This window comes from Kitasatospora sp. MMS16-BH015 (assembly GCF_002943525.1).
Lineage (GTDB): Bacteria > Actinomycetota > Actinomycetes > Streptomycetales > Streptomycetaceae > Kitasatospora.
In genome coordinates, this window is the sequence record NZ_CP025394.1 from 2,580,460 (window position 1) to 2,635,599 (window position 55,140).

Annotated in this window: 53 protein-coding genes (2 of these 53 cut by a window edge); 27 read left to right on the plus strand and 26 right to left on the minus strand. The window is 73.2% G+C overall.

Annotated features, from left to right (window positions below; all coding sequences use genetic code 11):
• On the plus strand, positions 1–1,269 hold the 3' end of the coding sequence (gene aceE / locus CFP65_RS11160; protein ID WP_104815960.1) for a pyruvate dehydrogenase (acetyl-transferring), homodimeric type. It extends 1,482 nt beyond the left edge of the window; only the last 1,269 of its 2,751 coding nucleotides appear in the window; its start codon lies beyond the left edge, outside the window; its stop codon occupies positions 1,267–1,269.
• A gap of 69 nt (positions 1,270–1,338) precedes the next feature.
• Here the strand turns inward: aceE and CFP65_RS11165 are convergent, their stop codons facing one another.
• Genes CFP65_RS11165 through CFP65_RS11175 form a run of 3 tightly spaced genes read right to left on the minus strand, consistent with a single transcriptional unit; the run spans position 1,339 to position 4,140 of the window.
• Complete coding sequence (locus CFP65_RS11165; protein ID WP_104815961.1) at positions 1,339–3,027, minus strand: serine/threonine-protein kinase; 1,689 nt, start codon at positions 3,025–3,027, stop codon at positions 1,339–1,341.
• 31 nt (positions 3,028–3,058) lie between these two features.
• On the minus strand, positions 3,059–3,460 hold the full coding sequence (locus CFP65_RS11170) for a carboxymuconolactone decarboxylase family protein (protein WP_104815962.1): 402 nt from the start codon (positions 3,458–3,460) through the stop codon (positions 3,059–3,061).
• Positions 3,457–4,140 (minus strand): class II aldolase/adducin family protein, encoded by a 684-nt coding sequence (locus CFP65_RS11175; protein WP_254552338.1) that lies wholly within the window; start codon positions 4,138–4,140, stop codon positions 3,457–3,459. The genes CFP65_RS11170 and CFP65_RS11175 overlap by 4 nt, the downstream gene beginning before the upstream one ends.
• Positions 4,141–4,260: 120 nt before the next feature.
• On the opposite strand from CFP65_RS11175, the gene CFP65_RS11180 reads away from it, so the two are divergent.
• Positions 4,261–4,638 (plus strand): MerR family transcriptional regulator, encoded by a 378-nt coding sequence (locus tag CFP65_RS11180; RefSeq protein ID WP_104815964.1) that lies wholly within the window; start codon positions 4,261–4,263, stop codon positions 4,636–4,638.
• Between the two features lie 75 nt (positions 4,639–4,713).
• Here CFP65_RS11180 and CFP65_RS11185 read toward each other — a convergent pair whose 3' ends face one another.
• Positions 4,714–6,024, minus strand: coding sequence for a helix-turn-helix domain-containing protein (locus CFP65_RS11185; protein WP_104815965.1), 1,311 nt, complete (start codon positions 6,022–6,024; stop codon positions 4,714–4,716).
• A 312-nt stretch (positions 6,025–6,336) separates the two neighbouring features.
• Between CFP65_RS11185 and CFP65_RS11190 the strand changes: the two genes are divergently transcribed.
• Both CFP65_RS11190 and CFP65_RS11195 read left to right on the plus strand, forming a co-directional pair.
• Positions 6,337–6,663, plus strand: a complete 327-nt coding sequence (locus tag CFP65_RS11190; protein ID WP_371682403.1) for a hypothetical protein — start codon at positions 6,337–6,339, stop codon at positions 6,661–6,663.
• A gap of 86 nt (positions 6,664–6,749) precedes the next feature.
• Complete coding sequence (locus CFP65_RS11195; protein ID WP_104815966.1) at positions 6,750–7,592, plus strand: class I SAM-dependent methyltransferase; 843 nt, start codon at positions 6,750–6,752, stop codon at positions 7,590–7,592.
• Here CFP65_RS11195 and CFP65_RS11200 read toward each other — a convergent pair.
• The gene (locus CFP65_RS11200; RefSeq protein WP_104815967.1) at positions 7,546–9,141 is read right to left on the minus strand and encodes an MFS transporter; all 1,596 of its coding nucleotides are present in this window, start codon (positions 9,139–9,141) and stop codon (positions 7,546–7,548) included. The genes CFP65_RS11195 and CFP65_RS11200 overlap by 47 nt on opposite strands.
• Positions 9,142–9,368: 227 nt before the next feature.
• On the opposite strand from CFP65_RS11200, the gene CFP65_RS11205 reads away from it, so the two are divergent.
• From CFP65_RS11205 to CFP65_RS11235, 7 genes are all read left to right on the plus strand, one after another.
• The gene (locus CFP65_RS11205; RefSeq protein WP_104815968.1) at positions 9,369–10,073 is read left to right on the plus strand and encodes a TetR/AcrR family transcriptional regulator; all 705 of its coding nucleotides are present in this window, start codon (positions 9,369–9,371) and stop codon (positions 10,071–10,073) included.
• 175 nt (positions 10,074–10,248) lie between these two features.
• On the plus strand, positions 10,249–11,529 hold the full coding sequence (locus tag CFP65_RS11210; protein WP_104815969.1) for a sensor histidine kinase: 1,281 nt from the start codon (positions 10,249–10,251) through the stop codon (positions 11,527–11,529).
• Positions 11,526–12,191: a response regulator transcription factor gene (locus tag CFP65_RS11215; RefSeq protein ID WP_104815970.1), complete on the plus strand. Its 666-nt coding sequence runs from the start codon at positions 11,526–11,528 to the stop codon at positions 12,189–12,191. Before CFP65_RS11210 ends, CFP65_RS11215 begins: the two co-directional genes overlap by 4 nt.
• A 120-nt stretch (positions 12,192–12,311) precedes the next feature.
• Positions 12,312–13,439, plus strand: coding sequence for an alpha/beta hydrolase (locus tag CFP65_RS11220; protein WP_104815971.1), 1,128 nt, complete (start codon positions 12,312–12,314; stop codon positions 13,437–13,439).
• Positions 13,426–14,640 carry an acyltransferase gene (locus tag CFP65_RS11225; RefSeq protein WP_104815972.1) on the plus strand — a complete coding sequence of 405 codons (1,215 nt, stop codon included), beginning with the start codon at positions 13,426–13,428 and terminating at the stop codon, positions 14,638–14,640. Before CFP65_RS11220 ends, CFP65_RS11225 begins: the two co-directional genes overlap by 14 nt.
• A 124-nt stretch (positions 14,641–14,764) precedes the next feature.
• Positions 14,765–15,127 (plus strand): MmcQ/YjbR family DNA-binding protein, encoded by a 363-nt coding sequence (locus CFP65_RS11230; RefSeq protein WP_104815973.1) that lies wholly within the window; start codon positions 14,765–14,767, stop codon positions 15,125–15,127.
• A 173-nt stretch (positions 15,128–15,300) separates the two neighbouring features.
• On the plus strand, positions 15,301–16,566 hold the full coding sequence (locus CFP65_RS11235) for an alpha/beta hydrolase (protein WP_168219591.1): 1,266 nt from the start codon (positions 15,301–15,303) through the stop codon (positions 16,564–16,566).
• Between the two features lie 19 nt (positions 16,567–16,585).
• On the opposite strand, the gene CFP65_RS11240 is transcribed toward CFP65_RS11235, so the two are convergent.
• A complete protein-coding gene (locus CFP65_RS11240; RefSeq protein WP_371682525.1) occupies positions 16,586–17,044 on the minus strand; it encodes a DUF6624 domain-containing protein in 459 nt (152 codons plus the stop codon).
• A 231-nt stretch (positions 17,045–17,275) separates the two neighbouring features.
• On the minus strand, positions 17,276–18,226 hold the full coding sequence (locus tag CFP65_RS11245) for a YafY family protein (RefSeq protein WP_104815974.1): 951 nt from the start codon (positions 18,224–18,226) through the stop codon (positions 17,276–17,278).
• Positions 18,227–18,344: 118 nt separating this feature from the next.
• On the opposite strand from CFP65_RS11245, the gene CFP65_RS11250 reads away from it, so the two are divergent.
• Positions 18,345–18,926 (plus strand): TIGR03086 family metal-binding protein, encoded by a 582-nt coding sequence (locus tag CFP65_RS11250; RefSeq protein ID WP_104815975.1) that lies wholly within the window; start codon positions 18,345–18,347, stop codon positions 18,924–18,926.
• Positions 18,927–19,072: 146 nt separating this feature from the next.
• On the opposite strand, the gene CFP65_RS11255 is transcribed toward CFP65_RS11250, so the two are convergent.
• Both CFP65_RS11255 and CFP65_RS11260 read right to left on the minus strand, forming a co-directional pair.
• Positions 19,073–20,077: an aldo/keto reductase gene (locus tag CFP65_RS11255; protein WP_104815976.1), complete on the minus strand. Its 1,005-nt coding sequence runs from the start codon at positions 20,075–20,077 to the stop codon at positions 19,073–19,075.
• On the minus strand, positions 20,074–20,529 hold the full coding sequence (locus CFP65_RS11260) for a MerR family transcriptional regulator (RefSeq protein WP_254552885.1): 456 nt from the start codon (positions 20,527–20,529) through the stop codon (positions 20,074–20,076). Before CFP65_RS11260 ends, CFP65_RS11255 begins: the two co-directional genes overlap by 4 nt.
• 142 nt (positions 20,530–20,671) lie before the next feature.
• Between CFP65_RS11260 and CFP65_RS11265 the strand changes: the two genes are divergently transcribed.
• A complete protein-coding gene (locus tag CFP65_RS11265) occupies positions 20,672–21,505 on the plus strand; it encodes a serine hydrolase (RefSeq protein ID WP_104815977.1) in 834 nt (277 codons plus the stop codon).
• Positions 21,506–21,610: 105 nt separating this feature from the next.
• On the opposite strand, the gene CFP65_RS11270 is transcribed toward CFP65_RS11265, so the two are convergent.
• Positions 21,611–22,387: a pirin family protein gene (locus CFP65_RS11270; RefSeq protein ID WP_174805522.1), complete on the minus strand. Its 777-nt coding sequence runs from the start codon at positions 22,385–22,387 to the stop codon at positions 21,611–21,613.
• 215 nt (positions 22,388–22,602) lie between these two features.
• Between CFP65_RS11270 and CFP65_RS11275 the strand changes: the two genes are divergently transcribed.
• The 5 genes from CFP65_RS11275 (at position 22,603) to CFP65_RS11295 (ending at position 27,627) form a co-directional block, all read left to right on the plus strand.
• The gene (locus CFP65_RS11275; RefSeq protein ID WP_104820791.1) at positions 22,603–23,799 is read left to right on the plus strand and encodes a CdaR family transcriptional regulator; all 1,197 of its coding nucleotides are present in this window, start codon (positions 22,603–22,605) and stop codon (positions 23,797–23,799) included.
• A 90-nt stretch (positions 23,800–23,889) separates the two neighbouring features.
• Positions 23,890–24,834, plus strand: a complete 945-nt coding sequence (locus CFP65_RS11280) for an ACP S-malonyltransferase (RefSeq protein ID WP_104815978.1) — start codon at positions 23,890–23,892, stop codon at positions 24,832–24,834.
• Positions 24,831–25,877 carry a beta-ketoacyl-ACP synthase III gene (locus CFP65_RS11285; protein WP_104815979.1) on the plus strand — a complete coding sequence of 349 codons (1,047 nt, stop codon included), beginning with the start codon at positions 24,831–24,833 and terminating at the stop codon, positions 25,875–25,877. Before CFP65_RS11280 ends, CFP65_RS11285 begins: the two co-directional genes overlap by 4 nt.
• A 125-nt stretch (positions 25,878–26,002) precedes the next feature.
• A complete protein-coding gene (locus CFP65_RS11290) occupies positions 26,003–26,251 on the plus strand; it encodes an acyl carrier protein (RefSeq protein WP_104815980.1) in 249 nt (82 codons plus the stop codon).
• Positions 26,252–26,361: 110 nt separating this feature from the next.
• Positions 26,362–27,627 (plus strand): beta-ketoacyl synthase, encoded by a 1,266-nt coding sequence (locus CFP65_RS11295; RefSeq protein ID WP_104815981.1) that lies wholly within the window; start codon positions 26,362–26,364, stop codon positions 27,625–27,627.
• Positions 27,628–27,725: 98 nt separating this feature from the next.
• Here the strand turns inward: CFP65_RS11295 and CFP65_RS11300 are convergent, their stop codons facing one another.
• The 9 genes from CFP65_RS11300 to CFP65_RS11340 all read right to left on the minus strand — a co-directional run bounded on the left by CFP65_RS11300 (position 27,726) and on the right by CFP65_RS11340 (position 37,644).
• Positions 27,726–28,220: a DUF3145 domain-containing protein gene (locus CFP65_RS11300; RefSeq protein WP_104815982.1), complete on the minus strand. Its 495-nt coding sequence runs from the start codon at positions 28,218–28,220 to the stop codon at positions 27,726–27,728.
• 286 nt (positions 28,221–28,506) lie between these two features.
• Positions 28,507–29,673, minus strand: a complete 1,167-nt coding sequence (locus CFP65_RS11305; protein WP_104815983.1) for a M6 family metalloprotease domain-containing protein — start codon at positions 29,671–29,673, stop codon at positions 28,507–28,509.
• 91 nt (positions 29,674–29,764) lie between these two features.
• Complete coding sequence (locus tag CFP65_RS11310) at positions 29,765–30,931, minus strand: M6 family metalloprotease domain-containing protein (protein ID WP_254552339.1); 1,167 nt, start codon at positions 30,929–30,931, stop codon at positions 29,765–29,767.
• Between the two features lie 34 nt (positions 30,932–30,965).
• The gene (locus CFP65_RS11315; protein ID WP_254552340.1) at positions 30,966–32,231 is read right to left on the minus strand and encodes an alpha/beta fold hydrolase; all 1,266 of its coding nucleotides are present in this window, start codon (positions 32,229–32,231) and stop codon (positions 30,966–30,968) included.
• Positions 32,228–33,199: an ABC transporter ATP-binding protein gene (locus CFP65_RS11320; protein ID WP_104815985.1), complete on the minus strand. Its 972-nt coding sequence runs from the start codon at positions 33,197–33,199 to the stop codon at positions 32,228–32,230. Before CFP65_RS11320 ends, CFP65_RS11315 begins: the two co-directional genes overlap by 4 nt.
• Positions 33,196–34,005, minus strand: coding sequence for an ABC transporter ATP-binding protein (locus CFP65_RS11325; protein ID WP_104815986.1), 810 nt, complete (start codon positions 34,003–34,005; stop codon positions 33,196–33,198). The genes CFP65_RS11320 and CFP65_RS11325 overlap by 4 nt, the downstream gene beginning before the upstream one ends.
• Positions 34,002–34,994, minus strand: coding sequence for an ABC transporter permease (locus CFP65_RS11330; protein WP_104815987.1), 993 nt, complete (start codon positions 34,992–34,994; stop codon positions 34,002–34,004). Before CFP65_RS11330 ends, CFP65_RS11325 begins: the two co-directional genes overlap by 4 nt.
• Positions 34,991–35,905 (minus strand): ABC transporter permease, encoded by a 915-nt coding sequence (locus CFP65_RS11335; protein WP_371682526.1) that lies wholly within the window; start codon positions 35,903–35,905, stop codon positions 34,991–34,993. Before CFP65_RS11335 ends, CFP65_RS11330 begins: the two co-directional genes overlap by 4 nt.
• Before the next feature lie 71 nt (positions 35,906–35,976).
• Entirely contained in the window at positions 35,977–37,644 is a 1,668-nt protein-coding gene (locus tag CFP65_RS11340) for an ABC transporter substrate-binding protein (protein ID WP_254552887.1), read from the minus strand.
• 108 nt (positions 37,645–37,752) lie between these two features.
• Here CFP65_RS11340 and CFP65_RS11345 point away from each other — a divergent pair, with 108 nt between their 5' ends.
• Complete coding sequence (locus CFP65_RS11345; RefSeq protein WP_104815989.1) at positions 37,753–38,700, plus strand: LysR family transcriptional regulator; 948 nt, start codon at positions 37,753–37,755, stop codon at positions 38,698–38,700.
• Between the two features lie 96 nt (positions 38,701–38,796).
• Here CFP65_RS11345 and CFP65_RS11350 read toward each other — a convergent pair whose 3' ends face one another.
• Entirely contained in the window at positions 38,797–39,822 is a 1,026-nt protein-coding gene (locus CFP65_RS11350; RefSeq protein ID WP_104815990.1) for an NADP-dependent oxidoreductase, read from the minus strand.
• Positions 39,823–39,910: 88 nt separating this feature from the next.
• Here CFP65_RS11350 and CFP65_RS11355 point away from each other — a divergent pair, with 88 nt between their 5' ends.
• The 3 genes from CFP65_RS11355 to CFP65_RS11365 all read left to right on the plus strand — a co-directional run bounded on the left by CFP65_RS11355 (position 39,911) and on the right by CFP65_RS11365 (position 43,312).
• Complete coding sequence (locus tag CFP65_RS11355; protein ID WP_104815991.1) at positions 39,911–40,378, plus strand: MarR family winged helix-turn-helix transcriptional regulator; 468 nt, start codon at positions 39,911–39,913, stop codon at positions 40,376–40,378.
• 163 nt (positions 40,379–40,541) lie between these two features.
• A complete protein-coding gene (locus CFP65_RS11360; RefSeq protein ID WP_104815992.1) occupies positions 40,542–42,002 on the plus strand; it encodes an LCP family protein in 1,461 nt (486 codons plus the stop codon).
• Positions 42,003–42,103: 101 nt separating this feature from the next.
• Positions 42,104–43,312, plus strand: coding sequence for an esterase family protein (locus CFP65_RS11365; protein WP_254552342.1), 1,209 nt, complete (start codon positions 42,104–42,106; stop codon positions 43,310–43,312).
• On the opposite strand, the gene CFP65_RS38850 is transcribed toward CFP65_RS11365, so the two are convergent.
• Positions 43,296–43,898 (minus strand): LuxR C-terminal-related transcriptional regulator, encoded by a 603-nt coding sequence (locus CFP65_RS38850; RefSeq protein ID WP_217368154.1) that lies wholly within the window; start codon positions 43,896–43,898, stop codon positions 43,296–43,298. The two genes, CFP65_RS11365 and CFP65_RS38850, sit on opposite strands and share 17 nt — an antisense overlap.
• Before the next feature lie 8 nt (positions 43,899–43,906).
• On the opposite strand from CFP65_RS38850, the gene CFP65_RS38855 reads away from it, so the two are divergent.
• On the plus strand, positions 43,907–44,107 hold the full coding sequence (locus CFP65_RS38855) for a hypothetical protein (RefSeq protein ID WP_158702136.1): 201 nt from the start codon (positions 43,907–43,909) through the stop codon (positions 44,105–44,107).
• Positions 44,108–44,284: 177 nt separating this feature from the next.
• Positions 44,285–44,473, plus strand: a complete 189-nt coding sequence (locus CFP65_RS38860) for a hypothetical protein (protein WP_158702137.1) — start codon at positions 44,285–44,287, stop codon at positions 44,471–44,473.
• 928 nt (positions 44,474–45,401) lie between these two features.
• On the opposite strand, the gene tpx is transcribed toward CFP65_RS38860, so the two are convergent.
• The 4 genes from tpx to CFP65_RS11390 all read right to left on the minus strand — a co-directional run bounded on the left by tpx (position 45,402) and on the right by CFP65_RS11390 (position 49,300).
• Positions 45,402–45,905, minus strand: coding sequence for a thiol peroxidase (gene tpx / locus CFP65_RS11375; protein ID WP_104815993.1), 504 nt, complete (start codon positions 45,903–45,905; stop codon positions 45,402–45,404).
• Positions 45,906–46,129: 224 nt separating this feature from the next.
• Positions 46,130–47,185 carry a 1-aminocyclopropane-1-carboxylate deaminase/D-cysteine desulfhydrase gene (locus tag CFP65_RS11380; RefSeq protein ID WP_104815994.1) on the minus strand — a complete coding sequence of 352 codons (1,056 nt, stop codon included), beginning with the start codon at positions 47,183–47,185 and terminating at the stop codon, positions 46,130–46,132.
• A gap of 125 nt (positions 47,186–47,310) precedes the next feature.
• Positions 47,311–48,696 carry an MFS transporter gene (locus CFP65_RS11385; RefSeq protein ID WP_254552343.1) on the minus strand — a complete coding sequence of 462 codons (1,386 nt, stop codon included), beginning with the start codon at positions 48,694–48,696 and terminating at the stop codon, positions 47,311–47,313.
• A 31-nt stretch (positions 48,697–48,727) separates the two neighbouring features.
• A complete protein-coding gene (locus CFP65_RS11390; protein ID WP_104815996.1) occupies positions 48,728–49,300 on the minus strand; it encodes a helix-turn-helix domain-containing protein in 573 nt (190 codons plus the stop codon).
• A gap of 135 nt (positions 49,301–49,435) precedes the next feature.
• On the opposite strand from CFP65_RS11390, the gene CFP65_RS11395 reads away from it, so the two are divergent.
• The 3 genes from CFP65_RS11395 to CFP65_RS11405 all read left to right on the plus strand — a co-directional run bounded on the left by CFP65_RS11395 (position 49,436) and on the right by CFP65_RS11405 (position 54,037).
• Positions 49,436–50,725, plus strand: a complete 1,290-nt coding sequence (locus CFP65_RS11395) for a deoxyguanosinetriphosphate triphosphohydrolase (RefSeq protein WP_104815997.1) — start codon at positions 49,436–49,438, stop codon at positions 50,723–50,725.
• A gap of 136 nt (positions 50,726–50,861) precedes the next feature.
• Entirely contained in the window at positions 50,862–52,763 is a 1,902-nt protein-coding gene (dnaG, locus tag CFP65_RS11400) for a DNA primase (protein ID WP_174805523.1), read from the plus strand.
• Positions 52,764–52,897: 134 nt separating this feature from the next.
• Positions 52,898–54,037, plus strand: a complete 1,140-nt coding sequence (locus CFP65_RS11405) for an RNA polymerase sigma factor (protein WP_104815999.1) — start codon at positions 52,898–52,900, stop codon at positions 54,035–54,037.
• 27 nt (positions 54,038–54,064) lie between these two features.
• On the opposite strand, the gene CFP65_RS11410 is transcribed toward CFP65_RS11405, so the two are convergent.
• Positions 54,065–55,140: the 3' portion of a L,D-transpeptidase gene (locus tag CFP65_RS11410; protein ID WP_158702138.1), read on the minus strand. 4 nt of this gene lie beyond the right edge of the window; the window shows 1,076 of its 1,080 coding nt (coding positions 5–1,080); its start codon lies beyond the right edge, outside the window; it ends in the stop codon at positions 54,065–54,067.

Sequence of the window (55,140 nt, forward strand, 5' to 3'; positions counted from 1 at the left end):
GACGACGCCTACAAGGCCGTCAAGAAGGGCTCGGGCAACCAGACCATCGCCACCACCATGGCGTTCGTCCGGGTGCTCAAGGACCTCATGCGGGACAAGGGCATCGGCAACCGCTTCGTGCCGATCGCGCCCGACGAGTACCGCACCTTCGGCATGGACTCGCTCTTCCCCTCGGCGAAGATCTACAACCCGCTGGGCCAGACCTACGAGTCGGTCGACCGTGACCTGCTGCTGGCCTACAAGGAGTCGCCGACCGGCCAGATGCTGCACGACGGCATCTCCGAGGCCGGCTGTACCGCCTCGCTGATCGCCGCCGGTTCGTCCTACGCGACGCACGGCGAGCCGCTGATCCCGGTCTACGTCTTCTACTCGATGTTCGGGTTCCAGCGCACCGGTGACCAGTTCTGGCAGATGGCCGACCAGCTGGCCCGCGGCTTCGTGATCGGCGCCACCGCCGGCCGCACCACCCTCACCGGTGAGGGCCTGCAGCACGCCGACGGCCACTCGCTGCTGCTTGCCTCGACCAACCCGGGCGTCGTCGCGTACGACCCCGCGTACGGCTTCGAGATCGCGCACATCGTCCAGGACGGCCTGCGCCGCATGTACGGCTCCTCCGCCGAGCACCCGCACGGCGAGGACGTCTTCTACTACATGACGGTCTACAACGAGCCGATCAAGATGCCGGCCGAGCCCGAGAACGTCGACGTCGAGGGCATCCTCAAGGGCATCCACCGGTACGCCCCGGCGACCGCCGGCCAGATCCCGGCCCAGATCCTCGCCTCCGGCGTGGCGGTGCCGTGGGCCCTGGAGGCCCAGCGCATCCTCGCCGAGGAGTGGAACGTCAAGGCCGACGTCTGGTCTGCGACCTCCTGGAACGAGCTGCGCCGCGACGCCGTCGAGGCGGAGGAGTTCAACCTCCTGCACCCCGAGGAGCCGCAGCGCGTCCCGTACGTGACGCAGAAGCTCACCGGCGCGGAGGGCCCGTTCGTGGCCGTCTCCGACTGGATGCGGGCCGTCCCGGACCAGATCTCGCGCTGGGTGCCGGGCCGCTACCAGTCCCTCGGTGCCGACGGCTTCGGCTTCGCCGACACCCGTGGTGCGGCGCGCCGCTTCTTCCACATCGACGCCCAGTCGGTGGTCCTCGGCGTGCTCACCGAGCTCGCCAAGGACGGCAAGATCGACCGCCACGCGCTGAAGGAGGCCGTCGACCGCTACCAGCTCCTGGACGTGGCCGCGGCTGACCCGGGTGCGGCGGGCGGCGACGCCTGAGCTGCTCCGTAGCTGACTGAAGGGCCCGGCTCCTCCTGGGGGAGCCGGGCCCTTCGGGTTCTTCGGGACTCATTTCGGGGTGAAGTTGTTCAGGACGGTGGAGAAGGTCTGCTGGCCCTGGGTCCAGTCGCCGGCCGGGACGCCCAGGTAGATCGCGTACTCGGTGCCGTTCGGGGCGATGTACGCCTGGTCGGCGGCGACCCGGGGGCCGCGCTGGGTGTCCGTCCAGCTGAACTCCCAGAGGGCGCCGTCGCGGCCCTGGTAGACGTCGGGGCCGAGGGTGAGCCGGGTGTAGTCCGGCAGCGAGCCGACGGCCTGTTCGAGCTGCTGGAGGTGGGCCAGCGAGCTCTGGGTGGCGGCCGGGGTGAGGCCGAAGCGCAGCAGGTGCGCGCCGCCGTCCGGCGAGTAGTCGATCTGGCCGCTGTTCTCGCTCCGCGTCCAGCCCTGCGGCACCGCGACGCGGAACCCGGCCGGGTCGTCCACCCACCGGTACCCGGCGGGGGCGGCCTGCGCGGCGGCGGTCTGCGGGGGCAGCACGGCGGTCTGGGTCACCTGGACGGTGGCCGTCACCGTGGGCACCGGCGTGGGCGCGGGGGTGGGGGTCGGGGTCGGCGTGGGGGTCGGAGTCGGGCTGGGACTCGGGGTCGGGGTCGGGGTCGGGGTCGGGGTCGGGGTCGGTTGGACGGTGACCGTGGGGGCCGTGGTGGGGTGGCTGCTGCTGCCGCCGCTGTTGACCACGGCGAAGGCCACGCCGCCGACCATCATGGCTGCCAAGGCCGTCGCGGCGGCGATCAACCAGGGGCGCCGGCGGCGGCGCTCCGGTGGCCGGGGCTCCGGTGGGGGTACCGGCGCGGGTGGGTAGCCGCCGGGTGGGGTGATCTGGGTGGGGAGGTGGTCGGGGGTGGCCGCGCGTTCGGTGACGGGGTGCAGGGCGGTGCCCGAGGTGCGGGCGGTGGCGATCACGGTGAGCTGCTCGTGGGCCTCGGCGGCGGTGGGGCGTTCGGCCGGGTCCTTGCGGAGGAGGGCCTCCAGCACGGGGGCCAGGGTGCCGGCGTGGCGGGGTGGCGGGAGGGGGTCGGTGATCACGGCCTGGAGGGTGCTCAGGGTGGTCGTCCGGTGGAAGGGGGATTCGCCCTCCACCGCCGCGTACAGGGTGGCGCCGAGCGACCAGAGGTCGGACTCCGGGCCCGGGCGGTGGCCCATCGCGCGTTCGGGCGCGATGTAGTCGGGCGAGCCGACGATGTCGCCGGTGCGGGTCAGGCCCGGGGCGCCCTCCAGCCGGGCGATGCCGAAGTCGGTGAGCACGGCGCGGCCACCGCGCTCGAGCAGCACGTTGGCCGGCTTCACGTCCCGGTGCAGCACCCCGAGCCGGTGCGCCTCGCCCAGTGCCTGCACCAGCTGCGCCCCGATCCCCGCCGCGTCCCGCGGCAGCAGGGTGCCCTCGGTGGCGATCACCTCGGCCAGCGAGCGCCCGTCGATCCGCTCCATCACGATCCACGGCCGCCCGTCCTCGGCCAGCACGTCGTGGATGGTGATCACGCCCGGGTGCTTGATCCGGGCCGCCGCCCGGGCCTCCTGCTGCATCCGGCTCTGCAGGGCCGGCAGCTCCGCCTCCGGCACCCCCGAGGCCGTCAGCTCCTTGACCGCCACCTCGCGGTCCAGCAGCTCGTCCCGCGCGAGCCAGACCGTGCCCATCCCCCCGCTCCCGAGCCGCTCCCCCAGCCGGTACCGTCCGGCCAGTAACCGTCCGCCGTCCATACCTCCAGTCTCGGCCCATTCGGGCGAGTTCTCAGCCGGGAGACTCCTCGGTGGGCAGCAGCTCGGCCACGATCTCGATGCCGAGCGCGTAGGCCGGGGTGCCGGCGGTGATCAGCGCGGTCTCGGCCACCCCGACCAGATCGGCGAGCCCGGCCCCCGCGTGCAGCGCGCCGCGGGCGTGGATCCGGGCCGGGCCCGGGCGGCCGAGGGCGAGCAGCTGGCCGAAGTGGACGAGTTGCTGCACCCGGGCCCCGAGCGGGCTGTCGGTCAGCACGGTGTCCCGCAGCGCCGTGAAGCGCTCCTCGGTGGACAGCCGGCCGAGGGCCTGCGCCACCCGCAGCCGCTCCTGCACCCCGTGCGGGACGGCGCCCAGCGTCGAGCGGTACCGCTCCCGCAGCGCCTCGGCCCGGGCCGCCAGGTCCTCCCCGGTCACGAGGCGGTCCGGGCCATCGAGGCGCGCACCGCCGCCAGCGCGCCGGCCGGGAAGTCCACGGCCCCGCCGAGCAGGGTGGCGGCGAGCTCGGCCTCGGCGCCCTCCTCGATCGCCGTCACCAGCAGGGCCGCCGCTGCCGCGTCGGGGCCGAAGACCAGCAGACCGTGGTTGGCCAGCAGCACCGCGGAGGTGGTCGGACGCTGCGCCAGCACCTCCACCACCCCGCGCACGGAGACGTCCGAGCCGCGCGGCCCCCAGGGCACCACCGGCACCTCCTCGGCCTGCCCGAAGCGGAGCATCGGCTCGGTGCGGCAGGGCAGCGGCCGGTGGGCCACCGCGAAGGCCGTGGCGGCCGGGGAGTGGGTGTGGATCACCGCGCCCACCTCGGGGCGGGCCCGGTAGACGGCGCTGTGCATGGCGATGATCTCGGCGCCGGCCGCCCGCAGTTCGCCGGCCAGCACCGTCCCGTCCAGGTCGAGGGTGGCCAGCTGGTCGGCCTCCAGGTCGCGCACCCACCCCGGGGAGAGCAGGAAGCGCTCGGCGTCGAGCCGCACGCTCAGGTTGGCGTGGCCGGAGTGCGACATCACTCCGGCGCGGAAGAGCTGCCTCGCCGCCTCGACGAGCTGCTGGGCCTCGGGTTTCTGGGCCTCGGGTGTCTGGGTCATGGCTGTCCGAGTCATGGCTACCGCTCCAAGTCCGGTGGTCGGCGGCGCCGTTGCGCCGCCGTCCCACATCACCGGTAGCCTCCGACTTGAACCATGGTTCAAGTCAAGCGCCCGCATCGAGACAGGGGGAACGGCATGCTCGTGACGATCGGCCGGCTCGCCGAGCTCACCGGGGTGCCCGCATCGGCGATCCGGTACTGGGAGCGGCACGGCCTGCTGCCGACGCCCGAACGCCAGGGCGGGCAGCGCCGCTACCCGCCGGAGGCGGCCGACCGGATCGTGGTGCTGCGCACCTGCCAGCAGGCCGGGCTGACGCTGGCCCAGATCCGGGAGTTCCAGGAGCAGCAGCCCCGCAGGGCCGCGATGATCCGCACCAAGCTGGCCGAGATCGAGCAGCTCCGGATCGACCTGGAGCACGCCCGGCAGCTGATGGAGCACGCCCTGCTGTGCAGCAAGACGGACATCGTCGCCTGCCCCACCTTCCAGGAGCAGCTCGCCTCCTGGCGCCGGTAGCCCAGTACTTCAGGGACGCGGGGCCCTGCTGAATCAACTGCGCGCGCGGGCAAGCAAAGGGGCGCGAGCCCGTCGTCAGACCATCGCCCTGCGACCGGGACGCCGCCGCGCAGCGGCAGCCAGCTCGCGGACGCCGAGGACGCCCGGGTGCCGCTCGGTCAGGTCGGTGACGATCCGCGAGATCGCCGGACGGTCAAGGACTTCGCCAGGGCTGGCACGCAGCGCGGACAACAGCTCGTTCACGGTCTGCTCCGGGCGGCCGTACTGCCACCAGGCACGGGCGAGGTCACTGTGCAGCCGGGCACGGCGCTCGGCGGTGGAGAACTGCTCGGCGCGCAGGTTCCTCCCCATCTCCAGCGCGGCACCGGCATCCCCCAGGGCCCAGTGGACGCCCACCGCGTACAGGTCCACGGCTGCCGGGGAGACGGCGAACAGCCGCCCGCTCGGGACGGTGGCCGGGAGCCGACAGGCGGCGCGGCGAGCCTCCTCGGTCATGGCAAGCGCGTCGGTCCGCTGACCGGCCACCGCTGCCGTGTAGGCGAGCGTGCACAGCAGCTGCGCGTACGCGGCGGCCTGCGCCGAGGTCCGCAGGCCGGTGGCCTCCACCCGGGCCGTGGCCGTGACCATCAGTCGCTGCGCGGTGTCGGCCTGACCTCGGTGACGCAACACGATGGCCAGCTCGCGGGCGGCAGCGGCCTGGGCGATCGGCGCCCCGGAGAGGTCCGCGAAGGTACGGGCCCGGTCCGCAGTCAGACGGGCCCGATCGTAGTGCCCGGTCTTGCTGAGCAGCGCGGTGGCGAGGCTGTAGACGGTGGACAGACGGGCTTGGTCGAGTTCACGACGGGAGGCGGCGGCGGCCTCGGCGTCGGCGATGAGTCCGGGCAGCGCGTCGAGGAGCCGGTCGTGGGCGCCGGCGTCGTAGAGCTCGCGTGCGTCGGCCAGCCGGTGATCGAGGCGGTCAGCCCGACCGGTGGGGGCGGGGGTGTCGGCGAGCGCATCGTCCAGCCCCAGGAGCAGGGAGGCGGGACCGGCAAGAGTGGCGGCGACCACGGTGCGGCGGTGCATGGGGCTCTCCTCGGCGTCACGCGGATTGCGCGCCACTCTAGCCCTGCCTGAGTCGAGTGGCGGGTAGAGCGCGAGGGAAGTCACCAGGAGGTGGGACGGCACTCCGACAGCTCGCGCCGCCCGCCGAACGAGCGTCAGGTCGACGACCCGGGTGCTCCGTTCCAGCCGGCTCAGCGTGGACGGGGAACAGCCCAGGCGACGCCCAAGGGTTTCGAGCGTCCACTCATGGTGTTCACGACCGAGTCGGATCAGGGCGCCAGGCCTGCGCTCATCGGCGAGCCGGCATGCTTTCGAAGTGGTCCAGAGTGGGTCACCGGGCATCGGCGCTCCCAAGTAGCACGACCGGAGCAGTCACACCGTACCCGTCGGCTGACGACCCGTCGACGCCCCTTGCACGGACTGCAAGGGGTTGCCTCCGTGTGCAAGCCGACCGCCGATCAGCCTCTCGGCGCAGTCTGCTGGTGTCCTCGCTCCGGACGGACCGGAGCTTCCTCATCGGAGGCGACCATGGCAATCGCTCTGGTACCGGTCGGCCCCACCACCCGGTCGCACGACGTGCGCGATCTCGTCCCGGCTGACCTGTGGGCCAAGCAGATCGGCCTGCTCATGCGGGACTACCCCTAAGACACGGTCATGGCTGCCCGGGTCTTGGGGCAGGGCTACGCCTACCTGCTGACCGCGATGACCCACCGCGACGAGCACCTGTCGTTGGGCCCCAGCTCCCTTGTCGACATCGGCGTGCACACGATCATCTTGGACACCGTCGCCTACGCAGAACTCTGCGACAGGTACAACGACGGCCACTTCCTGCATCACGTCCCGGCCGTTGAGTTCAAGCAGGACGGCACTGTGCTGCGTACGGCCCGGTTGGTCGCCGCCGAAGGCTGGGTGGTCGACCTGCCGCTGTGGGCCGATGCCGCGCAGTGCAGCCCGTGTCACCCGGGGAACGACTCGCACTGACCCACGGAGCCCGTCCGTTACGGGCAGACGGGTGAACCTCCGGCGAAGCCGCCCACGCCGGCGCTTCGCTTGCCAGGATCGGCCGGGTGACCACGCCTGCGCGCACCACCCCGGTCGATCTCTGGCACCACTACGGCCGCACCCGGGGCGCCACCGACCGCGCCGTCCCGGACCGATTCTGCTGGAACTGGGCCCAGGACGGCGGCCCAGGCGTAGAGATCCTTGGCGACCTGGCCGGTCGCTGCATCGTCGATCTCGGATCCGGCGCCGGACGCCACTCCGCCCACTTGGCGGCACACCACCGCCCCACGCTGGTCGACGCCGTCGACGCGTCGCCCGCCCAACACGCCATGGCTCTCGACCTCTTCGGCCACCTCGCGCCCGTCCTGCGACCGATCCAAGCCGATGTGACGCGCCATCTGTTCGAACGCCCCAGCTTCTACGACATCGCCTACAGCGTCTTCGGCGCCGTTGACTTCACCGACCCGCACCGGCTGCTACCCGCCATTGCCGACGCGCTGTGCCCGGGTGGCCTGCTCGTCATCGCGACCTTGGGCCATTACCTGACCGGCGTGCCGGCCGAACCGGACGCCGTGCCCGCGGAGATCCCTGCCAGGACCCCCGAGGGCGCCGGGGCGACGCTGCGACGCTGGGTCCTCCAGGAGCACGTTTGGACCGAACTGTTGGACCAGGCCGGGTTCACCGGGACTACCGTCGAGCGCCTGCCCTCGGCCGTCACAGGGCCACGAACCGCCGACACTCTGCTGCTGCGCTGCAAGACCGGGGGCGCGAGGGTCCGTACGGCTACCGGACTCGCGCCCCTTCGCTTGCCCGCGCACGCAGTAGATTCAGCGGGGCCCCGCGCCCCTGGCCTTCCGCCCCTCAGATGTGAACCGCCGGGCCGGCGTCCGTCGTGCCGCGCTTGGTGAGCAGGCCGAGCAGGGCGGCGGCGAAGGCCACCACGGCGGCGACGGCGAAGGCCATCGACATGCCGCTCACGAAGGAGTGGTGGATCGCGGTGGAGAGGCCCTCGGAGACGGCGGCCGGGGTGCCCTGGGGCAGCGGCGGGGTGAGGCCCAGCTGGGCGGCCTGCTTGAGGCCCTCGCCCTGCGGGCCGGGCGGGAGGGCCTGGCCGACGGCGGTGAGGTTGCCGGGCAGCACGGAGCTGACCTTGGCGGCCATCACCGCGCCGAGCACGGCGGTGCCCAGGCTGCCGCCGACCTGCATCGCGGCCTGCTGCAGGCCGCCCGCCACGCCGGAGAGCTCCAGCGGGGCGTTGCCGACGATGACCTCGGTGGCGCCGACCATGACCGGGCTGATGCCCAGGCCCATCAGGACGAACCAGAGCGACATCACGCCGGTGCCCGAGCCGGTGTCCAGGGTGGACATCCCGTACATCGCGACGGTGGTGAGCAGCATGCCGACCACGATCGGGATCCGCGGCCCGACCTTGCCGATCGCGGCCCCCGCGGCCGGCGCGCCGACGATCATCATGCCGGTCATCGGCAGCAGGTGGACGCCGGCCTGGACCGGGGTCATCCCGTGCACGTTCTGCAGGTAGAACGTGACGAAGAAGATCGCGCCGAAGAAGGCGAAGGCCATCAGGACCATCAGCAGGGTGCCCGCCGAGAGCGGCACCGAGCGGAAGAGGCTGAGCGGGATGAGCGGCTCCTTCGCCTTGGTCTGCCAGAGCGCGAAGGCGATCAGCGCGAGCACCGCGCCGCCCAGGAAGAGCCAGGTGGTGCCGGCGCCCCAACCCCAGGTCGGGGCCTTGATGATGCCCCAGACCAGCAGGAACATCGCGGCCGAGAGCAGCAGGATGCCGGGGATGTCGAAGGACTTCGCGGCGTTCTCGGCGCGCACGTCGCGCAGGATCCAGAGGCCGAGCGCGAGCGCGATCAGGCCGACCGGGATGTTGATGAAGAAGACCGACTGCCAGCTGACGTGCTCGACCAGCAGCCCGCCGACGATCGGACCGGCGGCGGTGGAGGCGCCGATCACACCGGCCCAGATGCCGATCGCCATGTTGAGCTTCTCGACCGGGAAGGCGCCGCGCAGCAGGCCGAGCGCGGCGGGCTGGAGCAGCGCGCCGAACAGGCCCTGGAGCACCCGGAAGGCGATCACCGTCTGGATGTTGGTCGCGAAGCCGATCGCGGCCGAGGTGGCGGCGAAGCCCGCCGCGCCGACGAGGAAGGTGGTCTTGTGGCCGAACCGGTCGCCGATCTTGCCGGCCGTGATCAGGAAGACCGCGAGCGCGAGCAGGTAGCCGCTGGTGACCCACTGGATGTCGGCGGGCGAGGCCTTCAGGTCGGTCTGGATGACCGGGTTGGCGATCGCCACCACGGTGCCGTCGAGGGCGACCATCATGACGCCGACGGCGACGGTGAGCAGCGTCAGCCAAGGGTGGCCCTTGAGGCTGCTGCCCCCGCCGGCCCCGGCCGGAGCCTTGGCCTCGCGGGATTGGACGGACTGACTCATGGCTGGGGGCCCTCCGGGAGTTCACGGCACGGGGGCCGTCGGGACAGGCCCCGGGAGTGGCGCCCCGGCCCACCCGTCCCCACGAGTCGTCCGGCCGGACGGGCGCCACCCTCCAGGGACAATATGACAGCAGCTGACATTCGGCAAACACTGTCTTCTGTTAATGGCTGACATATGTCAGAACGCTAGAGTTGACCCGACACACCCACGTCGGAAGGCCCCCCGCCATGACCGCGCGGCTCACGGACCCCGCCCGCCCCGGACTGCTCCCGGCGGGCCCGCCGATCGGCCTGCGCGAACGCAAGAAGCAGCGCACCCGGGACGCCCTGGTGGAGGCCGCCCACCGGCTCTTCCTGGTGCAGGGGTACGGCCGCACCACCGTGGACGAGATCGCCGCCGCCGTGGACGTCTCCCAGCGCACCTTCTTCCGCTACTTCGCCAACAAGGACGAGGTCGCGCTCGCCGTGCTGGCCGACGCCGAGGACCACTTCATCGCCCACCTGCGGGCCCGCCCGGCCGAGGAGAACCCGCTCCGGGCGCTGCGCAACGCCATCGTGCTGACCTGGCGCGAACTCGGCGCCGGCCCCGAGAACGGCCCCAGCACCATCACCACCGCGCTCGAACTCATCCAGCTGATCGAGGACACCCCCACCCTGCTCGCCGCCCACCTGCGCCGGATCACCGAGCAGGAGCTGGTGGTGGCCGGCATCCTGGCCGCCCGCGAGGGCCTCGACCCGGCCGCCGACCTGCGCCCCCGGGTCATGGCCGCCGTCTTCAGCGGCGTGCTGCGCAGCGCCCACCTCTCCTGGAGCGCCGAGGCCGACACCACCGACTGCGGCGGCCCGGAGTCGATGATCCAGCTGATCGAGCGCCACTTCGACCAGCTCGGCCCGGCCCTGGCCGGCAGCTGGCGCAGCCCCGCCGAGGCGTAGGCCTCCGGCGGGCGACCCCGGCACTCCCGCTCACCCTCCCTCCTGCTCCCCCCTCCTTTCATCCCCTCTTCCTCCCTCCTCTGCGCCCGCTCCGGGGCGTAGTACCTGGGTATGACCCCGGACTTGGCACCCGAGGGTCACGACTCGGGACTCCCTGCCTCCTAGGCTGGCGGGTATGAGAGCCCCGCAGACGATCAGTGCCCTGCTGGGCGCCCTGACCCACCCCTCCCCCGAGCACGGGGTGCTGTTCTCGGCCAGCGCCCGCCGCTGGCTGCGGCTGCTGCCGTACCTGCTGGCGATCGGCGCCACCGCCGCCCTGCTACCCACCGGCATCGCCGTGCTCCACAACGACCACGGCCTGGCCCCGGCGCTGGCCGGCGGCCTGGCCGTCGGGCAGGCGGTGCCGCTGCTGCTCTCGGTCAGTCGGCCGCTGCCCGCCTGGTGGATCGTGGCCGCCGCCGACCTGCTCACCGGTGTCCTGGTGGCCTTCGAAGACCGTGCCTCGCAGACCGGTTGGCCCTGGTCGGTGCCCGGGATCGTCGGGTACACCCTGCTGATGGTGCCGCTGGCCCTGCGCGAGCGCCGCCGCACGCTGTACGCCGTCTGGCTGGCCACCGCCGCCGGCTGCCTCGGCCTCACCTTCTTCTTCTCCGGGGCGGACCACGGGCCCAACAACAGCCTGCTGGTGCTCGCACTCTCCGGCGTCGTCCTGCTGCTCGTCGGCAGCCTGCGCGAACGGGCCGAGGCGCAGCGGAAGTTGACCGAGCAGGAGGCGATCAGCGAGACCGAGCGGGCGCAGCGCACCCTGCTGGAGGAGCGGGCCCGGATCGCCCGCGAGCTGCACGACGTGGTGGCCCACCACATGTCGGTGATCACCGTGCAGGCCGACAGCGCCCCCTACCGGCTGACCGGCCTGCCGCCGGAGGCGGTCGAGGAGTTCGGCTCGATCGCCGCCGCCGCCCGCGGCTCGCTGACCGAGATGCGGCGGCTGCTCGGAGTGCTGCGCGGGGCCGATTCGGACGCCCCCGAGAAGCTGCCCCAGCCGGGCCTGACCGACCTCCCCGGCCTGGTCGAGACGGTGGCCCAGGCCGGCGTCCGGGCCGAGCTGAACGTCACCGCGGAGGTCACCGCGCTCGGCGAACTCCCGCCGGCCGTGGGCCTGTCCACGTACCGGATCGTCCAGGAGGCGCTGGCCAACGTGGTGCGGCACGCGCCCGGCGCACAGGTCTGGGTCTCGCTGGCGGCCGAGGACGAGACGCTGCGGATCACCGTGGTCAACACCGTCGGGGCCGGCGGCCCCGCCGTCGAGACGGCCGGCACCGGGCACGGGCTGACCGGGATGCGGGAACGCGTCCGCCTGCTGGGTGGCAGGCTGGACACCGGCCCGCTCCCGGAAGGCGGCTTCCGGGTCGCGGCCGTCCTGCCGCTCGAACACCTCGGGGAGCCCTCCGCATGACCATCCGCGTACTCATCGTCGACGACCAGGCCATGGTCCGGGCCGGCTTCGCGGCCCTGCTCAACGCCCAGAGCGACATCGACGTGGTCGGCGACGCGGCCGACGGTGCCCAGGCCCTGGAGGTCTGCGGCCGCACCCTGCCGGACGTGGTCCTGATGGACGTTCGGATGCCCGTGATGGACGGCCTGGAGGCCGCCCGCCGGCTGCTCGACCCGGGCGCCGCCCGGCGGCCCAAGGTGCTCATGCTCACCACCTTCGACGTGGACGACTACGTCTACGAGGCCCTGCGGGCCGGCGCCAGCGGCTTCCTGCTCAAGGACGCCCCGCCCGCCGACCTGATCGCCGCCGTCCGCGTGGTCGCCGCCGGCGAGGCCCTGCTGGCCCCCTCCGTCACCCGCCGCCTGATCGAGGACTTCGCCCGCACCCGCCCCGCCCCCCGCCGCGACACCCTCCGCCTCAACGCCCTCACCCCCCGCGAGACCGAAGTCCTCGAACTCATCGCCCGCGGCCTCTCCAACCAGCAGATCGCCGACCGCCTCGTCCTCGCCGAACAGACCGTCAAGACCCACATCGGCCGCATCCTCGCCAAACTCGACCTCCGCGACCGCGCCCAGGCCGTGGTCATCGCCTACGAATCCGGCCTGGTGACGCCGGGTCAGTAGTACCCCGGTAGCACCCGCGAGTTGGCCCCCCGGTGTGACGCCCGGGGGGCCGTCGTCTTCCTACCTTCCTCCTCGTCGCGAACGGATTTCGCAAGCAGGCAGGGACGAGGAGGAGCGGGGATGCGCGGGCGTCTGGGCAGGGTGGTGGCCGGGGTGGTGCTGGCCGCGGTGGCGGTGGGCGGGGTCGGCGGGTGGTCGGCCGGGGAGGGGCAGGCGGCGGCCGTGGGGCTGCCGGGGAGTTGGGCGGAGAGCGCCTTCGGGGTGCGGCTGCCCGAGCCCGGGGTGACGCCGCCCGCCGGGGTGGCGGCCTTCTTCGCCGGGCTGCGGCCAGGGCAGGGCGAGCTGCTGGCCGCCGAGTACCCGCTGGTGGCAGGGAACCTGGACGGGGCTCCGGTCGAACTCCGTTACCGGGCCAACCGGTTGGCGCTGACCCTGGAGGCGGCGAAGGAGCGGGCGCGTGCCGCCGACACCCGGCTGAGCGCCGGTACGCGGGCCGAGGCCCGGGCCCGGGCCGAGCGGTATGCGAGCCTGGCCGACCGTCAGGTGCTGGTCTTCGACCCGCGCGGCCGCGGCCTGCTGGCCGAGGTGTACGGCGAGCTCGCGCCCGGCCGGCCGACGGCCGTGCTCGTGCCCGGCGCCGACATCGACCTGATGAGCTACGACCGCACCAGCTCCCCGTACGGCGCCCCCGCCGGGATGGCCCGGGCCCTGCGGGAGGCCACCGCCGACCGGATCCCGGTGATCGCCTGGGCCGGCTACACCACCCCCACCGGCCTCAGCCTCGACGTGGCCACCACCGGCCTCGCCGAGGCCGGCGCCACCCGGCTGACCAGCCTGCTCGACGGGCTGGACGCCCCCACCACCCTCTACTGCCACAGCTACGGCTCGGTGGTCTGCGGCCACGCCGCCCTCCGCCCCGGCCGCACCACCGCCGTGGTCGCCCTCGGCTCCCCCGGCATGGGCCTGCGCCACGCCGCCGACCTGCCCGTCCCGCTCTGGGCCACCGCCCGCGACCCGGAGGACTGGATCGGCGAAGTGCCCAACGTCCACCTGCTCGGCCTCGGCCACGGCGCCGACCCGACCGCCCCCACCTTCGGTGCCCGCGTGGTCACCAGCACCGGTGCCCGGGGCCACTCCGGCTACTTCGCCCCGGGCACCGCCTCCCTGGCCAACTTCGCCGCCATCGCCCTCGGCACCCCAGTCACCTGCACCCCGACCAGCAAGGAGTGCCGCGATGCCCAGCACTGACACCCTCCGGCGGACCGCCGCCAAGATCGACGCGAGGACCCCCGCGAGCCGGGACCGGGCCCTGGACGGGCTGCGCGCCCTCGCGCTGCTCGCCGTACCGCTCGGCCACTGGATGCTCGGCGGGTTCACCCTCTCCGCAGGTGGGGAGCTGCACAACGCCAGCCCGCTCACCGCCCTCGGCGGGCTCGCCCCGCTCAGCTGGGTGCTCCAACTGCTCGGGATCTTCTTCCTGGTCGGCGGCCACTCCGCGCACCACTCCCTGGAGCGGGCCCGGGCCAAGGGGCGGAGCACCGCGCGGTGGCTGCGCGGGCGCTGCGTGCGGCTGCTGCGGCCGGTGCTCGGGGTGGCGGCGGTCTGGGCCCTGCTGATCCCGCTGCTGCGCGGGCTCGGCCTGCCGGCGGCCACCGTCCGCACCGGGACGACCCTCGTGGTGCAGCCGCTCTGGTACATCGGGATCTACCTGCTGCTCACCGCGCTCACCCCGTACTGCGCGAAGGTCGGCCGCCGCCTCGGCGGCTGGGCGGCGGCGCCGCTGCTCGCGGCGGTGGCCGTGGTCGACCTGCTCCGGTACGGGCCCTGGGCCGGGTCGGTGCCGGGCTGGCTGGGGCTGGTCAACCTGCTGCCGGGCTGGCTGTTCGGCTACCAGCTAGGGGTCTCCTGGGCCCAGGGGCGGATCGGCAAGGCCGGGGCGCGAGCCCTGCTGCTGGGCGGCGGCGCGCTGTTCGCCACCTTGCTGCTGGCCTTCCACTACCCGGCCAGCATGGTCGGGGTGCCCGGCGTCGAGCGCACCAACTCGCACCCGCCGTCCCTCCTGGTGCTGGCGCTGGCCGCCACCCAGTGCGGCGCCGCGATCCTGCTCCGCGAGCGGCTCGGCCGCGCGCTGCGCCGCCCGCTGCTCTGGCTGCCGGTGGTGCTGGTCAACCTCTCGGCGATGACGATCTTCTGCTGGCACCAGACCGCGATGTTCACGGTGGGCACCCTGGGCTCCCGCCTCGGCGCCGTCCCCGGCCTGACCACCGCCCCCGACTCGCTCGGCTGGCTGCTCGCCCGGCTCGCCTGGCTGCCGGTCTTCGCCCTGCTGCTGGCCGCGATCGGCCACTACGCCCGCCGCTTCGACGGCCCCTGGCCGAGCCGCACCTGGAAGGCCGTGGCCGGCACCGGCGCCGCCCTGTTCACCGCGTACGCCCTCGGCATGGTCTGAACCACCGGGCCCGAGAGGACGGCTCGATGAGAACTGACAGAGCCTGACCGCTGTGACGGAATCCGCACCTGCCCGGTACGCCGATGGGGTAGGAGAGCAGCCCGGGACGACCTAGGCTGTGCCCATGGTGACGTTCGATCAGTTCCTGGCGCTGGGCCTCGCGCTGCCGCAAGCGGCCGAGCGGCTCACCTGGGAGACGCGGGTCACGCTGCGGGTGGGTGAGAAGATGTTCGCGCTCGGCACCCCCGGCGAGGGCTCCGTGGCGGTCAAGGCCACCCACGAGGACCAGGCCGAACTCCTCGCCGCCGCCCCCGAGGTCTACTCCGTGGCGCCGTACGTCGGGCGGCACGGCTGGGTGCAGGTGCAGCTGGCCAAGGTGGCCGAGGAGGAGCTGGGCGACCTGCTCGCCGAAGCCTGGCGCAGCATCGCGCCGAAGAAGCTGGTGCGGGAGTACGACGAGGCACTTGGCACGTCCGGGCGAGCCTGACGGTACTTCCGGGCGAACCCGGAGACGCAGGCCTTCCCATGTGAGCCTTCCCACAGTTTAGACTCTGCACGCCCCGCACTTCGAGCGCCTACGCTGGCCCGGAGCGCAGGCGGTCGTACCACCATCGGGCCCCGCCCGCCGTGCAGGTCAGAGGGTCCGAGGAGTTGTCGCCCATGCAGCCCAACCACAAACGGCTCGGTGCGGTGCGCCTCAGCGCGGTACGCCGGAAGGCGAAGCAGCTGAGCGCCACCAAGCTCAGCGTCCTGCGCCGCCGCCGGGTCAAGCGGGTGCTGATAGGCGTCTTCGCCGCCTCCGCCGTGCTGGCCGACGCCGGCGCCGCCGCCGCCCAGGCGGTCTCCGCCAACGAGCAGGTGGCCATCACCTCTCCCCCGGCCGGCTCCGCCGAGTGGGTGGCCGACCACTCGCTGGGCCGCTCGCTGCCCGACCCGGCCACCGCGAGCGCCACCGTCGTGGCCACCTTCTTCGCCTCGCTCACCCCCGAGCAGACCACCCGCCTGATCGCCGAGTACCCACTGGTGGTCGGCAACCTGGACGGCGCCCCGCTGCAGACCCGCTACCAGGCCAACCGGCTGGCCATCGCCGCCGAGCGCGACAAGGCCCGGGCCCGGGCCAACGACACCAAGCTGGACGCCGACACCCGCGCACTGGCCCTCTCCCGCGCCAACGACAGCGAGGGCCTGCTCGCCAAGGGCCGCCAGATCCTGGCCTTCGACCCGCGTGGCCGCGGCCTGGTCAGCGAGGTCTACGGCGACCTCGCCTCGGCCCAGCGGGTGGCCGTCCTGGTGCCCGGTTCGGACGCCGACCTGGCCCACTTCGACCAGACCGCCGACCCGCTGCGCTCCCCCGCCGGGATGGCCCGCGCGCTGCTCGCCGAGGAGCACCGGCAGGACCCGAACGCCCACACCGCGGTGATCGCCTGGACCGGCTACGTGACCCCCTCCGGCCTCGGCCCGGACGCCGTCACCTCCCGCCTGGCCGAGGCTGCCGCCCCCCGGCTGGCCCGCCTGCTCTCCGGCCTGGCCGTCACCAGCTCCCCCGCCGCCCCGCCCGCCCTCTTCTGCCACTCCTACGGCTCGGTGGTCTGCGGCGTGGCCGCGCCCAGGATCCACGACGGCCTCCGCACCGACCTGGTGGTCTTCGGCAGCCCCGGCATGGGCGTCCAGAACGCCGCCGAGCTCGGCGACGGCGTCCGGGTCTGGGCCACCCGCAACCCCACCGACTGGATCGGCAACGTCCCGTACCTCGAGGTCGGCGGCCTCGGCCACGGCGCCGACCCGACCGGCCCCGACTTCGACGCCGTCCAGGTCTCCTCGGCCGGCGCGGCCGGCCACACCGGCTACCTCTCCCCGCACACCGCCAGCCTGCGCAACTTCGGCTCGATCGCCCTCGGCGACTACGGCGACGTCACCCACCCCTGACGCCCGGTACCACGGCTGATCAGCAGTACGGCGCGACGTACGCCTCGAACGGCGGGATGCCCACGGCAGCCCGCCGCTCGTCCAACCGCTCCGGCTCCACGCACGGCCAGGGCACCGGCCGCCCGTCCCGCACCCCCGCGATCTGCGTCCCGTAGACCTGCTCCTGCCCCTCGTTGACCAACACCCGGTCCCGCAGGAACGCCAACTCCCGCTCCCCCGCCTGCCCCTGCGCCACCGCCCGGGCCAGCAGCCGCACCGCCCGCCGCTGCAACTCCAGCTGCCGATCGGCGTGTTGAGCGATCAGCCACCCCGCCCGAGCCGCCTCCACCCCCACCAGCTCAGCCGTCGGCCAGCCGTGCTCGTCGAGGAACTCCCCCAGCCAGTCCGCATGTTCGGCCGTCAGCCGCCGCCAGGCCAACTGCTCCTCCGGATCCCCGCTGTTCGCCCAAGGCGCCGCCCGGTGGTCAGCCTCGGCCATCGCAGTGAGTTCCGCCGCCCGAGCGGCAAGGTCGGTGAGCAAGGTCAAGCTCCCCTGAATCGACAGGAATCGGACCAAGAAACCCTACGGGCGCGCACTGTGCCAAAGATCATCCCTGAAGTCGATGACAGACCCTCCTCCCCCTTGAGAGACTATGTCCGGGGTCAGGGGCTCGGTCAGCAACCACCAGGGGCTCGGGGAACTGCGAGGGCATCCCCAGGGGCGCACACCTCACTGGTACACCCCCAGCACCTCCCGCGCCGCAGCCGCCAACTCCTCCCTGACTTCGCGCGGCTCCACCACCTCCACATCCGCGCCGTACGTGAGCAGCATGCGAGCGGCCCGCACCGAGCCGAGCCCGATCACCAACTCGACCAACTCGCAGGTCAGTTCGTACGACTCGAGCACCAGCCCCTGGTGGATCCGCAAGAACATGTCCAGCGCCGACCGCCGCACCCGGATCCGCACCCGCACCTCACTGGGCCGCCGCTCCACCGACTCCCGCAGCCCGCCCCACACCTCCGCGAGCCCCAACCCACCCCGCCGCCGCACCGGCTCCGCCAGCCCCCTGGCACCCCGGACGCGGTCCGCCCGGAACAGCCGCGGCTCCCCCGCCAGATCGGCCACCAGGTACCAGACCCCCGCCTTGCTCACCAGCCCGTACGGGTCGACCACGTACTCCGCGACCTCCCGCGTACCGCTGTGCCGGTAGCTCAACTCCAGCCGCTGGTCCGCGAAGACAGCCCGCTGCAGCTCCCCGAGGTCCACCTCCCCGGCGGCCTGCGCCCGCCACCGTGCCGGGTCCACCAGCACCCGCTCGCTGGTCCGTTCCGCCGCCGGCCGGTGCGGGGCCGGCAGGGCCGCCATCACCTTCCGCAGCGCCGAGTCGATCGCCCCGCCCAGCCCGAGCGCCTCGTGCGCCCCGTCCGCCGCGAGGACGAACAGCGCCCGCGCCTCGTCCCCGGTCAGCCCCGTGACGTCCGTCCGGTAGCCCGGCAGCAGCCGGATCCCGCCGTGCCGCCCGCGCTCCGCCCAGACCGGCACCCCGGCCGCCGAGAGCGCCTCCACGTCCCGGTACACCGTGCGGACGGAGACCTCCAGCCGCTCGGCCAGTTCGGCGGCGGGCACCTGCCCCCGGGTCTGGAGCAGCAACATGATCGAGAGCAGCCGGTCGGCTTTCATGCCATCAGAAGATAGTCGGAATACCTGACACGAGATGTCAGGTATTCCCGGCAGAGTCCTCCTCGTCAGCAGGACGGACCGGGCCGAAGCCGCCCGGTCGAGCATCGAGGAGCACCCCATGAGCGGCACCACCACCGACCCCCGCCCCGGCTACCAGGCCGCGCTCGACCAGCTGGAGAAGCTGGTCGCCACCATCACCCCCGAGCAGCTCTCGCTGCCCACCCCGTGCAGCGAGTACGACCTCCGGGCCCTGCTCAGCCACGTCATCGGCGGCATCCACCGGATCGCCTACGTCGGTGAGGGCGGCCACGCCGGCGATGTCGTCGCGGCCACCGGGGAGATCGCCGACGACGCCTGGCCGGCCGTCCTCACCCGGGCCCGCGCCCGCGTCACCGCCGCCTGGGCGGACGACGCCCGCCTGGACGCCGTGGCCGTCGCCCCCTGGGGTGAAGTCCCGGGCCGCGCGGCCCTCGGCGGCTACGTGATGGAGGCCGTGACCCACACCTGGGACATCGCCCGGGCCACCGGCCAGGAGGCCGCCCTCGACGACACCCTCGCCGAAGCCGCCCTCGCCGTGGCCAAGTTCGTCCTCCCGGCCGAGCGGCGCGGCGACGACGTCCCCTTCGGCCCCGTCCAGCCGATCGCCGACGACGCCCCGGCCTACCACCAGCTCGCCGCCTGGCTGGGTCGCCGACCCTGACCCACCAGGGGCTCGGGGAACTCAACGAGGGACATCAACCACAACAGGGGCTCCGGGAACTGCGAGGGCATCCCCTGGGGTGTGCGCTCCTTAACGAGTACACGCCCCATCGCATGCCCTCGCGGTTCCCCGAGCCCCCAAACTCGTTACTCCCGGCCGGCCGACGTGAAGGTCATGTCGGCATAGCGATTGCCCGCCACCTTGCCCGCGATGGGCTCCAGGACGGCGAGCTCCTCCGCCGAGAGCCGAAGCGTCGCCGCCGCGGTGTTCTCCGCCAGGCGGCTCCGCTTCCGGGTGCCGGGGATCGGGACGACGGTCAGGCCGTGCACCTCGGCCCGCTGCTGCACCCAGGCCAGCGCCACCTGAGCGGCCGTCACGCCCCGCGCCTCGGCGATCTCCTTGATCGGTGCCACCAGCGCCGCGTTGCCCGCCGCGTTCGCCCCGCTGAACTGCGGGTGCGCCCGGCGGTAGTCGTCCGCGCTGAGGGTCTCCGCCGCCGCGAAGGAGCCGGTCAGGAAGCCGCGGCCGAGCGGCGAGTACGGCACGAAGGCGACGCCGAGCTCGGCGGCCGCCGGGACGGCGGTGTTCTCCACGTCGCGGGAGAAGATCGACCACTCCGACTGGAGGGCCGCGATCGGGTGCACCGCGTGCGCCTCCCGCAGCTCCTCCCCGGTCACCTCGGAGAGCCCGAGGTGCCGGACCTTGCCCGCGGCGACCAACTCGCCCATGGCGCCGACCGATTCGGCCAGCGGCACCTGCGGGTCACGCCGGTGCATGTAGTACAGGTCGATCACGTCGACGCCCAGGCGCCGCAGCGAGGCGTCCACGGCGGCGTGGATGTACGCCGGGTCGTTGCGGACGCCCCGGTACGACGGGTCGTCCGCCTTGCGCTCGATGGCGAACTTGGTGGCCAGCACCACCCTGTCCCGGTTGGCGCGGACGAACGGGCCGATCAACTCCTCGTTGTGGCCCGAACCGTAGATGTCGGCGGTGTCGAACAGGGTGACCCCGGCCTCCAGCGCGGCGTCCAGCGTGGCCAGCGCCTCGGCGGTGTCGGTGGGGCCGTAGAACTCGCTCATGCCCATGCAGCCGAGGCCCTGGACCCCGACGGTCGGGCCGTTCGTGCCGAGGACGGCGGTGGGGAGAGTCATGCGCTTCGCTTCTTCCTGTCGGTCGTCTCGCGGCAGCTCGGCACGGCCGGGCCGCCCGCGTACAGGTCGATCTTGTAGTCGAGGACCGCGAGCGTCGCGTGCAGATCGGCGATCTGCTGCCGGACGGTCTCGCGGTGGGCCACCAGGAGCTCGTGGCGCTGGGTGTAGGTCTGGTCGCCCTCGCGGGCCAGCTCCACGTAGCGGAGCATGTCGGCCACCGTCATCCCGGTCAGCCGCAGCCGGCCGAGGAAGGCCAGTCGAGCCAAGTCGGCGTCGCTGTACCGGCGTTGGCCGGAGTGCGAGCGGTCGACCGGATCGAGCAGGCCGATCCGCTCGTACCAGCGCAGCGTGTGGGCGGTGAGCCCGCTCGCCGTCGCGACCTCGCTGATGCTGTGGCGCGGGGTACGGCTCGCGTCCGCGCTCGGCGCGCTGTACGCCTGTCCGCAGGTCAGCAGGTCCAGGTCGATCGGTGCGAGCGTGGCCACGGTGTTGCCCCCCAGGTTTCGGTGACGGGTAAGACGCTACTGACTTAGAGCGCACTCCAAGCAAGCCTGCCACGCGGCGCCACGCCGTGGGATGGCTAGAGTGCGGGGCATGGAGAGCTTGCGGATGATCGAGGACTGGCCGGTACCGAACGCGGCGACGGCGGTGGTGCGAGGCGCGGACGGCGCCGTGCTGGGCGCGCACGGCCCACAGGACCAGCTGTTCCCACTGGCCTCGGTGACGAAGCTGCTGACCTCGTACGCCGTGCTGGTGGCCGTGGAGGAGGGCGTCTTCGAGCTGGACGACCCGGCGGGGCCGGAGGGGTCGACCGTGCGGCACCTGCTGGCGCACACCTCGGGTCTGGCCTTCGACGAGCAGAAGGCGATGGCCGCCCCCGGCACCCGGCGGCTCTACTCCAACGCCGGCTTCGAGGTGCTGTCCGAGGCCCTCGCCAAGGCCTCCGGGATCGCCTTCGCGGACTACGCGGCCGAAGCGGTGTTCGCTCCGCTCGGGATGACGGCCACCCTGATCAACACCGCCCACCGCTCGCCGGCCGGCGCCGGTGGCCTCTCCACCGTCACCGACCTGGCCAAGTTCGCCGCCGAGCTGCAGGCCCCCCGCCTGCTCGACCCCTCCACCGTCACCCGGGCCACCCGCGAGATCGCCTACCCGGGCCTGAGCGGCGTCCTCCCCGGCTTCGGCCACCGCCGCCCCAACGACTGGGGCCTCGGCTTCGAGATCCGCAGCGACAAGTCCCCCCACTGGACCGGCACCACCAGCTCCCCCGCGACCTTCGGCCACTTCGGCCAGTCCGGCACCTTCCTCTGGGTCGACCCCGCCGCCGGCCTCGCCTGCATCGCCCTCACCGACCGCGACTTCGGCCCCTGGGCAGCAGAGGCCTGGCCGGCCTTCACGGATGCAGTGTTGTCCGAAGTGAGGCGTTAACCCTTCAGGGGCTCGGGGAACTGCGAGGGTATGCGAGGGGGCGGGCACTCCTTAACGAGTACACGCCCCAGGGGATGCCCTCGCAGTTCCCCGAGCCCCCGATGGCTAGCCGTACTGCACAGGACTGTGCATCTCCCACAACAACAGCTCCGCCCCGTCCTCCCCCGCCGTGGGATCGGCGAAGGCCCCGCCGGTGGCACGGACGGAGTCTCCCGGTGCCATCGAGCGGCCGCCGCCCTGCGGGCCGGGGACGGTGCGGAAGCCGACCGAACCCGCCGTCAGGTGGAGGTAGCGGTAGGGCGCGGCGGGCAGCACCGGCAGCGCCTGCCAGGGCCCGGCCGTCACCAGCCACAGGGCCGCGTCGGACCGACGCAGCCGCAGCGGAGCGACCCCCGCGTCCCGCTCCATCCCGGAGGCGAGCAGGGTCAGCCCGTCCGCCGAGGGCACGACCTTCCGCAGGCCGTACGCGGGCTCGACCCCGAACTCCCCGGGCTGGAGCCACATCTGGACGAACCGGACCGGGCCCTCCGCTCCGCCGACGTTGCGTTCGGAGTGCGTCACCCCGGCTCCGGCGCTCAGGTACTGGATCATTCCGGGACGGACGACCCCCGCGTGGCCGTGGCCGTCCCGGTGGGAGAGGGCGCCCTCGACGACCCAGGTGAGGATCTCGGTGTCCAGGTGCAGGTGGTCGTCGAAGCCGGCGCCGACCGCCAGGGTCTCCTCGTTGCAGGCGAGCAGCGCCCCGAAGGAGACGTTCTTCGGGTCGTAGTGGCCGGAGAAGGAGAAGGCGTGCCTGGTGGAGACGCCGTCGGCGGGGGTGGAGAGGTAGCGCTCGGCCGCACGCCGCAGGTCGGCCCGGGGCCGCGAGGTTACGTCAGTCACACCGTCACGGTAGCCGCCCTCGGCCCCCAGCCGAGGGGGGTGTGCACGAGCACCCCTCGCGGTGAGGCAGGCTTGTCCCTGTGCCAGCCGCTTCAGCGAATTCCGACAAGAAGACCGCAGCCAAGAAGGCCGCCACCACGAAGGCCACCGACCAGGCCGCCGAGCCCGCTCCGCCGGTCGGCGAGGAACCGCCCCGCCCCGCACGCCGGGGGCGCCTGACGGCGCAGGAGCGACGCCTCGCCACCGAGCGCGCCGAGCTGCGCGCCGCCACGCTCAAACGCCTGGAGAAGTCCTCCGGCAAGCTCGCCACCAACGCCATCGCCCGGATGGACGACCAGCTCGGCTGGTACCGGCGGATGCCGCCCGAGCACCGGTCCTGGATCGGCCTGGTCGCCCAGGCCGGCATCGCCGCCTTCACCGAGTGGTACCGCCACCCGGACGCCCCGCAGGCGATCTCCACGGACGTGTTCGGCACCGCGCCCCGCGAGCTCACCCGGGCGATCACCCTGCGCCAGACCGTCGAGCTGATCCGCACCACGATCGAGGTGATGGAGGAGGCCATCGAGGAGGTGGCCGCCCCCGGCGACGAGGCCGGGATGCGCGAGTCGGTGCTGGTCTACGCCCGCGAGATCGCCTTCGCCACCGCCCAGGTCTACGCCCAGGCGGCCGAGGCGCGCGGCGCCTGGGACGCCCGGCTGGAGGCCCTGGTGGTCAACAGCCTGCTCTCCGGGGACGCCGACGAGGGCGTGCTCTCCCGGGCCGCCGCGCTCGGCTGGGGCCAGCCCAGCCAGGTGCGGGTGGTGATGGGCAGCGCCCCGGACGGGGACAGCGAGCTGGTGGTGGAGGCGATCCGCCGGGCCGCCCGGTACGCCAAGCTGCACGTGCTCACCGGGGTGCTCGGCAAGCGCCTGGTCGTGGTGGTGGGCGGCGACAAGGAGCCGGTGCACGCGGCCCGCGCGCTGATCGGCCAGTTCGCCCCCGGCCCGGTGGTGGTCGGCCCCACGGTGGGCGACCTGCTCTCCGCCACCAAGTCGGCGCACGCCGCCGCCGCGGGCCTCAAGGCCTGCGCGGCCTGGCCGGACGCGCCGCGCCCGGTGCTGGCCGACGACCTGCTGCCCGAGCGGGCGCTGGCGGGCGACCAGGCGGCCCGGCGCCAACTGGTGGAGGAAATCTATACACCGTTGGACGAAGCCGGCTCGGCACTGCTGGAGACGCTCAGTGTCTACCTCGAGCAGGCCTCCTCCCTGGAGGGCGCCGCCCGGATGCTCTTTGTGCACCCGAACACCGTGCGCTACCGGCTGAGACGTGTGACTGACGTCACGGGCTATGCTCCGTCCGACGTGCGGTCGGCGTTCACGCTGCGCATCGCACTGGCCCTGGGCCGACTCGGTGCCGCGGTCGAACAGGGATGAGCGGGCTGTAGGGAGTCCACAATCCGCGCTGCTTTTCTTCGTTACCGTCGCCTACCCGCCCCCGGGTGCCTGGCGAGAGAGGGTTGAACCGTGCTCGTAATCGTCGCCCCTGGACAGGGTGCTCAGACCCCTGGATTCCTCCGCCCCTGGCTTGAGCTGGACGGCGCCGCCGACCGGCTGCGGCGGTGGTCCGACGTGGCCGGGCTCGACCTCGTCCACTACGGCACCGAGGCCTCCGAGGAGGAGATCAAGGACACCGCGGTGGCCCAGCCGCTGCTGGTGGCCGCCGGGCTGCTCACCGCCCGTGCGCTCTTCCCCGACGAGGCCGAGGCCCGCCGCCTGGTCGGCGCGGTGGCCGGGCACAGCGTCGGTGAGATCACCGCCGCCGCCGGCGCCGGCGTGCTGAGCGCCCACGACGCCTTGCTGTTCGTCCGCGAGCGCTCGCTGGCGATGGCCGAGGCCGCCGCGATCACCCCGACCGGCATGGCCGCACTGCTCGGCGGCGACCCGGAGCTGGTGGCCGCGAAGCTCGCCGAGCACGGCCTCACCGCCGCGAACAACAACGGCGGCGGCCAGATCGTGGCGGCCGGCACCCTGGCCCAGCTGGAGGCCCTCAAGGCCGACCCGCCGGCCGGCTCCCGGGTGATCTCGCTCAAGGTCGCCGGTGCCTTCCACACCGAGCACATGGCCCCCGGGGTGGAGCGGCTCGCCAAGCTGGCGCCGAGCCTCACCGTGGCGGACCCGCAGGTGGCGTACGTCTCGAACCAGGACGGCAAGGTCGTCGGCAACGGCGCCGAGGTACTGAGCCGGCTGGTGTCGCAGGTCTCCAACCCGGTCCGCTGGGACCTCTGCATGGAGACCCTCGGCGAGCTGGGCGCCACCGCAGTGATCGAGCTGGCCCCGGCCGGTACCCTCACCAACCTGGTCAAGCGCAACCTCAAGGGTGTGGCGACGCTGGCCCTCAAGACCCCCGCCGAACTGGACAAGGCCCGCGCCCTGGTCGCGGAGCACGGCGGTCAGGAGCAGAGCGCATGAGCACCCCCGAGAGCAACACCCCCCGGATCAAGCCCGTCACCGGCGCCCAGTACTCCCGCATCCACGGGGTCGGCGGCTACCGCCCGGTGCGGGTCATCCCGAACGCCGAGGTGCTCGGGTGGATCGACTCCTCGGACGAGTGGATCCGCACCCGCAGCGGGATCGCCGAGCGCCGCTGGGCCGGCCCGGAGGAGACCGTCGCCGAGATGTCGGTGCAGGCCGCCGGCAAGGCGATCGCCCAGGCCGGGATCGACCCGGCGCAGATCGGCGGCGTGATCGTCGCCACCGTCTCGCACCTCAAGCAGACCCCGGCGATCGCCACCGACATCGCCGACCGGCTCGGCTGCGGCACCGCCCCGGCCTTCGACATCTCGGCCGCCTGCGCGGGCTTCGGCTACGGCCTGAGCCTGGCCGACGGCATGATCCGCGGCGGCAGCGCCGAGTACGTGCTGGTGATCGGTGTCGAGCGGCTCAGCGACCTGACCGACCAGTCGGACCGCTCCACCGCCTTCATCTTCGGCGACGGCGCGGGCGCGGCGATCGTCGGCCCGTCCGACACCCCCGGCATCGGCAAGGTGATCTGGGGCTCGGACAGCTCGCAGAAGGACGTCATCTCGCAGACCCAGGCCTGGGACACCGCCTTCGCCAAGCCGGACGCCGTCAACGGCGCCGGCGAGGAGACCAAGTGGCCCGCGCTCCGGATGGAGGGCCAGGCGGTCTTCCGCTGGGCCGTCTGGGAGATGGCCAAGGTGGCCCAGCAGGCGCTGGACGCCGCCGGGATCACCGCCGACCAGCTCGGTGCCTTCATCCCGCACCAGGCGAACATGCGCATCACCGATGCCATGATCAAGAAGCTCGAACTGCCCGACTCGGTGCCCGTCGCCCGCGACATCACCTACACCGGCAACACCTCCGCGGCCTCGATCCCGCTGGCCATGGAGCGCATGTTGGAGAGCGGCGAGGCCCGCAGCGGCGACCTCGCGTTGATCATCGGCTTCGGGGCGGGTCTCGTGTACGCCGCGACAGTCGTTACTCTCCCCTAGGCATCACCGGGCCTCCCGGCCCGACTGACTGACCGACCGTGCCCCGCACCCGCGGGCGCGCGGGGAACGAACTGCCGACTGCCCGCCGGGCAGCGGTCGAATCACAGTGAAGAGGAGCAGCCGCTATGGCTACCAAGGACGAGGTCCTGGAAGGTCTCGCTGAGATCGTCAACGAGATCGCCGGTATCCCGGTCGAGGACGTCGAGCTCGACAAGTCCTTCACCGACGACCTCGACGTCGACTCGCTCTCCATGGTCGAGGTCGTCGTGGCCGCCGAGGAGCGCTTCGACGTGAAGATCCCGGACGACGAGGTCAAGAACCTCAAGACCGTCGGCGACGCCGTGAACTACATCCTCGCGAACCACGAGGGCTGAGTCCGGCCGCCGATCGGCCGGGGTGCGCGAGCACCCCGGCCGGTCACCCCCCTTCCACCCCGGCCGAGCACAGGCCACCACTCCCAGCTCACGTGAGAGAAGAAGAACCAGTGACCGCTGAAAATCGCACCGTGGTCGTCACAGGTATCGGCGCCTTCACGCCGCTCGGCGGCGACGCCGCCTCGTTCTGGGCGGGCCTGGTCGAGGGCCGCTCCGGGGTGGCCCCGCTCACCGAGGAGTGGGCAGCCGACCTGCCCGTCCGGATCGCCGCCCGGGTGGCCGTCGAGCCCGGCGAGATCCTGCCCCGTCCGCTGACCCGCAAGCTGGACCGCTCGGCGCAGTTCGCGCTGATCGCCGCCCGCGAGGCCTGGGCCGACGCCGGCTACGAGACCCCCGCCACCGACGAGTCCTCCAAGCTCGCCCCCGAGCGCCTGGGCGCCGTGATCGCCTCCGGCATCGGCGGCGTCACCACCCTGCTCGACCAGTACGACGTGCTGCGCGAGAGCGGAGTCCGCAAGGTCTCCCCGCACACCGTCCCGATGCTGATGCCCAACTCCCCCGCCGCCAACGTCGGCCTGGAGGTCGGCGCCCGCGCGGGTGTGCACACCCCCGTCTCCGCCTGCGCCTCCGGCGCCGAGGCGATCGGCTACGCGATCGAGATGATCCGCACCGGCCGCGCCGACGTGGTGGTGGCCGGCGGCACCGAGGCCGCGATCCACCCGCTGCCGATCGTCGCCTTCGCCAACATGATGGCGATGTCCAAGAACAACGAGAACCCGACCGAGGCCTCCCGCCCGTACGACACGGCGCGCGACGGCTTCGTGCTCGGCGAGGGCGCCGGCGTCGTCGTGCTGGAGTCGGCGGAGCACGCCGCCGCCCGCGGCGCCCGGGTCTACTGCGAGGCGGTCGGCCAGGGCCTCTCCTCCGACGCCCACCACATCGCCCAGCCCGAGCCCACCGGCTCCGGCGTGGCCCGCGCGATCGCCGACCTCTTCGACCGCAACGAGCTCGACAAGGCCGAGCTGGTCCACGTCAACGCCCACGCCACCTCGACCCCCCAGGGCGACGTCGCGGAGCTCAAGGCCCTCCGCAAGGAGCTCGGCGAGCACCTCGACCACATCGCGATCTCCGCCACCAAGTCGATGACCGGCCACCTCCTCGGCGGCGCCGGCGGCATCGAGACGGTCGCCACCGTCCTCGCCCTCCACCACCGCCTGGCCCCGCCCACCATCAACCTCGACCACCTGGACGAGGAGGTCGAGGCCGACATCGTCACCGGCGAGCCCCGCAAGCTCCCCGAGGGCCCCATCGCCGCCCTCAACAACTCCTTCGGCTTCGGCGGCCACAACGTGGTGCTCGCCTTCCGCACTGCGTAAACCACCAGGGGCGCGGGGAACTGCGCGCGCAACCGCCCTACCAGGTAGAGGGCTGAGCGCGCAGTTCCCCGCGCCCCCGGGCGTACCGCCCCAGTTGGTTACACGACCTGGTGCAGCCAGCGGACGGGCGCCCCGTCCCCCGCATAGCGGAACGGCTCCAACTCGTCGTCCCAGGGCTTCCCGAGCAGCCGCGCCAGCTCCGCCTCCAGGTCCGTCCCCTCGGTCTTCGACCGCAAGAGCACAGCCCGCAGCCGGTCCTCCGGGATCAGGATGTCGCCGTGCAGGCCGGTGACGGCGTGGAAGATGCCGAGTGAGGGCGTGGAGCTGTACCGCTCGCCCTCGGCCGTGGCGCAGGGCTCGCTGGTGACCTCGTAGCGGATCAGCTGCCAACCCCGCAGGGCGGAGGCCAGCTTGGACGCGGTGCCGGGCTCCCCCTGCCAGGAGAGCTCGGAGCGCCAGTGACCGGCGGCGGCCGGCTGCCGCAGCCAGTCGAGGCTGACTCGCACCCCGAGCACACCCGCGACCGCCCACTCGACGTGCGGGCACAACGCGCGCGGCGCGGAGTGGATGTAGAGCACACCACGTGTCGTCATCGGGACCTCCTGGCGGTGGACGAGGGTCGCCTTCCCCAGCTGCCTCGCACCATGCACCGATCCGGCCCGGTCTGACTGTCTTGTGCCCTCTTCGGGCTCAACTCATTCGACATTAGGTCATCAAGTTGAGCAAAACGGACAACCTTTCACACCATGCTATCCGGATCCCGGGTGTGGTCTAGCCCTCGTCGGGTTTCCTCCCCCGAACGGCCCCATCGCCGGGGCGGGCACCACCGTAGCGCCCGCACCGGCACCTCGCATGACGGTCCGTCGGATTGACGGAAAGTCACCAACTGGTGGCCCGTACGGTGTCGCCGTAGGTGCCCCCGCTCAGCACCTCCACCCGGACGCCCCAGTACGGATCGGTGAAGGTCTGCCCGGGCTGGAGGGCCGCCAGGTCGAGCGCGGTGCAGCCGGCGGGCACGGCGGCCCCCGGGTTCCCGTTCATCACCTGCACCGCGCCCTCCCCGGTCGCCACCGAGGTGTCCACCCGGTAGACCACCACCCCGGTCGAGCAGGGTGCCCGGTCCGCGTAGGCGGCCCGCCGGGACTCCACCACGTAGGCCAGCGTGGCCGTGAGCTTCAGCACCACGATCTTGGTGCCGCCCACGTACTCCACCGCGGTGAGCGGCACGGTGGTCTGCCCGACCCCGGGCACGCAGGCCACCTGGGCCTCGTCCAGCCAGCCGAGCTTCCAGGCCTCCCAGCCGAAGTACTCGGGTGCGGGGCCGCCGACCTTGCCCATCAGGTCCCAGCCGCCCACGTACCGGTGGATGTCCGCGCCGTCGTAGCCGTAGAGGTCGGGCAGGCCGAAGGTGTGGCCGGTCTCGTGGTCGGCGATCTTCGGGCCCCAGTACCAGAGGTCCTGGCCGAAGGTGACCGCCCACTTGATCCGGCTGCCGTCGGCGCTGACGCCGGCCGTGGTGGGGTCGTAGACGTAGGTGGGGGTGAAGCTGATCGCCGAGGCCGTCCGGGGTGGCACCACGTAGACCAGGTCGTACTGCGAGAAGTCCACGTACGGGTCGGCCGCCTCCACCGCCTGCCGGACGTACAGCTCGTGCTGCTCGAAGCTGATGCCGCGTTGGTAGCCGTAGCTGGTGGAGGGCTGCGGCATCCGCAGCCAGCGCGGCAGCTGGGTGATGGCCAGCCAGGTGCGGCCGTAGGAGGCCTGCCACATCCAGTCGGCGGCGGGGGTGATCTGGGCGCCGTAGTTGGCGGTCGGCGCGTCGGCGGGGGCGTCGGAGAAGTCGACGTAGAGCATCAGCACCCGCTTGGTGCCCAGCGGCTGCTGGAAGCGGGTGCGGTCGGTGTCGTGGCCCTCGTCCATCCAGCCGGTGGTGCCGGCCAGCGCGCAGGGCGAGGAGCTCGCGGCGGCCCGGTGGGCGGGGACGAGCAGCAGGGCTAGCAGGGCGCAGAGGGCGAGCAGGGCGGCCGTGGGTCGGACGGTACGCATGAGTGGTGACCTCCGGAGTGTGGGGGGGTGGAGGCGCCCCGGCCCGGGCATCAGCCGCCCGGGCCGGGGAGTGAAAGGGGAGGAACGGGCACTACCGGCTCAGGACGACCAGGTCGTCGTGCGGGCCCTTGCTCCGGACCTGGATCCGGACGCCGCTCGCCGGGTCGGTGAAGGACTGGCCGGGCTGGAAGGCGGCCAGGTCGAGCGGGGTGCAGCCGGTGGGTAGGACGGCGGTGGGGTTGCCGTTGACCACCTGGACCGGGCCCTGGCCGGTCTGGGTGGCGGTGTCGATCCTGTAGATCAGCACGCCGGTGGAGCAGGCCTTGGCGTCGGCGCCGAGGGCCCGGCGGGATTCGGCCACGTAGGCCGTGGTCGGGCCGGTGGGCAGCACCGCGATCTTGGTGCCGCCGGTGCGCTCGATCGCGTTCAGCCGCACCGTCCGCTTGCCGGCCGTGGGGAGGCAGGCCACCTGCCTGTCGTCGATCCAGCCGAACTTCCAGCGCTCCCAGCCGAGGTGCTGGGGCGAGGCACCCGCGATGTTGCCCATCAGGTCCCAGCCGCCCACGTAGCGGTGGTAGTCGGTGGCGGTGAAGGCGTAGAGGTCGGGCAGGCCGAAGGTGTGCGAGGTCTCGTGGTCGGCCACCGTCGGGCCCCAGTGGTAGCGGTCCTGGCCGAAGGTGACGGCCCATTTGATCCGGTGGCCCTTGACCGTGATCCCGGCGGCGGTCGGGTCGTAGAGGTAGGTGGGCGAGAAGGTGATCGCCGAGGCGTTCTTGGTCGGGACGACGTAGACCAGGTCGTAGCGGGAGAAGTCGGTGTACGGCGCCGCCGCCTCCACCGCCTGGCGGACGTAGAGCTCGTGCTGCTCGAAGCTGATGCCCCGGTCGAAGCCGTAGGAGTTCGAGGCCTGTGGCATCCGCAGCCAGCGGCGCAGCGGGGTGAGGTCGAGCCTGGTGCGGCCGTAGGAGTCCTGCCTCATCCAGTCGGCGGCGGGGGCGAGTTCGTCGTAGTAGTCCTGCGGCGCGCCCTGGGCGGGGGCGTCGGGGAAGTCGACGAAGAGCGTCAGCACGTGCTTGGTGCCGATCGGGTCGAGGAACTGGGTGCGGTCGGTGGTGTGGCCCTCGTCCGTCCAGCCGGTCGCGCCGGGCAGCGCGCAGGCGGCGGCGCCTGGGGAGGCGGCGGCCGAGGCGGGGGCGGCGGCGACCAGCGGAGCGGCGAGGACCAGGGCCAGCGTGGCGGCCAGGGGGTGGAGTCTCATGGCTTCTCCAGTACGGGTGGGTTTCATGGGGGGGTCAGGCCCGGCCGGCGGCCAGGTCCATCAGGCGGGCGAGCACCCGGGCGCCGGAGGCGGTGACGCCGTCGTGCTCCCACTCGTCGGTGACCCAGGTGCGCAGGGCGCCGACGGCGCGGGCGGTGCGCAGCGAGAGGCCGGCGTCCACGTACATGTCGTCGTGGTAGACGGCGGCGGCCACCGGCACCCGGTTGGCGGCCAGCCGGGCCGGGTCGTAGAGGGCGGGCCAGTCGGCCCGGTGGGCGAGCAGGTCGGCGGCCTCGGCGAAGGGGCGCAGGGCGGCGATCTCCCGGAACATCCAGGGGTAGACCATCTCGCCGGTGAGCAGCAGCGGGTCGGCGGCCCAGTCGGGGTGCTGGGCCAGGGCGCGGTCGGCGGCCCAGCGGGTGGGGGTGGTGCCCTGGCCGTAGATGGTCTCCTGGAGCACGGCGAAGAGCGGGTTGTCGGTGAAGCCGGTGAGCTGCTGCACCTGGTGGAGGAAGGTGGCGGAGAGGGCGCCCTCGGGGGTGATCGCCTCGTCCAGCAGCCAGTGCAGCCGTTCGGCGCCCTCGCCCATGCCGAGCAGCAGGCCGAGGGTGCGCAGCCGGTGGAGGGTCAGCCGGTCGCCGTCGGGCAGGGTGGCCGGCAGCAGGGCGGCGACCCGCCCGAGCAGGGCCCGGTCGGCGGGGTAGCGGGCGTGGTAGCGGGCGACCTTGTCCCGCACCCGGGGGTAGGTGGCGGCGTAGACCTCCTCGGCGGTGGCGGTGAGGCCCGGCAGGCCGCCGGTGACGTAGCAGGCGCGCAGGGCCTCGGGGGCGGTGGAGAGGTAGCTGAGGGTGACGAATCCGCCGTAGCTCTGGCCCAGCGTCTCCCAGGCCTCGATGCCGAGTTGACGCCGGATCAGCTCGGCGTCGGCCACGATCGAATCGGCCCGGTGCAGGCCGAGGTAGCCGGCCAGGGCCTCGGCGGAGGGGAAGGCGGCGGCCGAGCGGGCGGTGAGCGGGGTGCTGCGGCCGGTGCCGCGCTGGTCGAGCAGCAGCACCCGGTGGGTCTTGAGCGCGTGCCCGAGCCAGCCCGAGGTGGCGTTGAGCGGGCGCGGCGACTTCCCGCCCGGGCCGCCCTGGAGGTAGAGCAGCCAGGGCAGGTCGCGTCCGACCAGGGCCGGGTCGGCCACCTCGCGGGCGAAGACCTCGATCTGCCGGCCGCCGGGCTCGGCGTGGTCGAGCGGCGCGGTGAACACGTGGTCGGTCACCACGAGCCCTGGCATCCGGTAGCTGGCGTGGATCATCGGGCCCCTTCGGGGTAGTGGCAGGCGACGTGGTGGCCGGGGGCGAGCTGCCGCAGCACGGGCCGCTCGGCCGCGCAGCGGCTCTCGGCCTTCGGGCAGCGGGTGCGGAACCGGCAGCCGGAGGGCGGGGCCAGCGGGCTGGGCAGGTCGCCCCGGAGCACGATCCGCTCCCGCCCCCGCTCCACCACCGGATCGGGCCGGGGCACGGCGGAGAGCAGGGCGTGGGTGTACGGGTGGGCGGGCGCGGCGAACAGCGTGTCGCGGTCGGCCGTCTCGACCACCGAGCCGAGGTACATCACGGCGATCCGGGTGCTGATCTGCCGGACGGCGCCCAGGTCGTGGGCGATGAAGAGGTAGGCCAGGCCGTACTCCTCCTGGAGGTCCTGGAGCAGGCCCAGCACCTGGGCCTGCACCGAGACGTCGAGCGCGGAGACCGGTTCGTCGCAGACCACCAGCTTCGGCTTGAGCGCCAACGCCCGTGCGATGCCGATCCGTTGGGCCTGCCCGCCGGAGAACTCGTGCGGGTGCCGGTCGGCGTGCTCAGGCCTCAGGCCGACCCGGGCCAGCAGCTCCTCCACCGGCTCCTCGGGGGTCAGCCCCTGGTAGGCGTAGGGCGCCGCCAGGATCCGGCGGACGGTCATCCGCGGGTTGAGCGAGGAGTACGGGTCTTGGAAGACCAGCTGCAACTCGCGGCGCAGCGGCCGTAGCTCGCCCTCGCCCAGGCCGGTCAGCTCGCGGCCTTCGAGCCGGACGGCGCCGGAGCTGGGCCGCTCCAGGCGGGTGAGCAGCCGGGCCACGGTCGACTTGCCGCAGCCGGATTCGCCGACCAGGCCGAGCGTCTCGCCCGGCTCGACGGTGAGCGAGACGCCGTCCACGGCGGTGACGTGGCCGGCCAGCCGCCTGGTCAGGCCGTGCCGGACGGGGTAGCGCTTGACCAGGTCGCTGGCTTCGAGCAGAGGGGTGGTCATCCGGCCGTCTCCAGGGTGGGCAGCCGGCGCGGCAGCGGCCCGTCGATCCGGGGCACGCAGGCGAGCAGGCCCTTGGTGTACGGGTGTTGGGGCGCCCGGAAGAGCTGGTGGACGGGGCCGCGCTCGACGGCCCGGCCCCCGCGCATCACCACCACCTCGTCGGCCAACCCGGCCACCACGCCCATGTCGTGGGTGATCAGCATGATCGCGGTGCCGGACTCGGCCCGGAGCTCGCGCAGCAGGTCGAGGATCTGAGCCTGCACGGTGACGTCCAGCGCGGTGGTCGGCTCGTCGGCGATCAAGAGGTCCGGCTCCAGGCAGAGCGCCATCGCGATCATCACCCGCTGGCGCATCCCGCCGGAGAACTCGTGCGGATAGGACTTGGCCCGCCGCTCGGGCTCGGGGATGCCGACCCGGTCGAGCAGTTCCACCGCCACCCGGTGGGCGGTGCGGCGGCTGGAGCGGTGGTGGGCGCGGTGCGCCTCGGCGATCTGGAAGGCCACCGAGTAGTAGGGGTTGAGGCAGGAGAGCGGGTCCTGGAAGATCATCGCGATCCGCCGACCGCGCAAGTCCCGCAGCAACTTCGGCGGCAGCTGGGTGAGTTCGGCGCCGTCGAAGCGGATCGAGCCGCTCACCTCGGCGCCCTGGAGCAGGCCGAGCACGGCCAGGCTGGTCACCGACTTGCCGCTGCCGGATTCGCCCACCACGCCGAGCACCCGCCCGGCGTCGAGGTCGAGGTCCAGCCCGTCCACGGCCGGGGCCCCGGCGAAGGAGACCCGCAGGTCCCGTACGGTCAGCAGGGTCATCCGACTGCCCTCACTCTCGGGTCGAGTACGGCGTACACCAGGTCGACCAGCAGGTTGGCCAGCACCACGAAGCCGGCCGCGAAGAGCGTCACGCCGAGGATCACCGGCTGGTCGGCCCCGGCGATCGCGTCGGCGGCGAGCTTGCCGACCCCGGGCAGGCCGAAGACGGACTCGGTGATCAGCGCGCCGCCGAGCAGTGCGCCGAGGTCCATGCCGAAGACGGTCACCACCGGCATCAGGGCCGGGCGCAGCGCGTGCCGACGCACCACCGTGCGCTCGGGCAGGCCCTTGGCCCGGGCGGTGCGCACGTAGTTGCGGCCCAGGCTCTCCAGCAACTCGCCCCGGGTGAGCCGGGCGTAGACGCCCGCGTAGAGCATGGCCAGGGTGACCCAGGGCAGCACCATCGACTGCGCCCACCCCACCGGGTCCGCGGTGAGCGGCACCACCCGGGGGTAGGGCAGCACCCGCAGCTCGACCACCAGCAGGTACTGGAGCACCAGCGCGGTGAAGTAGACCGGCAGCGAGGCGCCGCCGAGCGCGGCCGTCATGGCCGCCCTGTCCCACCAACTCCCGCGCCGCAGCGCGGAGACCACGCCCGCGCCCACCCCGACCAGCAGCCAGAGCACGGCCGCGCCGAGCGCGATCGAGACGCTGACCGGCAGCCGGGCGGTGAGCAACTGCCAGACGGGCTGGTCGGTCTGGAAGCTGAACCCCAGGCAGGGCAGGTGGCAGCTGACGGCCTGGGCGCCGGTGCCGTAGGTGCGGCCGGCCACCAGGCCGAGCAGGTAGTCGCGGAACTGCACCAGCGGCGGGTGGTCCAGGCCCAGGGTGGTGCGGATCTCGGCCAGCCGCGCGGGGCTGCACGCCTTGCCGCAGGCGCCCTGGGCCGGGTCGGCGGGCATCAGGTAGAAGATCGCGAAGGTGGCGGCGCAGATCACCAGCAGGATCAGGGCGGTGACGGCGAGGCGCCGCAGCAGGTAGACGATCACCGTCGGCTCCGAGGGTCGAGCGCGTCCCGCACCGCGTCGCCGAGCACGTTGAAGGCGAGCACGGTGACGAAGAGGAAGACGCCGGGGATGAGGAAGTAGGCCGGGTCGGTGGCGTACCAGGGCACGGCGGTGGCGATCATCTGCCCCCAGGAGGGGGTCGGCGGCTGCACGCCCACGCCGAGGAAGGAGAGGCCGGCCTCGGTGGCCACGCAGCCGGGGATCGACATGGTGGCCACCACCAGCACCGGCCCGGTCAGGTTGGGCAGCACCTCGCGCACCAGCAGGGCTCGCCGGGAGGCGCCCAACACCCGTGCTGCGGCGACGAATTCGCCCCGGGCCAGCACCATCGCCTGCCCGCGCACGATCCGCCCCACGTAGGGCCAGCCGAAGAAGCCGAGCACCACCACGAGCAGCAGTCGGCGGTCGATGCCGGGTGCGGCGGCGATCAGCGCGATCATGAAGATCAGGCTGGGGAAGGACATCAGCAGGTCCATCGCCCGCCCGATCACGGTGTCCGCCCAGCCGCCGAAGAAGCCGGCGAGCAGGCCGAGCGCCGTACCAAGCAGCACCGACAGCGCGGTGGCCAGCACCGCGATCAGCAGCGACACGCGGGCGCCGTGGGCCACCCGGGCCAGCACGTCCCGCCCGTTCACCGGCTCCACGCCGAGCCAGTGCTCGGCGCCGATCCCGCCGGCCGGCCCGCGCGGCAGCCCGCCGAGCGCCGGGTCCACGGCCTCGCCGTGGAAGGCGGTGGGCGAGTTGCCGGTGGCCCAGCTGATCAGCGGGGCGCAGAGCGCGAACAGCACCAGGAAGACCACCACCCCCAGCGCGAGCGCCGTCGAGCGCTGCCGGAGCAGGGCCCTCAGGTGCCCGGCCCGCACCCGCCCGGCCTGCCCGCGCTCGGCCTTCACGCGCGCGCCCTGCCCACGCCCGGCCCGCACGCGCTCGGCCTCCACCCGCTCGGCCTCCACCCGCTCGGCCTTCACTTGCGCAGCCCCAGCGAGACCAGGTCGAGCCGCCCGACGAAGGCGGTGTGCCCGTACGCCCCGGCCACGTTCGGCCCGACCAGCACGGCCGCCTTGTCCCAGAGGAACGGCACCACCGGCGCGTCCTGCATGATCCGCTTGGCCAGCTCGCCGTACCCGGCCTGGGCGGCGGCCGGGTCGCCGACCGCCGCCAGCCGGTCGAGCTCGGCCTCCACGGGCTTGGAGTCGTACTGGGCACGGTTGTTGTTGCCCTCGGGGGTGATCAGTCGGCCGTCGAAGAGGATCGGCAGGTAGGTGGAGGCACCGGGCCAGTCGGGCGTCCAACCGTCGATCACCAGGTCGTGCTCCTGGGCGGTGTTGCCGACGGTGCTGTAGAAGGCCGAGGAGCTGATCTCGTTGATCTTCACGGTGATCCCGGCCCGGGCCAGCGCGGCCTGTACGGCCTCGCCCTGGGCCTTGCCGCCGGCCGAGGCCACGGTGTCCAGGGTCAGCGTCAGCCCGGTGGCCTGGCCGGCCTCGGCCAGCAGCGCCTTGGCCTTGGCCGGGTCGCCCTTGCCGTCCGGGCTCGGGTACGGGTCCTCGGCGGCGGAGCCGGGCAGGGTGGGCGGCAGCAGGGTGGTGGCGAGCTGCCCGGCGATCGGGCCGCCCCGGGTGGTGCGCAGGGCGTCCTTGTCCAGCGCGTAGGCGATGGCCTGCCGCACCCGCAGGTCCGGGACGCGCCTGGTGTTGACCGACAGGAACCTGGTGTTGATCGACTCCCCGGTGACCAGCCGCTGCTTGACCTCGGGGTCGTTGACCACCCGGGCCACCGAGGCCGGCCCGATCGGCTCCATCGCCACCGCGTCGGCGTCCTCGCCCTGCCCGGCGACCAGCCGCTGGTCCACCACGGCCGAGTCCAGGTTCAGGTCGATCACCACCTGGTCCGGCAGGCCCTTGCGGACGGAGTCGGTGGCCGGGTCCCAGGCGGTGTTCCGGGTCAGGGTGAGCCGCTTCTTGGGCTCGAAGCTCGCGATCTTGTACGGCCCGGAGGAGAACGGCCGGCTGTCGTAGGAGACGCCGGTGTCCTTGTCCTTGGGCACCGGGGCGAACATCGGCAGCGATACGGCCGAGCCGAAGTCGGCCACCGGGCGGTTCAGGTGGAACACGACGGTGCGGTCGTTCGGCGTCTCGATCGAGGCCAGCCCGCCGGGGTCCTGGTACGGCCCGTGGTACGCACCGCCGCCGGCCAGCCAGAGCCGGCCGTACGGCGGGCCCTCGGGCAGCTCGGGGGCGAAGGTGCGCTCCACGCCGTACTTCACGTCGGCGCTGGTGATCGGCCGGCCGTCCTCGTACTTCACCCCGGCCTTGAGGGTGAAGGTCCAGGTCTTCGCCCCGTCGCTGGGCCGCCCGGTGTCGGTGGCCAGGTCCGGCACCACCACCCCGCCGGCCGGCCCGGGCGCGGCGGCGAAGGTGGTGAGCGTGCGGTAGACCAGCCGCCCCACGTCCTGGGTGGAGGTCACGTAGGCCCGGGCCGGGTCCAGGTGCTCCAGGTCGAGCGTGGAGAGCACGTGCAGCGTCCCGCCGCGCACCGCCCCGGCACTCGCGGGCCCGGCCGCACCCCCCGTACTCGTACACCCCGTCAGCCCGCCGACCACCACCAGGGCTGCGGCCAGCCCTCTGCGCATCCTCACGTCGTCCTGCCCCTTGCGTGATGTGTGACATTTCACATGTGGGACAAGATTGAGGGTTCACCACCCCTTACGGGAGCCCTCACCTCCCCATAACATCCCGCTATGGACCTGGAGGTACGGCACCTGCGGATCATCTGCGCGGTCGCCGAGACCGGCAGCCTCACCCGGGCCGCCGCCGCGCTGCGGCTCACCCAACCGGGGCTGAGCAGCCAACTGCGGCGGATCGAGGCGATGCTGGGCGGGGCGCTGTTCGAACGGCGGCCCTCGGGGGCGGTGCCCACAGCCTTCGGGGAGGTGGTGCTGGCCCGGGCCAGGGCCGTGCTGCCGACCATCGACGAGCTGCTCGGCGCGGCGGCGCTGACCGCCCGGGCCGAGCCCCGGCACTTCCGGCTGGGCTCGGTGAACGCGCCGCTGCTCGGCGGGGTGCTGGCGGCCGTCCGGGAGCGGTACCCGGCGGCGAAGGTCAGCTCGCGGGGGCACGGCTCGCCCGTGCCGCTGGTGGAGGACGTGGCGCAGGGGCGGTTGGAGGCCGCGGTGGTGGGCGACTGCCCGGGCTACGAACTGCCCGCCCGGCCCGAGGTGGTGCTGCACCCGGTGGTCACCGAACCGGTCTTCGTGGCGCTCCCCGCCGCCCACCCGCTGGCCGCCGACCGCGAGGTCCGGCTGGCCGACCTGGCCGAGGAGGCCTGGGCCTCGCCCCACCCCGACGAGGACCGCACCCGCGAGTACTGGTGCGCCACCTTCCTGGCGGCCGGGCACCGGATGCGGACGGTCCACGAAGTGGACGGCCGGCTGCTGCTCGAACTCGTCCGGGGCGGGCACGCGGTGAGCCTCTGCCAGGCCACCTTCGAGGAGCTGCCCGGCATCGCCGTCCGGCCGATCGCGGGCGATCCGCTGCACTACCGGCATCTGCTGGCCTGGCACCGGGAGGGGCCGTTGGCAGACGCTCATGCCGAGCTGGCCCGGCACGCGACGGCCGCCTACCAGGCGGCGGCTGAGCGGAGTCCTGTTTACCTGCGGTGGCTCGCGGAGCGGGAACGTTCCGGCTGACGGAAACCACCTCAGGGGCGCGGGGAACGCCGCGCGCAACCGTCCACGTACGTAGAGGGCTGGTCGCGCAGTTCCCCGCGCCCCCGGTGGTTGCCCTCAGCTGTCCAAACTGACGACCATCTTGCCGGTGTTGTCGCCCCGCAGCAGGCCGATGAAGGCCTCGAACGCGTGCTCCACGCCCTCGACCACGGTCTCGTCGTAGCGGAGCGAGCCGTCCTGGAGCCAGCCGCCGACCTCGGCGACGAACTGGGGCTGGAGTGCGCTGTGGTCGCCGACCAGCATGCCCTCCAGGCGCAGGCGCTTGCCGATGGCCAGCGCGAGGTTGCGCGGGCCGGCCGGGGCGGTGGTGTCGTTGTACTGGGCGATGGCGCCGCAGAGCACGGCCCGGCCGCGCAGGTTGAGGGCGCCGATCGCGGCCTCCAGGTGGTCGCCGCCGACGTTGTCGAAGTACAGGTCGATGCCCTCGGGGGCGGCGGCGGCCAGCTGCTCGCGGACCGGGGCGTCCTTGTAGTTGAAGGCGGCGTCGAAGCCGTAGCCCTCGACCAGCTTGGCGACCTTCTCGGCCGAGCCGGCCGAACCGATCACCCGGGCCGCACCCTTGAGCTTGGCGATCTGGCCGACCAGCGAGCCGACCGCCCCGGCCGCACCGGAGACGAAGACGGTGTCGCCCGCCTTGAAGGCGCCGACGGAGAGCAGGCCCGCGTAGGCGGTCAGGCCCGGCATGCCGAGCACGCCGAGGTAGTACGAGAGCGGGGCGAGCTTCGGGTCCACCTTGACGACGTGCGCGGCGTCCAGCGTCGCGTACTCGCGCCAGCCGAGGCCGTGCAGCACGGCGTCGCCGACCTCGATGCCCTCGGTCTGCGAGGCCACCACGTACCCGACGGCGCCGCCGTCCATCACCTTGCCGAGCTGGAAGGGCGGCACGTACGACTTCACGTCGTTCATCCGGCCGCGCATGTACGGGTCCACCGAGAGGTAGGCGTTGCGGACCAGGATCTCGCCCGGGCCGGGCTGCCGGACGGGGGCCTCGACCAGGGCGAAGTCCTCGGCGACGGGCCAGCCGCTGGGGCGGGCCACCAGGTGCCACTCACGGGCGACGGTGGGCACTGCGGTCTCGGACATCGGGCCTCCCAGCCTGAAATGTTGACTGAATGAAGCAAGCGTGTGCTGAAAGGTTCAGGTTGTCAAATGTTCAGCTAGACTGGTGGTCATGGAGACTCAGCCCGTCGCCCCGCCGCCCACCGACGCGATCACCCGCGAGGTCGTGGACCTCATGGCGGGCCTGGTCGCGCTCTTCCACCGCGAGTACGAGGAGGCCGCCGCCGCCCGCTCGCTGACCGGTGCCCAGGCCAAGGTGCTCGCCCTGCTGCGGCGCGGCCCGATGCCGATGCGCCACATCGCCCAGACCCTCAGCTGCGAGCCCTCGAACATCACCGGCATCGTCGACCGGCTGGAGTCCCGCGATTTCGTCAGCCGCCAGGCCGACCCGCAGGACCGCCGGGTCAAGCTGGTCGCGGCCACCGACGCCGGCCGCCAGGCCACCGAGGAGCTGCGCGAATCGCTCAACTTCGCCCGCGAGCCGCTGGCCGCGCTGAGCGAGGAGGAGCGGCTCGTGCTGCGCGACCTGCTCCGCCGGATGCTGGAGGGCGCCGCCCTCGAGGCGACGACCACCGACTGAACTTTTATCTTTCACATTCCGGCCGCAGACCGGACAAAATCGCTCGCGCATTCACATTCGTGCACGTCCTTGTGTAACCGTATGGCCCGCCAGGCCGTCTGAACGGGTGTATCCCGGACAGCCGGCCCGCCCCACCGAGCCGCGCGTACAGAGAGCCTGCCGAATGACCGACGCCAAGACCCCGCGCCGAGCCGTGCCCACCCGGCGGCGGATCGCCCGGGCCGTCGGAGCCACGGCCGCCGTGCTGGTGGTCGCCGCCGGCGGCACCGGCGCCTGGTTCTACCAGCACCTGAACCACAACCTGACCACCTTCTCGGCCGACGGCATCGCCACCAGCCGCCCGCCCGCGGCCACCCCCGCCACCCCCGGCGGCGGCGTGCCGGTCAACGTGCTGCTGCTCGGCTCGGACAGCCGGCTGGGCGGCAACGACGCGCTCGGCGGCGGTGACGCCGGGGTGGGCAACTCCGACACCGCGATGCTGCTGCACGTCAACGGCGACCACAAGCACGCGGTGGCGGTCTCGATCCCGCGCGACACCCTGCTGACCATCCCGCCCTGCCTGCTGCCCAACGGCAAGTGGACCAGCGCGCAGAACAACCGGATGTTCAACTCCGCCTTCAGCGTGGGCGAATCCCCGCAGGGCAACCCCGCCTGCACCCAGAACACCGTGGAGGCCCTCACCGGCCTGCGGATCGACCACACCATCGTGGTCGACTTCAAGGGCTTCGCCGCGATCACCGACGCCGTGCACGGGGTGGACGTCTGCGTGCCGGGCGACGTGGACTCGTACGGGATCAAGCTCAGCAAGGGCCGGCAGACCGTCTCCGGCCAGGCCGCCCTGGATTACGTGCGAGCGCGGCACGGCTTCGGCGACGGCTCGGACATCGGGCGGGTCAAGCGCCAGCAGGCCTTCCTCTCCTCGCTGATCAAGAAGGTGCAGGGCCAGGGCTTCGACCTCACCACCCTGCTGCCGCTGGCCGACGCCGTCAGCAAGTCACTCACCGTCGACCCGGGCCTGGGCACCGGGCTCAAGCTGGCCGACTTCGCCCAGTCGCTGCGCGACATCAGGCTCTCCGACATCAGCTTCGTGACCATGCCCTGGCAGTACCAGGGCGAGCGGGTCGGGATCGTCCACCCGGACGCGGACGTGCTCTGGCAGCTGCTGCGCGAGGACCGCACCCTGAACGGCCAGGCCGCCGGCCAGCCCGGGGCCGCCCAGCAGCCGGCCGCCCCGCAGGTGCCGGCCGGTCCGCTCACCATCGTCAACGCCAGCCACACGGCCGGCCAGGCCAAGGCGGCCGAGGACGCGCTGCGGGCCCGCGGCTACCAGCAGATCACCCTGGGCGCCGACGCCCCGGCCCGCCGCACCACCCTGATCAGCTACCCCGCCGAGGCCTTCCCGGCCGCCCAGCAGCTGGCCCGGTACTTCCCCGGCGCCGAGCTGCAGGCCGACCCCTCGGCCACCGCCGCCGACGGCCTCACCCTCACCCTCGGCCGCGACTACCAGCCGGACGCCACCCCGCCGTCGGGCCCGCCGACGCTACCGAGCACAATGCCCACCGGGATCACCCAGAACACCCGCACCGCCGACACCGACCTCTGCAACGACCTCAGCTTCGGCTGACGGACCGCCGGCCGCCCGCGCGCACGGCTCCACCTCTCGACGTCTCGACGTCTCGACGTCTCCGTATCTCCACATCTCCACAGCGAATCCGGATACACCACGTGACTCTGACCGGCACTCCGTTCCTGCTCCTCGCGATCCTCCTGTTCGTGGGCTCCCTCGCCCTGGCGACGGTGCAGTGGAGACGGGCGGGTGCCGCTCAGCCGCAGCCCCAGCCGCAGCCGTACGGGCAGCAGCCGCAGCCCTCGCGCCGGGCCGCCCGGCAGTCGAACCGGCAGCCCGGCCGCCGGGGTCCGCTGCGGACGGTCGGGTACCTGGCCTCGCTGCTGTTCTGTCAGGCCACCGCCGTGACCCTGGTGTTCGTGCTGGTCAACAACTCCAACCAGCTGTACGAGACCTGGGGCGACCTGCTGGGCACCGGCAGCCACGTCCGGGCCGTCCCGCCGCCACCCAAGGACAACGGCCTGGCCGGGGACAGGGCGGCGGCCGCGAACGTGCCCAAGGAGCTGGTGAAGTTCCACGAGCCGGATTCGGACGCGGTGCCCCGGGACGTCAAGCAGGCCGACCTCAAGGGCCGGCTCTCCGGAGTGGACGGCGAGGTGCTGGTCTGGACCCCGCCGCAGTACGACGACCCGGCCGACAAGGGCAAGACCTTCCCGGTGGTCGAGCTGCTGGCCGGCTACCCCGGCTCCTCCAGCACCTGGTTCGGCGGCATGGAGGTCACCAGGCAACTGGCTCCGCTGATGCGTTCGGGCCAGATCACGCCGTTCATCCTGGTCGTGCCCCGGGTCTACCTGCTCAAGCACAACGACACCGGCTGCGCCGACGTGCCCGGCAAGGTCAACGCCGACACCTGGATCTCCCGGGACGTGCCGCAGATGGTGCTGGACAACCTCCGGGCCGACACCACCGCCGACCGCTGGGCGATCGCCGGTTACTCCTCCGGCGCGCACTGCGCCAGCTTCCTGGCCCTGGAGCACCCGGACCGGTTCCGCGCCGCGATCAGCCTCTCCGGCTACAACGACCCGGTGGGCGAGCCCGGTTCGCTCACCGCCACCGACCCGAAGCTGCGCGAGACCACCAACCCGCTCTACCAGCTCACCCACGCCGCCAGCGCGCCGAACGTGGCCCTCTACGAGACCGGCCGCCGGGGCGACGGCCTGGAGGACGGCACCGCCCTCCAGCACGCGGCCCACTCCCCCACCACCGTGACCCTGTACGAGACCACCGGCCCCCACCTGATCTCCACCTGGCAGCCGCTGGTGGTGCCGGTGTTCAAGTGGCTCAGCGGCGTCATTCCCGCGAAGTAGAGGGGAATTGCCGCCAAGTAGCGCTCCTGCTCGGCTGGTCGGGCCTCGGGTCCAGCCAGCCGCGCTGGGCGGCCTGCACGCCCGCCTGGAAGCGGGTGTCGGCGTGCAGTGTCTCCAGCAGGGTCTGGATCCGCCGCAGCACGGTCCGTTCGCCGATGCCGAGGGCCCGGGCGATGGCCCGGTCCTTGGCGCCGGAGGCGAGCATCCGCAGGATCGCCAGGTCGCGCGGGCCCGGCCGGGCCGGGTCGGGCGAGCGGCCGGGCTCCACCAGAGTGGGCGCGTGGTAGACCGCCCGGTAGGCCACGCCCCGGGCCAGCGCCTGGAGTTCGTGGGTGTTGTCGGCGGCCCCGTCCAGGTAGGGCGGCCGGTCCACGATCAACACCTCGTGCCGGGCGCCGAGTTCGAGCTCGGCGATCACCGCGAGCACTGCCTCGGCACCCGCCACCGTCTCGATCATGTGGTTCGGCCGAGCCGTGGCGGCCCGCGCCCGCAGCGCCAACTCCCGTGCATCGGTGCGGAGTCGGTCCAGCCGCTGCTGCCGGTCGAGCACCGCTGCCTCCAGCGCCACGTCCGGCGGGGCGGCCACGTACCGCGGTGGAGCTCTGGTCACCCGGGCCGGCCACCGAGACCCCGGTGGGCGGCGGGGTGGAGCCCCCGGCGGTGAAGGCGCTCACGCCGGCCGGGGTGCCGAGCCCGGTCGGGCCGTCCCAGCCCGTGCGGGCGTTGCAGACCTGGGTGCCGCAGGTGCCGTTGCTGCCGCTGGTCACGTCGTTGAGCGCCGAGGTGTGCGCGTAGGAGTAGGCGGCCGGGTTGTCGTTCGCCCCGGGGGTGCCCGCCAGCGCGTACATCGCGGTGATCAGCGGGGTGGCCAGGCTGGTGCCGCCGTACTTGTGCCAGCCCGGCGCGCTGTAGGTGTCGTAGATCGCCAGCCCGGTGTTCGGGTCGGCCACCGCCGAGACGTCCGAACTCCCCTTGCGGGTACAGCCGGTGGAGACGTTCTGCTGCCAGCTCGGCCGGCTCCCGTACGCCGAGCAGCCCGAACCGGCTCCGTTCCAGGCCGATTCGCCCCACCCCCGGCTGCTGGAGTCCCGGTTCAGCGAAGTCCCGCCCACGGCCAGGGTGTACGCCGAGGAGGCCGGGTACTGGGTGCCGCCGCCGTAGCCGTTGTCGCCGGTGGCGAAGGCGAACAGCACACCCGGCTTGTCGAAGTGGCTGTCGTCCGAGGTCTGCGCCGAATACTCGCTGTCGCTCCAGGAGTTGGAGACGTACTTGGCACCGAGCCGCACTGCGGTGTCGTCGGCCGCGTAGAGGTTCGGGTCGTTGTTGTCGTCCGCCTCCACCAGCAGGATGTGGCAGGCCGGGCAGGCGGCCGAGACGGCGTCCAGGTCGAGGCTGATCTCCTCGGACCAGCCGCTGTCACCCTTGGGGTAGGAGGTGCCGCCGCGCTGGTCCACCTTGCTGAAGCAGCCGTTGGCCGTGGTGCAGGCGGGCAGGTGGTAGGTGGAGCGGTAGGTGGCCAGGTCCTGCTCGGCGTTGGGGTCGTCGTACGCGTCGGTGATGGCCACGGTCACGCCGGCGCCGCCGCCCGGGAGTTGGTAGGCCGCCTGGATGTCGGCCGGGCCGTAGCCGGAGGGGGCGGCCGGGCGGGCACCCGGCCCGACCAGGCCCGGCTGGGCCGAATCCGTGCCCACGGCCTGGCAGTTGGCGTGGCCGGGGCGGGTGTCCTGACAGGCGTGGCGCAGCACGGGCTGCGCGGTGGGGCCCGCCGCCTGGGCGGGCAGGGCGGCCAGGCCGAGGCCGGCCACGGCCAGCGCGGCGGCGGCCAGGACGGCGGGTGAGCGGGGTATCCCGAGGCTCATCGGGCATCCCTTTCGATCGGTGGGGGCAGGGAATGCCCAGCACCGTAGGACCCGCCACCCGCACCCGTCTGTGGCCGTCCCTGCCACTGGCCGGAACCCGACAGACCGGTGCGCGGGTTCTCGGCAACGCCCGCCCCCGGGAACGCCGGACGCCCGCCCGCGCGGGGTGCGCGCGGGCGGGCGTCCGGGTGGTACTACACCGGTGCTACGTCGGTGCTACGTCAGGCGGTTCAGGCCTTGAGCGCGGCGAGGGCGGCCTCGTAGTTCGGCTCGTCGGCGATCTCGCCCACCAGCTCGGTGTGCAGGACCTCGTCGTTCTCGCCCAGCACGACGACGGCGCGGGCGGTCAGACCGGCCATCGCGCTGTCGGCGATGTCCACGCCGTAGGCGCCGTGGAACTCGCGGTTGCGGAAGGTGGAGAGGCTGTGGACGCTCTCCAGGCCCTCGGCGCCGCAGAAGCGGGCCTGCGCGAACGGGAGGTCGGCCGAGATGCAGAGCACGACGGTGTTCTCCAGCGCGTCGGCCTGGGCATTGAACTTCCGGACGGAGTTCGCGCAGGTCGGGGTGTCGACGCTGGGGAAGATGTTCAGGACCTTGCGCTTGCCCGCGAAGTCGGCCAGCGACTTCTCCGCGAGACCGGCGCCGACCAGGGTGAACGCCGGCGCGGTGCTGCCCGAAACGGGAAGCTCGCCGTTGACCTGCACCGGGTTGCCCTTGAGGGTGACCTGAGCCATGAGGGTGTCTCCTCCAGATGCTGTAACTGCTCGAAAGAGCCACACGGCACACCCGGGACGGGTCTCGTGTGACGGGTGAACGGACCCGATCCTACCCAAGCCCCCCACTCCCCGGGGGTGCCTGTCCGCCCACCGGTCAGCCCCCTGGCCCGGCGGGCAGGAGCCCCCGCATTCGGGTGCGCCGCCCGCGAACGGCCACGCCCTCGGCCGGGCAGGCCGGTGACTCAGGCACCCTGCAGCCGGTCCGGCAGGCCGGTGACCACCACGGTCAGGCGGGTGCCGGGGGTGAACTCACCGGCGGCGGCGAGCTCGTGGACGGCGAGCAGGGTCTTCGCCACGTACCGGAGCTCGACCGGCACGCCGTGCAGCTGCTCGAACTCGGCGGCGAAGGCCGCCAGCTCGGGGCCGACCTTGCCGTAGCCGCCGCCGTGGTGGCCGTGGTGGATCCGCCAGTTGCCGGTCTCCCGCCCGTACGCCGCCCGCTGGAGGCCGACCACCTCGCGCTCCAGGTACCCCTCGCCGCGCAGCACCGCCACCCCGAGCGCCCGCGCCCCGGCCGGCAGGCCGGCCGCGATCCCGGCCAGCGTGCCGCCGGTGCCGACGGCGCAGCAGACCACGTCCCGCTCCCCGACCTCGCCGAGCTCGGCCGAGACCTCGGCGGCGCCCCGGACGGCCTCGGCGTTGGACCCGCCCTCGGGCAGCACCAGCCAGCGGGCGTCCGTGAGCTCCGGCAGCCCGAGGGCACCGGCCGCTGCCGCGCCGGTCCCGGTCGGGGTCGTTGCGTGCGCCGGCCCGTCGTGGCTCGGGCGCGGCACGGGCTCGGCCCTGGGCCCGGCTCCCGCCGACGGCTCACCGTCCCGAGAGCGCGACGCGAGCCCAGCGGTAGGCCCGGCCTGGCCCGCCGCCGTCTCGACCAGCTCGCGATAGCGGGATCGCGGGACGAACCGGAGCTCCATCCCCGCCGCCTCGGCCGCCCGGAGCGACCAGTTCCGGGGCGCCGCCGCCAGCTCCTCGCCCCGGACCACCCCGACCGAGGCCAGCCCGAGAGCGGCGGCCGCCGCGGCGGTGGCCCGCAGATGGGTGGAGTAGGCCCCGCCGAAGGTCAGCAGCCCGGTGCGGCCCTCGGCGCGGGCCCGGTCGAGGTTGGGCGCCAGCTTGCGCCACTTGTTGCCCGGCACCGTGGGGTGCACCAGGTCGTCCCGCTTGAGCCGCAGCTCCACCCCGGGCACCAGCTCCCCGAGGCTGATCAGCGGGGAGGGCAGCGCGGCGGCGGGAAGCATCCGGCCACCCTACCGGCGTGCCCCCAGGCCCCCGGCCGGCTCGGTGAACCCCCGGCCGGGCGGGAGGAGCCGGCGCCGTACGGGCTGCGCCGGATCCTGCTCGCCGCCCGCGACGCGCGCGGGGTCTACGCCAAGGTGGGCTTCTCGGCTCCGGCGGTACCAGCGGTACCGGCGGTACCGGCGGTACCGGCGGTGCCGGAGAAGTGGATGGTGCTCGGCGCGCCGTGGGCCCGCCCGGTGGGCAGGTCGCGCAGGCGGCGCATCGGCGAGGCCCAGAGGAAGACCAGGGCCGCCAGCGGCACGCCCGCCGTCATGATCCAGAGCGCCGCCCGGACGCCGACCTCGCCGGCGAGCAGGCCCGCCGAGAGCGCGCCGACCGGGATGGTGCCGTAGTTGAGCACGGCCCCGCTGGCGCTGAGCCGCCCGAGCAGCTCCGGCGGGCAGTACCGCTGCTGGAAAGTCGACTTGATGACATTTCCGGCCACCACCCCGGCCGACACCCCGAACCCGCCGATCAGGTAGCAGGCCAGCCCGGCACCCCGGGTGGTCAGCGGGATGAGCAGCGCCAGGGCCGGCAGCGCCAGCTCGAAGAAGAGCATCGCCCGGGCTGTGCCGACCCGCGCCGCGACCCGGCGGGCCACCGCCGCGCCGAGGATCCCGCCGGTGGAGGCCAGCGCGACCAGCACCCCGACCAGCCCGGAGTCCAGGCCGACCTCGCGGACCAGGAAGACCACCAGGATCGACTGGTACCCGGTCAGCGCCAGGTTGGAGGCGGCGCCGAACAGCGTCAGCGTGCGGAACCAGACGTCACCGGCGACCAGCCGCAGGCCCTCGCCGATCTCCCGCCCGAGCTGCCGCTGCTCGGACGGGCCGCCCGACGCCTCGCGGTGCCGGATCCGGCCGGTGCAGCAGAGCGAGACCAGGAAGGTCACCGTGTTGGCGAACATCCCGCTGACCGGGCCGGCCAGCTGGGCGATCACACCGCCGCCGCCGAGGCCGACCAGTTGGGCGGCCGAGGCGCTGCCGTGCAGCTTGGCGTTGCCCTCGGCCTGGTCGGCCGGGGCGACCAGCTTGGGCAGGTAGGCGGTGTAGGCGGTCTGGAAGAAGACCGAGGCCACGCCGGTGAGCAGCGCGACCACCAGCAGCTGCCCCATGGTCAGCAGGCCGAGCCAGGCGGCGAGCGGCACCGTCGCGTACAGCAGCAGCGAGACCGCCGAGGCCACCAGCATGATCGGCCGCGACCGCAGCCGGTCCACCCAGACCCCGGCCGGCAGGCCGATCAGCAGCCAGGGCAGCCAGGCCGCGGCGGGCACCAGGCTGACCGCGAAGGCGGAGGCGTGCAGCTTGTCGATCGCGATCAGCGGCAGCGTCAGCCCCGTCACGGCCGAGCCGAACTTGTTGGCCACCTCGCCCGTCCAGAGCCGCCGGAAATCCGGCTGCCGCCGCAGCAGCCCCTTGCTCAACCCCAACGCATTCATACCGCTCTCCCCCATGCCGCTCTCCCCCGCCATGACCCGCTCCCCTCCGGTATCGGCCCCGCTGCTACTGCTCGCCCGCCCTGGGCATCGCCCTGATCTGCACGAACACCGGCCGTGCCGCGCTCTCCGGCTCCGCCGCCGCCTGCTGGTAGCGCTCCACCACGGCCGTCAGCTCCTCGTGGAGCGCCTTCAGCTGCGCGGCCGTGAGCCGCAGATTGCCCCAGTCGGACATCGAGCCGGCGCCGAGCCACTCGCCCGTCCACTCGGCGGCCAGCGACTCGGCCACCCGCCGGGCCTGCACCTCCATCAGCTCGCGCAGGTAGGCGTCGGCCACCGCCTTGGCCGCCGGGTCGTCGGCGAAATCCCGGGTGGCGAGCACCTCCTGCTGCCGTACCCGGCGCCACCAGCGCTCCCGCTTGGTACCGAGCCCGGCCTCCTCCTCGATGAAGCCGTGCTCGGCGAGGTGGCGCAGGTGCCAGCTGACGGTGCCGGTGTTCTCCCCCAGCCGCTCGGCCAGCCGGGCCGAGGTCGCCGGGCCGGCGGCCAGCTCCTCCAGGATCCGCACCCGCAACGGGTGGGCCAGCCCGCGCAGGGCCCGGGCGTCCAGCCGCCGCTTCGACCGCTCTTCCGTGTTCATGGCTCCACCGTAGCTTGCAGAGAAGCCTCTGCATAGAGTTATTTGCAGAGACTTCTCTGCATCATGGCGGCCCTGCCCCGGCACCGCGCGCGGCACCGGCTCAATGTCCGTCACCCGGCGTACGGTGAAAGGCATATGGATGACACCGCATACCGTCCCCACCACTCCTACGACCCCTCCGCCGAGGCCCGCTGGGTGCCCGAGCCGGACAAGCGCCCGGGCCGCACCGCCTTCCAGCGCGACCGCGCCCGGGTGCTGCACTCCGCCGCGCTGCGCCGCCTGGCCGGCATCACCCAGGTCGTCGCGCCGATGACCAGCGACTTCCCCCGCACCCGGCTGACCCACTCGCTGGAGTGCGCCCAGGTCGGCCGGGAGCTCGGCGCGGCGCTAGGCTGCGATCCGGATCTGGTGGAGACGGGCTGCCTGGCCCACGACATCGGCCACCCGCCGTTCGGCCACACCGGCGAGGAGGCGCTCGACCAGGCCGCCGAGAGCTGCGGCGGCTTCGAGGGCAACGCGCAGTCGCTGCGGATCCTGACCCGTCTCGAGCCCAAGCGGTTCGCCCCGCTGGAGGAGGAGCCGGCCCGGCTCGCCCCCTGGCCCGGCCACAGCGTGGGCCTCAACCTGACCCGCGCCGCGCTGGACGCCGCCACCAAGTACCCCTGGACACGCGGCTCCCACCCCACCGACCCGGCCTCCACCAAGTACGGCGTCTACGCCGACGACCTGCCGGTCTTCCGCTGGCTGCGCAAGGGCTCGCCGACCGACCGCAAGTGCTTCGAGGCCACCGTGATGGACTGGTCCGACGACGTGGCCTACTCCACCCACGACGTGGAGGACGGCCTGCAGGCCGGCCACATCGACCCGGCCGCGCTGCGCTCCGCCGAGGAGCGGGCCGAGCTGTTCAAGATCGCCGAGCGGTACGCGCCGGAGGCCGCGCCCGAGGAGTTCGGCGAGGCGCTCGACCGGCTGCTCGTCCAGGAGTGGTGGCCGCGCTCCTACGACGGCTCGGCGCGGGCCCGGGCCGGGCTCAAGGACCTCACCAGCCAGCTGATCGGCCGCTTCTGCCTGGCCGCCGAGCAGGCCACCCGGGCCCGGTACGGCCCCGGCCCGCTCACCCGCTACGCCGCCGAGCTGGTCGTCCCGGCCACCGTCCGGGTCGAGTGCGCCGTGCTCAAGGCCGTGGCCGTGCGCTACGTGATGCAGCGCGACGAGCAGGCCCAGCTCCGCGCCCGCCAGCGCATCGTGATCGCCGAGCTGGCCGACACCCTCTACCGCACCGCACCGCACGGCCTCGACCCGGTCTTCGCCGCCCTCCACCGCGAGGCCGAGGACGACCGCGCGGCCCTGCGCGCGGTGATCGACCAGATCGCGACGCTGACCGACGCCTCGGCACTGGCGCTGCACGCCCGCCTTTGCAGCTGAGAGCAGCCACTTCAGGGGCGCGGGGAACGGCGCGCGCAACCGCCCACCTCCGTGGAGCCCTTCCCGCGCAGTTCCCCGCGCCCCCGGTGGTCAACGCCCCAGCACGATGCACCCGCCACCCCGGTACACTTCCGGGGTGGCAGGGCGGATCAGGGACGAGGACGTACAGGCGGTGCGCAACGCGCTGCCCATCGACGCGGTGGTCGGCGACTACGTCCAGCTGACCAACGGGGGCGGTGCGCAGCTCAAGGGGGTCTGCCCGTTCCACGACGAGAAGTCCGCCTCCTTCTACGTGCACCCGGGCAAGGGCGTCTTCCACTGCTTCGGCTGCCAGGAGAGCGGCGACTCGATCTCCTTCCTGATGAAGATCGAGCACTTCTCCTTCGCCGAGGCCGTGGAGCGGATGGCCGGCCAGGCCGGCATCACCCTCCGCTACGAGGAGGGCGGCTACAACACCCGCGGCCAGCAGGGCGAGCGCACCCGCCTGGTCGAGGCCCACAAGGTGGCCGCCGCCTGGTACCAGGAGCAGCTGGCCACCCCCGAGGCCGAGATCGCCCGGAACTTCCTGGCCGAGCGCGGCTTCGACGAGGCAGCCGCCAAGCACTTCGGCGTGGGTTACGCCCCGGCCGGCTGGGAGCACCTGGTGCGCTACCTGCGCGGCAAGGGCTTCACCGACAAGGAGATCCTGCTGGGCGGCCTGGCCTCGCAGGGCCAGCGCGGCGGCCTGATCGACCGCTTCCGGGGCCGGCTGCTCTGGCCGATCCGCGACACCGCGGGCGAGGTGATCGGCTTCGGCGCCCGCCGGCTGCGCGAGGACGACAACGGGCCCAAGTACCTCAACACCCCCGAGACGCCGATCTACAAGAAGTCCAACGTGCTCTACGGCCTGGACCTGGCGAAGAAGGACATCGCCAAGACCGGCCGGGCCGTGGTGGTCGAGGGCTACACCGATGTGATGGCCTGTCACCTCGCGGGTGTCACCACGGCGGTGGCCACCTGCGGCACCTCCTTCGGCGAGGACCACATCAAGATCATCCGTCGGCTGCTGATGGACACCTCCAACTACCGGGGCGAGACGGTCTTCACCTTCGACGGCGACGCGGCCGGCCAGAAGGCCGCCCTGCGCGCCTTCGAGGACGACCAGAAGTTCGCCGCCCGCACCTCCATCGCGATCACCCCGGGCGGCATGGACCCGTGCGAGCTCCGGCTCGCCAAGGGCGACGAGGCCGTCCGCGAGCTGATCGAACACCCCGTCCCGCTCTTCGAGTTCGCGCTGCGCACGGCCGTCACCCGGCACCGGGTGGACACCGCCGAGGGCCGGGCCGCCGCCCTGGAGGAGGCGGCCCAGATCATCACCAAGATCAAGGACCGCTCGATCCAGCACGAGTACGCCGTCCAGCTGGCCGGCCTGCTCGGCATCCTGGACGAGCAGTTCGTGGTCCGAAGGATCGGCCAACTCGCCCGCTGGCAGCGGGAGAACCCGCAGCAGCAGCCCCGCTTCCGCCGCGAGGAGCCGGCCCGCCCGGCCCCCGCCCCGGCCCGGCCGGTGCACCGGCTCGACCCGAAGGACCCGGCCCAGTTCGTCGAGCGCGAGCTGCTCAAGCTCGCCCTCCAGCACCCGGACCTGGTCAGCCCGGCCTTCGACAACTACCTGGACGAGGAGTTCCCCACCCCGCCCTACACCGCCGTCCGGCAGGCGATCCGCCAGGCCGGCGGCGCCGGGTACGGCGCGAGCCTGCCCGACTTCACCTCCGCCGTCCGCGACGCCTGCCCGGACGACCAGGTCCGCTCGCTGGTCTACGAGTTGACCGTCGAGCCGATCCGCACCCGGCGCGCGGTGGACGCGATCTACGCGGGCGAGTTCCTGGTCAAGCTCCGGCTCCAGGCGGTGGACCGCCGGATCGCCGAGGTCCGCGCCCAGCTGCGCCGGCTCGGCGACCGCGCCACCGCCGAGGAGCAGGGCCCGGTGCAGGGCGAGCTCTGGGCGCTCCAGCAGTACGCGCAGGGCCTGCGCACCCGGGGCGCCGCCGCACTCTGACGCCCCGTCGGAGCCGGCGCCACGAAAACCCGCGCACGGCTCTCGGCCACGGAGTGTGGCGTAGCGCACACTGATGGGTATCCCAGTCCGTGTGGCGCGGCCTCCCCCACGAGCCGCGCGCGGCCCAGAGAGGGATGCCCGTGGATCTGGCCCCAGCGCAGCAGGCACCGGCCGAGCCGACCGCCACCGAGCCGAGCCCCGCCGAACTCCTCGACAACCCGGACGAGTTGGCCGCCGAGGCAGCCGAAGGCGAAGAGGGCGAAGAGGCGAGCGAGGTCGAGGGGGAGGATGAGGAGGAGGAGCCGGCCGAGCGGCTGCCGGACGAGTCCACCGGCCCGGCGGCCGACCTGCTCAGACAGTACCTGCGGGAGATAGGCCGGATCAGGCTGCTCACCGCCGCCGAGGAGGTGGAGCTGGCCCGCCAGGTGGAGGCCGGACTCTTCGCCGAACAGGCCCTGGACTCAGGGCTGTTGGGATCCGGATTGCTGGGCTCCGGCGCGGTGCTGGACGAGCGGCTGACCGACGAGCTGGACCACCTGGTGCTGCTCGGCCGGCGGGCCAAGCGCCGGCTGATCGAGGCCAACCTGCGGCTGGTGGTCTCGGTGGCCAAGCGGTACGTGGGCCGGGGCCTGACCCTGCTCGACCTGGTGCAGGAGGGCAACCTCGGGCTGATCCGGGCGGTGGAGAAGTTCGACTACGCGCGCGGCTACAAGTTCTCCACCTACGCCACCTGGTGGATCCGGCAGGCGATGAGCCGGGCGCTGGCCGACCAGGCCCGCACCATCCGGGTGCCGGTGCACGTGGTGGAGCTGATCAACCGGGTGCTGCGGGTGCAGCGGGCGCTGCTCCAGGAGCGCGGGGCCGAGCCGAGCGCGGCCGAGGTGGGCGCGGCGCTGGAGCTCTCCGAGGTGCGGGTGCGCGAGGTGCTCCGGCTGGCCCAGGAGCCGGTCTCGCTGCACACCCCGGTCGGTGAGGAGGAGGACGTGGCCCTCGGCGACCTGATCGAGGACGCCGACGCCGCCTCCCCGGTGGAGTCCGCCGCCTTCCTGCTGCTGCGCGAGCACCTGGACGCCGTGCTGGCCACCCTGGCCGAGCGCGAGCGCCAAGTCGTCCAGCTCCGTTACGGGTTGGACGACGGGCGCCCGCGCACCCTGGAGGAGATCGGCCACCTCTTCGGCGTCACCCGCGAGCGGATCCGCCAGATCGAGGCCAAGACCCTGGCCAAGCTGCGCGACCACGCCTTCGCGGAGCAGCTGCGCGGCTACCTCGACTGACTGCCCGCCAGTCGGCGTCAGCCGGTGTCAGCCGTTGCGCTCGCCGGTCGCGCTGCCCTGGAGCCACTGGTCCCAGGAGAGGTTCCAGTCGCCGTAACCGTTGCCGAAGTGGTCCATCGGCCGCCCGGAGCCGGTCACCTGGATCACGTCGCCCTTGCTGCTCAGCCCGTAGAGCCACTTCGCGTCCGCCTCGGACATCCCGATGCAGCCGTGGCTCACGTTCTCCTTGCCGAAGGCCTCGGCGTTGTCGGGCGCGGCGTGCACGTACTCGCCGCTGATCGTCTCCCGCATGCTCCAGTCGTACGAGCCGTAGTAGCCGTCGGGGCTGTCGCGGGGGATGCCGATGGTCCGCGAGTCCATGATCACGCGGCCCTCCTTGGCGAGGACGGTCTTGATGCCCTCGCGGGTCTTGAACCTGTCCTCGCCGCCGCTGATCGGGATGGCGCGCAGCGTCTCACCGTTGCGCACCACGGTCATGGTGTGGGCCTTGAGGTCCACCGTGCTGACCATCGACTCGCCGACGGTGAAGGAGAGCGAGCGGTTACGGTCCACGGCCGTGCCGGCGGTCAGCTTGGCCTTGGCCAGGCCGGCCTCCAGGGTCACCTTGGTGCCCTTGGGCCAGTAGGTCTTCGGCCGGTAGTGGACCACGGTGTCGCCCTTGGCCTCGGCCCAGTGCCAGGCGCCGTTGACCTGCGGCGAGGTGGTCACCTTGAGCTGCCCCTCGATGCCGGCCCGCAGCGCCTGGTCCACCTTCTGCCCCTTGAACACCACCGCCAGCGGCTGCCCGACCCCGACCGTCTCGCCGTTGCCGGGCGAGATCTGCGGCGCGACCGACTTGGCCACCGCACCGGTAACCCGCTCCACCGGCGGCGCGGGCGTGGGGGTCGGGGTGGGTGTCGCGGACGGCGTCGGAGTGGGCGTGGGGCTGGGGGTCGGGCTGCCGGTCACCCCGGTCGGCCCGGAGCCGGTCGGCTGGGACTCCGCCGTCCGGGAGTCGGCCGCCTGAGACCGTTCCGGCTTGCCCTCGGCGCCACAGGCTGCGGCGGCCAGGGCGAGCACGGCCGCCGCAGCGGGGGTACGGACGGCGGACAGCCGGGAGAATC

Excerpts from the sequence above, each read along its gene's own strand:
- CFP65_RS11165 (WP_104815961.1), bottom strand. The coding sequence starts at position 3,027 with ATGGACGGCGGACGGTTACTGGCCGGACGGTACCGGCTGGGGGAGCGG.
- CFP65_RS11175 (WP_254552338.1), bottom strand. The coding sequence starts at position 4,140 with ATGACTCGGACAGCCATGACCCAGACACCCGAGGCCCAGAAACCCGAG.
- CFP65_RS11180 (WP_104815964.1), top strand. The coding sequence starts at position 4,261 with ATGCTCGTGACGATCGGCCGGCTCGCCGAGCTCACCGGGGTGCCCGCA.
- CFP65_RS11185 (WP_104815965.1), bottom strand. The coding sequence starts at position 6,024 with ATGCCCGGTGACCCACTCTGGACCACTTCGAAAGCATGCCGGCTCGCC.
- CFP65_RS11190 (WP_371682403.1), top strand. The coding sequence starts at position 6,337 with ATGGCTGCCCGGGTCTTGGGGCAGGGCTACGCCTACCTGCTGACCGCG.
- CFP65_RS11200 (WP_104815967.1), bottom strand. The coding sequence starts at position 9,141 with ATGAGTCAGTCCGTCCAATCCCGCGAGGCCAAGGCTCCGGCCGGGGCC.
- CFP65_RS11205 (WP_104815968.1), top strand. The coding sequence starts at position 9,369 with ATGACCGCGCGGCTCACGGACCCCGCCCGCCCCGGACTGCTCCCGGCG.
- CFP65_RS11210 (WP_104815969.1), top strand. The coding sequence starts at position 10,249 with ATGAGAGCCCCGCAGACGATCAGTGCCCTGCTGGGCGCCCTGACCCAC.
- CFP65_RS11215 (WP_104815970.1), top strand. The coding sequence starts at position 11,526 with ATGACCATCCGCGTACTCATCGTCGACGACCAGGCCATGGTCCGGGCC.
- CFP65_RS11220 (WP_104815971.1), top strand. The coding sequence starts at position 12,312 with ATGCGCGGGCGTCTGGGCAGGGTGGTGGCCGGGGTGGTGCTGGCCGCG.
- CFP65_RS11225 (WP_104815972.1), top strand. The coding sequence starts at position 13,426 with ATGCCCAGCACTGACACCCTCCGGCGGACCGCCGCCAAGATCGACGCG.
- CFP65_RS11230 (WP_104815973.1), top strand. The coding sequence starts at position 14,765 with ATGGTGACGTTCGATCAGTTCCTGGCGCTGGGCCTCGCGCTGCCGCAA.
- CFP65_RS11235 (WP_168219591.1), top strand. The coding sequence starts at position 15,301 with ATGCAGCCCAACCACAAACGGCTCGGTGCGGTGCGCCTCAGCGCGGTA.
- CFP65_RS11240 (WP_371682525.1), bottom strand. The coding sequence starts at position 17,044 with ATGGCCGAGGCTGACCACCGGGCGGCGCCTTGGGCGAACAGCGGGGAT.
- CFP65_RS11245 (WP_104815974.1), bottom strand. The coding sequence starts at position 18,226 with ATGAAAGCCGACCGGCTGCTCTCGATCATGTTGCTGCTCCAGACCCGG.
- CFP65_RS11250 (WP_104815975.1), top strand. The coding sequence starts at position 18,345 with ATGAGCGGCACCACCACCGACCCCCGCCCCGGCTACCAGGCCGCGCTC.
- CFP65_RS11255 (WP_104815976.1), bottom strand. The coding sequence starts at position 20,077 with ATGACTCTCCCCACCGCCGTCCTCGGCACGAACGGCCCGACCGTCGGG.
- CFP65_RS11265 (WP_104815977.1), top strand. The coding sequence starts at position 20,672 with ATGGAGAGCTTGCGGATGATCGAGGACTGGCCGGTACCGAACGCGGCG.
- CFP65_RS11285 (WP_104815979.1), top strand. The coding sequence starts at position 24,831 with ATGAGCACCCCCGAGAGCAACACCCCCCGGATCAAGCCCGTCACCGGC.
- CFP65_RS11290 (WP_104815980.1), top strand. The coding sequence starts at position 26,003 with ATGGCTACCAAGGACGAGGTCCTGGAAGGTCTCGCTGAGATCGTCAAC.
- CFP65_RS11300 (WP_104815982.1), bottom strand. The coding sequence starts at position 28,220 with ATGACGACACGTGGTGTGCTCTACATCCACTCCGCGCCGCGCGCGTTG.
- CFP65_RS11305 (WP_104815983.1), bottom strand. The coding sequence starts at position 29,673 with ATGCGTACCGTCCGACCCACGGCCGCCCTGCTCGCCCTCTGCGCCCTG.
- CFP65_RS11310 (WP_254552339.1), bottom strand. The coding sequence starts at position 30,931 with ATGAGACTCCACCCCCTGGCCGCCACGCTGGCCCTGGTCCTCGCCGCT.
- CFP65_RS11315 (WP_254552340.1), bottom strand. The coding sequence starts at position 32,231 with ATGATCCACGCCAGCTACCGGATGCCAGGGCTCGTGGTGACCGACCAC.
- CFP65_RS11320 (WP_104815985.1), bottom strand. The coding sequence starts at position 33,199 with ATGACCACCCCTCTGCTCGAAGCCAGCGACCTGGTCAAGCGCTACCCC.
- CFP65_RS11325 (WP_104815986.1), bottom strand. The coding sequence starts at position 34,005 with ATGACCCTGCTGACCGTACGGGACCTGCGGGTCTCCTTCGCCGGGGCC.
- CFP65_RS11340 (WP_254552887.1), bottom strand. The coding sequence starts at position 37,644 with ATGCGCAGAGGGCTGGCCGCAGCCCTGGTGGTGGTCGGCGGGCTGACG.
- CFP65_RS11345 (WP_104815989.1), top strand. The coding sequence starts at position 37,753 with ATGGACCTGGAGGTACGGCACCTGCGGATCATCTGCGCGGTCGCCGAG.
- CFP65_RS11350 (WP_104815990.1), bottom strand. The coding sequence starts at position 39,822 with ATGTCCGAGACCGCAGTGCCCACCGTCGCCCGTGAGTGGCACCTGGTG.
- CFP65_RS11355 (WP_104815991.1), top strand. The coding sequence starts at position 39,911 with ATGGAGACTCAGCCCGTCGCCCCGCCGCCCACCGACGCGATCACCCGC.
- CFP65_RS11360 (WP_104815992.1), top strand. The coding sequence starts at position 40,542 with ATGACCGACGCCAAGACCCCGCGCCGAGCCGTGCCCACCCGGCGGCGG.
- tpx (WP_104815993.1), bottom strand. The coding sequence starts at position 45,905 with ATGGCTCAGGTCACCCTCAAGGGCAACCCGGTGCAGGTCAACGGCGAG.
- CFP65_RS11380 (WP_104815994.1), bottom strand. The coding sequence starts at position 47,185 with ATGCTTCCCGCCGCCGCGCTGCCCTCCCCGCTGATCAGCCTCGGGGAG.
- CFP65_RS11385 (WP_254552343.1), bottom strand. The coding sequence starts at position 48,696 with ATGGCGGGGGAGAGCGGCATGGGGGAGAGCGGTATGAATGCGTTGGGG.
- CFP65_RS11390 (WP_104815996.1), bottom strand. The coding sequence starts at position 49,300 with ATGAACACGGAAGAGCGGTCGAAGCGGCGGCTGGACGCCCGGGCCCTG.
- CFP65_RS11395 (WP_104815997.1), top strand. The coding sequence starts at position 49,436 with ATGGATGACACCGCATACCGTCCCCACCACTCCTACGACCCCTCCGCC.
- CFP65_RS11405 (WP_104815999.1), top strand. The coding sequence starts at position 52,898 with ATGCCCGTGGATCTGGCCCCAGCGCAGCAGGCACCGGCCGAGCCGACC.